Origin of the sequence: Chitinophaga qingshengii (genome assembly GCF_014529935.1) — a bacterium.
GTDB lineage: Bacteria > Bacteroidota > Bacteroidia > Chitinophagales > Chitinophagaceae > Chitinophaga > Chitinophaga qingshengii.
Genome location: NZ_JACVFC010000002.1, coordinates 1,095,760 through 1,153,430 on the forward strand (window position 1 = coordinate 1,095,760; position 57,671 = coordinate 1,153,430).

Here is a 57,671-nt window from a genome sequence, read left to right on the forward strand (position 1 = left end):
TAGGTAATGCTTTATTGATACTAAAAGTACCTGTTACCAGCGCCGGCGATGTTACGTTCACGGCGGTGGAGGTGGCGCTTTGTGTGGAAGCGGTACAGGTCACCACACAACGGTACCAGGTGGTAGCACTTTGGGTGGTGGTCAGCGTACTTTTGGTAGCGCCGGTAATGTTGGTCCAGGTAATGTTATCGGTGGATTGTTGCCACTGATAGGTGAGCCCGGACGCTACGGTAGCGCCGTTGAGCCGCAGATCGAAACTACCGTTAAGGCATACACTGCTGGAACTGGTAACAGCGGTACCGCCGGTGGGCGTACCGGTACAGGCAGTAGCGGCTATCCAGGAGAAAGTGATATCCGGGCGGGAAGTTTGGGTACCGTTGTTGGTGGTACTGGCGGTTCCGCACAGATTGTCTTCATTATCGGCACGATAGGTATGCGAGCCGTTGAAGGTAAGTCCTGTGGTGGAAGGCACTTCCGGATTATAGGAATAAAAAGAGCCGGTAGTGGAATTCGGTGAGCCGCTGCACACCTCTATCACAATATTGTCTGTTCCATTCCAGAAAAAATTGCTACTGAAAGGAAAGCTGTTGACACCGGCCACAATGGTATAATCTGCCGGTGTGCGTACCACCGTTGTGCCGGTCTCCCAGCTGGTGCCGCTCAAAGAGGCCGTAGTAGTACTACCGATGCTGATCCCATATTGTTCGATCACATCGGCATCATTCAGGTTTTTAACAAAGAACTTGATACCGGTAATATATCCCGGAGCCATACCGGCAGCAGTAAGTTCTGCTGCGGTATACAGGAACTGCGACCTGTTGCCCTCATAGTAGTCCTGTAACGGACACGGATAACCGGTATTGGTATTCCCCGAGGTACTGTTGCCAATGCTGATATCGGTCTGCGCCAGCAGGCGGCCGCCCAATATTAGCAGCAAAGCCGCTACGAGGAGGGTTTTGTGGATAAATGAAAGCGTATAATTTCTCATATAGAAAAACATTTGCTGGTTTTCAGGTGGGGTAACTATTTATCAGAATACCCAGGAGATCCATGATTTGCCGTCTTTGGCACTGACCATGTCATAGGTGTTGGCGCTGGTTTGCACCAGGAAAAAGCCTGTCGGGTCTGCCATCAGCGTACGGGTACGGACCAACGGCGTGGGGTCAGGCGGCAAATCGCCAAACAGCCTGTTGTCATGGAAAACAATGCGGCCATCATTCGTGAATGTGGGTGTGTTGTGTAATACGCCGTACATGAGCGTCAGCTGTCCGTCTTCCGGTACGATGATGCCAAACGCATCAGTACCGGGACCGCCAGCTTCCGGCCAGTAAGTAGCGGCTACAAAATCCGGTAGTGTGGCAAGCCCATAGGCGTCGCGTTTACCATTGACGATAAACCCTTCCGGGGTGTTCCAATAACGATGACGGTCCAACGCATAATTATACCAGCGCTTGGGCGCTGCTATATCCAATGCCAGCGGCCTGACGGTTTCGGTTATACTGGCTGGCTGACCGTTCACCGTTCCCCTGATAGCACCGCCATCCCAGGTGATATCATCGAAGCTGCCGATGGTAGTTGTGCCATCGGTAAAAGCCGGCGTGAGCACAATACCTTTGTTCGTATAGTAGAAGCCGGTAGTATCGGATTTTACCTTCCCGTTATCGATCCGGGTGAACACGATACGGTGAGTGTATATGTTTATGGATACATCATACCGTACATTGCCAAGTGCAAACTGGCGGAAGTAAGTCAGTATGTGGTTGATACTATCAATGCCCCGGTTGATATGTTGCTGGTAATAGTCCGTCTGCTCCCGTTGGGAGGCTTTTACCAGTATGGCACGGCTGCGGTTGAAACGGCCGGTGAGCACCAGGGTGTCTCCGGTTATGCCATTGATGGCAAACTCAAAGTCGGAACCAAGGCCTTCGCCGTAGTTGCCACCATTCTGACCGGCATCGGGGTCACAGAGTACATGCAGATAAGAGTAGGTATCGAATAACAAACTGGGCTGTTGCAGGGCTTTGAGCCGCCAGCTGCTTTCTTTTACCGTTGAGGTGGACACCGGTTCAAAATCGCTGAACATACGCACGCGATTGGAATCGTTGAACTGTAAATAAAAGCTGAACACCGATTTGGGAGAGCCGCCCGGATATACCAGTGCTTTCCAGCCATAAGGCGCCTGGGTCAGTATTTGCTGATACCGGTGCAGCGTATCATTGATACGTTCATCCGGTGATTTATCGAACAGCGGATCTGTTTCTTTTTTACAGGAATAGATTCCAGCAAGCAGCAGTAATAAGTATAAAAGTTCTTTTCTCATACCCATAAACAGTTAATACAATAGCTTATTAATTTCTCTTCTGGTGCGGGTTTGCAGGCTATAGAAGTCGATATGCCATACCGTCTGGAAATAACTGACCACCATGGCTTCCTTTCTGCGCAGCTTCGCTTTGGCTTCCGCCTGTGGCGTTCCGTTGATACTGTATCCCGGCGGAATACTGTTGACGATCTTATCGAATCCGACCTTGCCTTCTACCAGCATGGTGGATATCATCTCCACAAAATCATCATCATAACCAGACATGGCATAAGGCGTTACAAACCCATCCTGGTAAGCGGATATATCGTCGATGTTATTCCAGTTGGCGGTATACAGTCCGGCGCAAATACGTTTGAACTCTACCGGGTACATCACGGTTTGGTGCAGGATATGCCCGAACTCATGTTCTATCACATGGAACATCTGTTTTACGATAGCAGAGTCGCTGGCCTTGTAGCCAGGCATATCCTTCGTTACGAAGTCGTTGAGCAGGTACAGCACCACTTTACGGCCTCCTTCGGCAGTACCCAGCGTAATGGTGCCGTTTTCGTTCCAGCTGGCGCTGCCGCTGAGGATAAAGAACTTCGGGCAATAGCGGCGGAAAAACAGCTCACCGGCTTCCGCGATATAGGTATTCATCCATACCTTTTTGATGGCGCTCATCACGGGGATGACTTTCTCTTCACGGGGAGGTACCAGTACTTTGTTCAGTTCAAATTCAAACTGGTCCCATTTATATTTCACAGCGATGTTGTAAGGAACGGTGAGCGTGTCGAAGAGCCAGCGGTCCAGCGGACCTTTGACCCAGGTATCGCCTCCCAGTCCGGGAATGTCGTCTACCTTGCCCAGGTCATCTTTCTTGCTGCAGGACAGTAGCAAGAAGAAGGACAGTGCGAGAAGAATGAGTTTCATAAACAGCGATTTTTGTTGGTTGATAATTATCTCGGGTTTAATGCGAGGCCGGAAGTGGTGGCAGATTGCGGAATTTGGAATACACAGCGGTTATCACCCGCTTTCAGTTCCAGTACTTCTCCCTGCCGCGTGGTATGCACCACTGTCATTTTGTAGCGTTGCAGATCAAACCAGCGCATGCCTTCCTGGAGGTATTCCACGCGTTTAAAATCCAGGATGGTATGTATCAGGCCATCCTTTTCGTTGGTGAGACCATAGAAATTGCGGATAGCCGTGGTCGTGATGATGTTGGCAGATGGATCATAATTGCGGATACGTTTGCTGGCAAAGAGATTGAGGTCTTTGAGGGCAGCGGCGGTTTTCCCCATTTGTGCATTGGCTTCGGCGCGGTTAAAGAGTACTTCTTCCGTGGTGAACAGGGGCGTCATCACATAAGGCTGACCAATGGTGGCGTTTACAGAAGACTTCACAAAATATTCCGTCAGCTTGGGGACGAAGTAATTCTGGGAACCGGTGTAATACAGCGGGTACGCCCAGCGGCCGCCGGTAACGTTGTAACCCAGTATCTGCAGCTGTTTAGCGTAGTCCAGGTCGTAACGGTACTGACCTACATAGCGGCCATACAGTGATTGTGTTTCCACCAGCAGCAGGTTCGCGTTCTCTTTGGCATTGGCATAGAGGTCGAATATCTGTTCCGGGGAAAGGCTGCTGTAGGTGGTATTCCAGCCACGCATATTGCTGGCTACATCGTTGTTGGCGAAAGCCTGGTCAGCGTATTGCACCACTTTCGGATAGTCTTTTTTGAAGAGATAAAACCGGGTAGCAAAAGCATAGGCAGCGCTGCGGTTAAAATGATAACGTGGAACTTTATATGCATCGTCACTAATCAGCGGCAAGCCTTCCAGCAGGTCTTTCTCCACCATATCGTACACATAAGCCACTGTTTTGCGGTCATACTGTTTGATGACCACCGTTTCCGGCACGGTGACATAAGGAATGCCGGGATCATTGGCAGCAGTAGCGGCATCATACATCTTCGAAAAAATATTCACCAGCATAAAATGCGCATAGGCCCTGGCTACCAGTGCTTCGCCACGCTGGGTGGCATAAGCGTTTCTATCCGCCGCCTTATCGCAGGCTTCCAGTGCCTGGTTGGCAGCCGCAATGGCTACGTAACAAGCCGTCCAGTAGGCTTCGGGGGAATCCTGTTCAATAGATTGTATATCCCGGAAAAAATAGGCGTCCTGGTTAGGCCGGGCAATTACGCCGGCGCCTTTATCGGCCACATTATCAGACATCGCTTCACACATGGTGGCATAAGACGACTGTGGATAAGCCGTTCCCAGCAACTTAGCCACCTTATCCGGTGTACTGAGGTTAGTCCAGGTGCTGTCGGGCACCTGCTCCAGGTATTTACGGCAGCTGCCCAATGTGAGCAGGCCTATCGTCAGCGCCGCCGTCACCAAGGGTCTTACAAAACGTGTAGTCGACACAGTGATATATTTCAGTTCCATAGGTCCATTTTTAAATACCAACTTTTATTGACAGGGTGAATTGCTTCTGGATAGGCTGCGCTACCCCACCGGAGTTAAAAAACTCAGGGTCCTGGCCATGCAGTTTTTTATCTGCATAAATCAACCAGGGATTAATCGCGGCACCGCTGACAGACATGCTGTTGAAGCCTATATGCCGGATCAGGGAGGTGGGCAGCTGATAGGTAAGCGACACCGTTTTCAGGCGGATAAAATCACCTTTCGCCACACGCTCGGTGGAATAGTTATAGTTATTGTACGGGTAGGCGCCACGGATCAGCGTTTGTTCATAGGCATCCAGGATAGAAGGCACACGGGTGGTGTTTTCATCACCCGGCATTACCCAGCGGTCGTAGAACTCTTTAGGCATGGCATCCAGATCGGAATAGGCAGTTTTAAACGCCGGATACAGGCGGATTTTATTTCCCCACTGGTAGGTAAAAAACACATTCAGTGAAAGGGCCTTGTAGCGGAAAGTATTAGAGAAACCACCTGTGATAGGAGGATCTACCGCGCCTTCATACACGAGGTTGCCGGTTTTCAGGTCCTGCAGGTTTACATCAGAACTCGTCACACCATCCTGGTTGATGAAGGAGGGCATGCCTGTTTTCGGAGCGAGGCCTTTGTACTGTAATGAAAACAGGCTATGCACCGGATATCCTTCTTTGTTGCCACCTTCCGCTACTACCAGATCAAAAATGGCCGGGATATTTTTGGCATTGGTGATCTTGTTGGTATTGTAGCCGAAAGTGATATTGGACTTCCAACCCCAGTCCTTTTTACGTATTACATCTCCGCCTATCAGTAATTCTATTCCTTTGGAAGTCATGTCGGCATAGTTGGCAGCTTTATACATTTCGCCACCTATGCCGGATGTTTTGATGATGCTGATGAGGTCGAAGCTCTTGCGTGTGTACAGGTCCAGTGAGATGTTAAGCCGGTTGTTGAGGAATCCGCCATCCAGTCCGATGTTGGTAGTATAGAGCTTTTCCCAGGTGAGGTCATCGTTTTGCAGGTGCGCCAGGCTGATCACCGATTCTACTTCATTGAGGTGAGGCCTGCGGGTATTGATGGTATTAAAAACGATGTTGGAATTGGTTGCCGGGCCCATGCTGGCGGTGAGGCCGTAGCTGGCTCGCAGCGTCAGGTAGTTGAGCCAGGCCGTTTTTTGCAGGAATGGTTCCTGATCCATATTCCATGAACCTGCTACGCTCCAGGTAGGCAACCAGCGGGCTTTGCGGGATTGTCCCAGCCTGTTGGAACCGTCATAACGACCGGTAGCGGTGAGGTTGTATTTGTTGTTGTAGGCATAGGTACCGGAAGCATAAAAAGCCGCAAAGCGGTCAAAATCGCGGCCCATTCCGTAGTAAGGGAAGTTGGATTCAATAGTTTGTTTCAGGATACGGTAATCCACAAACGGCGTTCCCCCGTTATCGTATTGGTAACCATAGCCGGTATTGGAAGCGTTCTGCCGGTCGGCATACTTTACCTGTTGACCGATCAACAGGTTGATGTTATGTTTTTGCGCGAAGGTATCAGCATAGGTTAAACCATTGCGGAAGTCGAAGTTCATGAGCTGATCTTCCGTGCGGTTATAGAAGCCGCCGGCGGGCAGAACAATCACCGGTTGTGCATCCGGATCATCCGGGTTGCGGTACAGGAACTTGTTGTTCCGCGCAATGGTAGCGTTGCCGGCAGCACGGTAGGCATTGGCCATATTGGCCGCTTCCGTGATCTGGTGTTCACGGGAGGACTTTACATAGCGGATCGCACCGGTGAACTCATAACGCAGGTTGCGGGTGAGTTTCCAACCCAGATCTCCCTGAAGGCGCAGGTCCATCATGTTCAGGTCAAGCGAGTTGTTATGCAGTTCATTGATGATATTGAACGGCGCAAAATTGCGGCGGAAATATTCCAGGTGTCCGTTCTGGTCATAGGCAGTGAGCGTGCGACTGGTATTGAGCGAATAGCTGAACGGGTTGATATCAAAATCACGATCGTATTGTCCTTCCACCGGATTACTGCTACGGGTGAGTGCTCCCGGCGCTTTTTGCTGGCGCACCGATGCCAATGTGGAGAAACCAGCTGTCAGCCGGTCAGAGAATTTATAGGTATTACGGTAATTGAGGGTGTAGCGGTTCACTTTATCGGCCAGCGTCCAGCCGTTGTCGCTGTAGAAGCTGGTAGAGAAATAGGATTGTGATTTTTCCGTACCGGAAGAAATGCTGAGGGAATGTTCCTGTACAAAGTTGTTGCGGAACAGCAGTCCAAACCAGTCTGTATTCGCGTTGGCATAACGCAGCAGGAAAGCCTTCATAGAAGCCGGATCGTTTTGTACCGGGAATTCGCCGTTACCATTGGCATCCAGCTGTTCATACAGTTTTCCGAAAACGCCGATATCCCCACGGGAAAGGATATCCGAAGTAAGGATACCTTTACGTTCCAACTCCGCCAGCACAGACATCTGCTGGCCGGAGTTCATGATATTAAAATTGTTATAGTTCGGTTTCAGCTGGGTACTGAAGTTGCCGCTGTAGGCTATAACGGGCTTGCCTGCACGACCTTTTTTAGTAGTGATCACCACTACCCCGTTCATTGCACGGGCGCCGTACAAAGCCGTAGCAGCCGCATCCTTCAGGATGTCAAAACTTTCGATATCGTTGGCGTTGAGGCCGGCCACCGCAGATCCCAGTAAGGTAGTAGGATCACCGCTGGACAGCTGATCGTTGGAGATGTTGACCACATCCTCGAGCACCACGCCATCCACTACCCAGAGGGGTTTGTTGTCACCGTTGATAGAAGTAGCGCCACGTACCCTTACTTTCGGCGCAGCGCCGAAAGTACCGGACACGTTCTGTATCGCTACCCCTGCTACACGGCCTTCCAGCATACGGCTTACATCAGTGATACCATCTATTTTCACATCTTCCGCTTTGAGGCGGGTAGCCGCTCCGGAGAATTTGCTCTTGTCGATGCTTTGGAAGCCCGTTACCACCACTTCCTGCAGGCGGGTAGGTTTTTCTTTGAGCGTGATAGTGATGGTGCCGCTTTTGAATTCTCCCGCATGTATTTCTTCCATTTTGAAACCGGTGAAGTTGAATACCAGCACCGCATCGCCGGCGACCTTATGTATTTCAAATTCGCCTTTGGCATTGGTAGTAGTGCCTCTGGAAGAGCCTTTCACCAGTATGGTTACACCTGGCAGTGGTTCTTTTTTTTCTGAGACGACAATACCTTTCACCTCAATGAATCGGGGTGCTACCTGTCGCGGTGCAGCGATAGCCGGGAACGCCGTTATTTTTTTGGAAGCGTCCTGTTTGATAACGATACGATCGTAGATCACGCTATAGGACAGGGCGTAAGGAGTGAGTAGCTTATGCAGCAGGTCGCCTACTTTTTCATTGCGGGCGGAGATGCTGACTTTGTTGGCATTGAGTACTTCGCTGCCCACGTATACGAAGGATACCGAGGCGAGGTTACTGATTTTCTCCAGCGCATCTTTCAGTACAACATCATGCAGGTGGAGGGTGATTTTCTTTTCGAGCGCATCCTGAATATCCGCGGCGCCCGCCTGTAAGTGTAGCAGCGACAGGAAGAGCGTCAGACAACAAATGTAGTATCGGGTTTTACTATGCATATTGAATAAATGTTTGTTCATTCCGGGTAATAGGAATCCCTATCCGGCTTTGCTGTAAAACCGGGCAATAAAGGGCCTTCTGCTGTGCAGTGTTATTTATTAGTGTCTATAAGACAATTATTAACCAGACAAGAAAGAGGTCATATGTACCATAGTAGCAATTCAGTTTGGTTGTGAAATGAAAAAATATCGGGAATGTATTGGTAATAGGGGCCCTGTTGAAAGAATACAGGCGTATTCGATCAATGGCAGATAACCAGGGATGAGAATCATTTCCAGGCTAAAAGTTACACAGGATAGCTTACCAGCAATACAACTTTTATGTTCTTCCTTAATCAGTCAGGTCAATAGCTACAAAACAAGTTTTCCATCTTGCAATAGATTTTGGTTAACGGTAATTCCTTAATTGGTTATTAGTGGCAGTTGCCATCAACGATTACATATCCGTTTCCGTTAGCATCCTTTTTGATTTTGGCGTTCAAGGTCACGGCAATGAGTGTTAAAGCTTCCTGCAAGTCGTCCGTTGTGTTAAAGTCTCCAAAGAAGCTGCAATGTTCTATCTTCTTATCAGCGCTGACCGGCACATTATAAAATCGTTGCAGGTCATTGAGTACCATGGACACCGGTTGTCCTTTATAGATAAATTTTCCGTTCCGTTTCTGCAGGAAATAGCGGGCATCGTCGGTGGCATCTATCAGTTCCAGGCCTTTGGAAGCGGCGTGGTATACCGCGCTTTTGTTGGCACTCAGCACCAGTTGATGCTGCGGGTTGGTTTCACCGGTGCGGGTATTTACCTGTACGCTACCGGATACCACTACTACTTTGGCGACACCGTTTTTACGGACTTCCATGTTGAAGGAAGTGCCCAGTACAGTGGTATTGATCAGGTCAGAGGAGATCATAAAAGGATGCCTGCTGTCCTGCTTCACCTCAAAGAAGGCTTCACCATTGAGTTGCAGCGTTCTGTTTTTTTTTCCAAAGTTTTCGGGATAGGTGATGCTGGAACTTTTTTCCAGGTATACCAGGGATCCATCGGGCAATGTCACTGTTTTATGTTGATCACCGCTGCTCATGACCAGTTGTTTTACCTGCTGGCGGACAACCAGGTACCAGGAGGCGCCGGCGAGCAGTACAATGGCTGCAGCGGCAGCTATTCTCCGTGCATACAACCGGAAGATGCCCGGCTGCGGGATACCGGCACGACGGTGTATTTTTTTCAGCAGTTGTGCTGACATGCGTTCGTCCAGCAGATCTTTTATTTCCGGGCCTGTTGCCTGAAAATATTCTTTGGCAACCGCTTCCAGGTCCGACAGATCGTTTTCTTCCAGGTACTGTAGCATCCATTCCTGTTCTGTGGCAGACCAGTTTTCCGTATGTAGCAGTTGTCTGAGGTATTCCTTTCTGTTGTGCACTATCGTGACGGTTTAATTTAAATACGCAGGTTGATAAAAAGTGGGTGGGTGAATTCCACAGAAAAAACATATTTATTTTATACTAATTCTTTCCTGTCGGAAAATTAATGGGAAGCGTTGTGACAGGTAAAGAAAAAAAGGAACAGCACAATGTACCGGTGGTCACCATTGCGCAACATATAGTCGTTTAGTTTAGCCATTGCAGCAGAAAGGTGTTCTTTCACGGTATTACGGGAAATATTGAGTTCAGTGGCTACTTCATCATAGGTCTTGCCCTCCAGCTTACAGCGGGTAACAATGGTTCTTTTTTTGGGAGATAATTGCGCAATCGCCTGTTCAAGCAAACTGTACTGTTCTTCATCGAGGTGCTTGCGGTCGATCATCAGGTGGTCTTCCTGGTCCAGGTCCAGCAGGTTTTTATGCAGCGCCTGTTCTTTCAGTTTCCTGCGGACCCAGCTAACGGACAAATTGAAACTGATAACGAACAGCCATCCTCCTACCGATTGTTCCGCTTCTATATCGCGCCGCTTCTCCCATAGCCTGGCAAACACTTCCTGCAAGATATCTTCCGCCACAGCAGTATCTTTCACAAACTTGAGGATATTGCGGTACACCGCCTGATGATAATTCCCATATAGGCTGTCAAAAGCGCTCACGTCGCTGTCCCGGAGCCGTAAAACCAATTCAGCATCTGTTATGTTCATATCTTTTCTTTTATATAAATCATACCGTGGAATACAATTTATATGGCTAAGAAGAAGCCAGGTTTTCCCATACAATGGCCATTCAATTGAGGGTATAAATTAGTAACAAATATTATTATTTAATAATTAAATTCGTATTAGTTATAATTATAAATTATTATATACGTAGTTAGAAGTAATAGCAAAAAATTGCTGCCAAAATGTGGCGTACCTTTGGGGTGGTAACCATGCAAAACTATCTACTATGACTACGCGAAAAACACCTATAGGACCCCTGCGTGAAGATGATATCCAACCGGATGATGTAATCAATCACCAACAGGAACCGGTACCGCAGCGGGGTAACCAGGACGAGCAATCACGCAGTGAAGATACTTCTGATGATCTCCTCAACGAAGAAGAGGATGACCTGGAAATTGATGAATTAATGGAAGAAGAAGACAAGCGGGATGCCGCAGCAGAAGCGGAAGAGAAGAAAAGAGAGGAAGATGAAGAGATTACCGATGAAGCGATTCATTTACTCATTTATTGATTTAGCTATTTGATTATTTAGCTATTTGGTTATTTGGTGGCCCCTGATTAATAAAGAACCTACTAAATAACCAAATAGCTAAATAATCAAATAACATCATTTTCGCAGTAATGCCGTGGCACACCATAACAACGGCGCCTGCCCATGCATGTCGCCTGTAATACGGCCGCGGTCGAGATAGTACTGCCGGTTATTCTTTTTATTGGTGCCTTCACATACTTCCCGCACATCAGCATTCTCATCGATATATTTTACCAGTGCCAGCCAGGCTTTTCGTGCAGCCGGACCATAGGTAGCTTTATCCAGCCAGCCGTTTTTTACGCCGGTGATCATCGCGAAAGCGAACATACCGGTACTGGAAGTTTCGGGCCACGCTTCCGGATCATCGATCAACTGCCGCCACATACCATCCGGCGCCTGGTATTTCAACAGGGAAGCCATCATGGTTTTATACCCTTTCATGATACGCTCGCGGTTAGGATTATCCTTAGGCAGGGAACGCAGCAATTCACTCATCCCTGCAGCCATCCAGCCATCGCCGCGGCCCCAGAAATAAGGCACATCCGGCGCATGATAAAACAGCCCGTTGGGTTGTTGTAAAGAATCCAGGTATACCACCATCTCCTTAGCAGCACGCTCAATGTATGCTTTATCGCCGGTAGCGCGGTATGCCTGCGATTGCACGGCGGTAATCATAAACATATCATCGATCCACATTCTTGTTTGCCAGGTAAGTCCGCGGTCGGCGTATGCCTGTGATTCCGGTTTTACATGCGGCCCTTCCGGTGTTCCCCATTGTTTATCTGCAAACCTTTTCCCCATATCGAGGTAACGGCTGTCTTTTGTTTGCATATACAGTTCCAATGGCACCGCACCGAAAACGGTATGGTCCACATGGTCCGGAGCGGGTACTATCGCTGCTTCCGTGGTAAAGAAAGGCTCGAAACGTTTCGTCAGTTGCCCGGCCAGTCCCTTATCCCGGCTTTCGTATGCAAACGTTAGCGCTCCATACCACGCGCAAACTTCCGGATAGGTGATGCGGGAAGGTGGAGTGGGCTTTCCAAAGTTGGGATGCGGCGAAGCCACAAAACGATCCGCCACCCGCTTACCGATTTCGGCCGGCGTACTTCCTTTAGGAAAATGCGTCAGATCGCCATCATTAGATTTTTTTTGTGCTGCGGCCATATCGGTGTTGAGCACCAGCAGTGTCAACAGGCCTGCCATCATTGTTTTCATATAAGTGGATTATTTTTTAGTTTCTAACGGGAAAAACCATACGACAGGCGTAAAAGCCAGGTTCCCGTCCGCATGATCTTCCAAAATAAGTATTCCCTTTTTTAATAACAACCGGAAATCGTAAATCCCCGGGCAAAAGCCCGGGGACGATATAGGATTAAACAGCAACGCAACACTGGCTATTGCACAGCCTGCGTTTCATAAGCAGTATAAAAAGTATCGATCGCTACTTTGACCGGTTTGTACGATGTTCTGTATTTCAAGGATGTGCCCGCCTTATAATCCGGTAACTTCACAGAAGCGCGAAACTCCAGCGGATCACGCGGATTAGCCGGTACACTATCAGCGACCTGCACCATTTTCGTTTCTGCTCCGGCATTGTTGGTATACGATATTTCCACGCTCTGTACCTGGTTATTCACCCCAAACCACCAGATGGTCGTTTCCTTTTTCACCGCATCGTATTTGGCGGAGCGGACCGGCCGGTTGGACAAAGTGGCAATATAGGCGTCACCGTAGGCATTACCGATGACTTCCTCTTTTACGGAAGAATGTCCTGCATTGTCGTAGGTATATACCTGGAAGGTGTAGATATTCTCCGGCAGCTTATCCAGGAACAAACGGATGGTATCGGTACCGCCTGTACGTTTTACGGCCACCTCCGCTGAATCGCCGCGCTGGTTCCAGTACACCCGGCATTTGGTAATCTTCGGATCAGACACCAGGTACCAGGATAGCAACACCCGGTTTTTACCGGGAAATACTTTCAGTGAATCCACTTTACCGGTGTAGATGATCTCCCCTCCATCCAGGAACTGTTTGTAGGAGTCGTCCATTTTGGTGCAGGCTGCCAGTAATACCAGCATGACTCCCATCAGCCATCTGCCTTTTATATCTTTCATGATAAGTGTTTTAGATTATTTTTTGATTTGTCCCCAGATCGAGATCTCACTGATGTGAAGATGGCCGATGATACCATCAACGGCCGCCCAGCTGTCGATGTGTTTCCAGGCGATATACCGCACCGCCGGTGAACCAATCGGCAGTTCATACTCCTGCCCTGCGGCAGCTGCATCGATGTCTTCATTGGAATTCTGCCCCAGCGGCAGCCCGGAAGGTTTCTCCATAATCTGATGGTCCAGCTTCACCCAGCTGTTCACATCGGTGGGCGTATTGGTACCCCACAGTTCCCATTCATGCGGATTACCGTGGTTGTAAATATATCCTGCCTGGCGCTGCCAGATCTTATACCGGCTGATGACCGCTTTCACGCCCAGGTCTATCGGGACCCAGATAGGAACATCCTTGTTCTCTGTAGTATGGTACCCTTCATTACCTACGATACCGTTCCACATGTTTTCAATAGGCCAGGACGACAGGTTAGTGGGTTCCGCAATCTGTACGCCCGGCGTTTTAGGCAACGGCGCTACCTGCGGTATGGGATATTTTTTCTTCATAGCGCTGGCGAACTTCGTTTTGTCCAGCTCCTCTTCGTATATGGGTGTCAGTTCAAACTTCAGGGTATCGCTTTTGTTATCCCAGCGGTCTTTGATATAAATACCGAACTGTTGTTTTACAGGTTGCAGGCCGCGCACCGTAAACTTACCGGAATCCAGTCCGTAGTAGAAGTTGTTGACATTCCGCCATTCTTTGGCAGCAGGATCATACAACAGGGTCACGATCACTATCTTCCCTTTATCATCATTGTTAAACTTTACCTGCAGCCCACCAAATGCTTCCGTTACCGCCAGGGACTCGTAGACGTTCCAGATAGCCGGCCGCAAGGGTCTTACTTTTACCTGCACCGGTGTAGAAGCTACCTCTGCACGGCTAACGGTGTATAAGGTGACAGTATGTTCTGCTGTATCCCCGAAACCTTCCACCCGTACAGACCTTTTGAAATAAGAAGATTTCGCTTCCTTTTTCACGCCATTGATTTCAAATTCCGCCCGTACGTAGGACAGGTTCTGATCATCCGGCAGGGAGTAGGAAATTTCCGCAGCACCGGCCATGCCTACGGCTACCGGATTGGATACCGGGTTAGGCTGTGCTTTATCGTTGGAGACTGGTTTCATCTGGTCTTGTTTACAACCCCAGAACCCGGCCAGCATACATAAGATGATATGAAAACGTTTCATGTCAGTAAGTTTTAGCATCATTAAAAAGATTACCAGCCTGGATTCTGTACCAGATTTTTGTTGATGATCATCTCTGCATTTTCTATCGGCCACAGGTAATCACGCATACCAAAGCGCTGGTTGAATAACAGTACTTCCTTGTAATAGGAAGGCGCCGCATTCTGTGTAATATCCCAGCCTTTGATCGGGTTATTGAGCGCGACGTGCGCCGTCCGCCATCTTCTCAGGTCCCAGAAACGCTGGCCTTCAAAACACAGTTCTATGGATCTTTCCTGCTGGATGATCTCCCGCATACCTTCTTTGGTCGTGAATTTCGTAGGGTTCTTGGAGTAGTTGGTCCAGGATTCTTCCACGGACTTCAGGCCGGCACGCGCCCTCACCAGGTTGATCCACTGGGTAGTAGCCCCACCCGGACCGTTGACTTCATTCAGGGCTTCGGAATACAGCAGGTACAAATCCGCCAGCCTGATTTCCGGCCAGGGATAGGTAACCGTGTTACTGGAGATATTACCATCCGTAGCGGCACTGCTTTCTATATTGACTGTTTTCTTCACCCAATAACCGGTGACGGAATAGTTGCTGATACCTCTTCTGGAGGCGATTTCCGTGGCACGGGCTTTTACAAAATACAGCGCACTGTCCTTGTTGTAGTTCAGTATCCAGTTACCAAACCATACCGCGCGGTCAAATGCTACGTCCGCATAGAAGCGGGGTTCGCGGTCGTAGTGCAGCTCTACTGTTTGTTCACCGGTCTTGATGTAGTATTTATCCGGGTTAGCAGCGGTGCGCAACGTATAACGTTTGCTGTAATCCCAGGTTTTGTCTTCCGTAATAGGCACGCCATTTTTGGAATAGAACATTTCAATCATCTTCATGGTCGGGGCGATAATGCCTTTAGGTCCGGAAGTGCTGGCGCCGTTGGCAATCAGCGGCATGGACCAGCGTTGTATATCACCGGCAGTGCTGTTGGTGTTGGGCCATATTACTTCGGTATTGCTCTGTTTATCGGTCAGGGCTGCACGAATATCCAGCTGTGTTTGCAGGGTGTCATTGATTTTATAACCAAAATTACCCGGGAAGTGATACAGCGTATAACCATTAGCGTGGCACATGTCTATTGCTTCCTTACAAGCCTGTGCCGCGCGGGCCCATTTTTCCGCACTATAGGAAGTGGGAAACAGCTGTACCCCGCGATTGTCCACCATGCGGCTGTAATCCGGGTTACCGTTGAAAAAGGGACTGGCAGCGGTTACCAGCACTTTTGCCTTCAGCGCCAGGGCAATACATTTGGTGATTCTGCCCAGCTCGGAGTTCTCCGTACCTTCCAGTTTGGCGGGCAGAAATTCATTGGAGGCCGCTTCATCCAGCAGCTGCACGATGTAGTTGATACAGGTATCTATCGGCTGACGGTATACCTGTACTTCCTCAGAACCGGCAGATACCGGCAGGTTTTCCTTCATCAGCGGAATAGGGCCATAGCAGCGCAGCAGGAAGAAATGGTAATAAGCCTTCAGGAATTTCACTTCCGAAATCCACCGCTCTCTTTCATACTGCCGCAACTCCCGCACCTGGCCGATGTTAGCGAGGAACGTGTTACAGTCGCGGATACCCACAAACAGGGAAGTGCCGCGGGCAGAACCGCTCCAGTAATTGGCCAGTGGGCTGGTCATACTTTGTAATCCTTTTGCGATGTTAAAATTCGTCGGATCCACATCGCGGATAGGATCATCATACCACACTTCATCCGCGCCGTTGAAAGCCACGTTATCATTAAAATGCCCGTTTTTAGGCATATAGGAAAAACAGGTGAACAGGTACTTCTCCGCAGAAGAGCGCAGCGTAAAAGCGTTGTCGATGGTAGGCACGTTATCGGGCACCACATCGAGGTACTTGCTGCAGGAGCAGAAAGCGCCTATCCATACCAGTGCGATCAATATTTTATATCTCATGATTGACATTTTTTAAGTTATCAGAAGCCCACCATCAACCCAAAGTTGACAACACGCTGAATCGGGTAGCCCAGGCCTTTACCGCCCATCTCAATATCCCACAGTTTGAATTTGGAGAAAGTCAGCAGGTTGGTAGCGTTAGCGTATACACGCAGATTAGACATGTGGATACGTTGCGTTAAACGCTGTGGCACCGTGTAACCCAACTCCACCTGCTTCAATCGCAGGAAGGCGCCGTTGCGCATAAACCAGGTGCTGGACTGGGCGCTGTTGGTATTCAACACCGGGCTAAGACGTGGCCAGAGGGCGTACAGATCACGGTTTTCTTCTGACCAGTGACTATCCGCATAGGCCTTCAGCAACTGGGTTTCAGAGGTCACGCTGTTGTCGCCATCTACATCAATAAACGGAGAAGTTGCGTTTACATCGATCCAGAAAGAAGAACGGGCCGATCCCTGGAAGAAAGCTGACACGTCGATGCCTTTATATTTAGCGCTGAAACCAAAGCCATAGATAATTTCCGGCGTTGTCGGGAAACCGATGGGCACCATATCGCTGGGGGTAATTTGTCCGTCGCCGTTCACATCGCGGAATTTGATATCGCCACCCATGGTTTTGAAGTTACCGAAAGACTGCTGGGGAGAGCTTCTTACCTCTTCATCATCGATAAAGAGGCGTTCAGCGATGTATCCCCAGCGTTGGGAAATCGGGTATCCTACGTGGTAACGGTACCATTCATCATAGCGGGGTTCTTCGTAGGCTTTGAATTTATTACGGGCGAAAGTGAAGTTACCGCGCATGGTCAGGAAAATATCCTTGCCGATGTTGGTATTGAAATCCGCCGTAAAATCGAAGGCATTGGAATGCGCTTTGCCCACATTGGCCTTGGGCGTGGATTGCAGGCCCATCGTTTTAGGCGTGGAGGCGCGGTCCATGAGGATATTGTAACGGTCTTCCGTAAAGTATTCCGCGATGATGTCCAGTTTATTGAACAGGCTGATCTCCAGTCCGAACGTAGAGTTCTTCGCTGTTTCCCAGGTAATGGCCTGGTTATCGTAGCGGCTGATGGAGATACCATTACGGGAATAACCGCCGTTCACGCCGAACGTAGCGCCTTTTTTACCATCGTTCATGTTCACATTGGAGAGGTAGAAGAAACGATCGTCTTCATTACCGATAGCGTCGTTACCTACCAGGCCGTAGTTGGCTCTTACCTTCAGTTTGGTGATCACTCTTTCCAGCGGTTTGAAGAATTTCTCATTAGATACAAACCAGGCCGCGCCTGCAGAAGGGAAGAAACCGTAGCGCTCCGTTTTATAAAAACGTTCGGAACCGTTGTAACCGAAGTTAAATTCACCGAAGAAGCGGTTATCATAAGAATAGGTCGCGCGGCCGGACAAGCCCAGGTTACGCGAAGGCAGCGACTTCTGCAACAGGTTCACTGAAGGATTGGAGATATCATCAATCGTTTGGAGGTTGTTGCGTGCAATGAAGATGAGCATACCTGCCAGACCATGTTTATCGAAAGTACGGTTATAGTCCACCGCAGATTCCAGGTAGAACGTAGATGCCACGGTTCTTTTACCCGGTACGTAGTTGAGATAATCCGTGCCCTGATCGGGGTTGATATCGCGGAGTACGTAGGTATTGTTGAGTTTATCGTAGTTGTTGGCAGCGTACCAGAACGGCGTGTACTGGCGGGACACATCGAAATAAGCCTGCCGGTTAGTGTTCATCATCGCACGTGCCGACAGTCCTTTCGTAATGAAAGCAGACAGGTCCTGTTTGACCTCGAACTGCGCCAGCATAAGGGAGCGGGAATATTGTTTATATCCTTTCACCATGTCGGCGTAGGGGTTCAGGTATTCGCCGTTGTTGAAGTTGCCGAACAGCGGGTGTGTCACAAACTGGTGCGCATCATCAGCCGGATAATAGGCCGGGAACAGCACCTGGTTGGACCAGATCATTTTCTGGTAGAGTTTTTCGCCGCCGTCGATAGGACCTTTATATTCATCGAAGGTGCCGTGCAGGCGTACCATCGCGCTGGTAGATTTGGTAACGCGGATATTTACATTGGAGCGCAGCGTATAGGTAGTGAGGTCGATGTTGTTATTAAAATTATTGCGACCGTCGACGTTTAGGATACCGTTGTCTTTCGTATAGCCGCCGGACACGAAGTAGGTGGCTATTTGTCCGCCGCCGCCCAGGTTGAAGTTGGCGCGCTTATTCACCGTTTGTTTTTTGAACAGCATCTCTTTCCAGTTGGTAGTAGGGAATACTTCCGGGTTGGTACCTGCTTTGGTATTGTCTATTTTACTTTGCGGGTAGGTTACCGGCGCCAGCGGGTTGCGGGTAAGTACCGCTTCGTTGTTCTGCTCCATGTAGGTGATAGGATCTGCCAGTTGTACGTCGCGGGTAGGTGCAGAGATGGAGTTTTCCAGGCGCAGGTTGAACCTGGCTTTACCTTCCTTACCTTCTTTCGTGGTAACGAGGATAACGCCGTTCGCGCCGCGTGCGCCATACAAGGCGTTGGCCGTAGCGTCTTTCATGATAGAGAAGCTGGCGATATCGTCTGTATTGAGGCGGGCCAGTTCTGTCACGTCATATTCAATACCATCGATGAGGATCAGCGGGCTTTTTTTGTAGCCGAAGGTGGTAGCGCCGCGAATGAAAAACTCTGCGTTGTCCATGCCCGGTTCACCGCTGCGCTGATAGGCAATAACGCCTGCCAGTCGGCCAGCCAGTGCCGTGGTGAGGTTACTCGAAGGCACTTTCAGTTCACCGGGATTAATAGTGGTAATAGAGCCGATCACCGATGCTTTTTTCTGTTTACCATAGGCTACGACCACTGTTTCATTCAGTTGACTCGAAGATGTTTTCAGTTTGACGTTGATCACGCTGCGGGCGCTCAGTGGTATTTCCTGTGGCGTATAGCCCACCATCGTGTATACGATCACGGTAGTGTTGTCAGGAACTACCAGGATATAGCGGCCGTTCATATCGGTAGTGGTACCGATGTTGGGACTGTTTTTCACCAATACGGTGACGCCAGGCATAGGTGATCCGGCGGTGTCGGTGACTTGTCCGCGGACTTCCTTTTTAAGGGTACCTTCCCTGGCGGCAGTTGTTTTCTGCTGTGCAGGCGTTTTTCCCGGCAGTAGTAGCAGCCATGACACCCCTATGCAGCATAGGAGAAAGAGGATGTTGTTTTTCATGTGAAATTTATTTAGGCAGACCGTGCGTTACAGGCATAGGTCTCGCTGGCAGTGCACATACTGGTGCCTGCAGGTAATTAAACTGCTTTGGTTGACGTTACTGTTGTATACTTTTTATTGTGGTACTGGTAAAGGTTTGTACATACACACCCATTTTATGGTTGATAAATATTTTCTTGCAATCGTTTGCATTAAAATTATCAAGAAGAACCCGGATGTTGTTGACATTAACGTTGTGGCCATCAGCCGTTAATCATTTGAAATGCAATCGTTTGCATTAAAATTATCAACATCATCCATCGTTGTTGTCCGGTCAAAAAAGATCTGTGGGAAAAAAATCATCTCAGGATTTCATAACGCTCGTCAGTACAAGGATCAGCTTTTGTTTAATCGGTGGAAATACAGTTCTGCTTTGATTTTATAGCACTATTCGGGATTCACGTGTTCAGTTGCCGGTTCGCACGGGTATTTAAATTTCGGTTGAATCTTCAACAAATATGAAGAAAAATATGGTAGGTTATTCATTCGATTTTAACAAAGACGCATACTTTTTTCGCTATGAGGGTAAAAAGTACACTTAATAAATAAGACTACTGTAACAGTAGTCTTATAGTTTCGTTTTACCACGTTTGCCGGCAGCCATCCCTTGTTTAGCCCACTTACGCAGGTCTTTCTCATCGGTATAAGCCGCTTCCGGCGCACTGCGGTATGGCTCATAACTGGCGGTACCATCCTTTTTGGTGCTCTGTAACCATTCGCTGCCAGCCGCATCAAACACCAGGTCGCTCTCGTCATCTGTCCGGAACCAGAGCTGCTCCCCTGCCACGTAAGCGAAGAGAACACCATCCAGATAAATAGCGTGGCCCTGCATGACCGGCCGCGTACTGATAGGACCGATAGGCTGCATACATTTTCTCACCCAGGAGATCAGTTGTTCTTCGTTCATGGAGCGAAGGTAGGAAGAAATTGTCTTTGGAAGATTTCTCATTGGCTCTGCTTCTGCTGAAGTCGCATGGACTTTGAAAAGGCCTTTTCATCATGACTAGAAGCACCAGGGAATTTATCAATTACATTGCGAATAGTCCACTTAGGTCTCGCTGTTTTATGAATGTTTTTTATCTCAGGGTTAACTACCATCCACATTTCATCAACAGGCTCACCACCCGGTCACCGCTATGCCCTTACCTGCTATTGCAGTTCGCTTCATGGCTTCATAGACATCTTCACCGTATGCCGTCTTCTCCCAATTCCTTAAAGATATTGAACAATAACTGGTGTCGATGAAGTTCCCTCTTCCGATTTGCTTGATATAGACAACCGAATCAACAACAACGACTTCCAATACATGATCATCTGTCAGGGGTAAATAATTGCTCCCATCATGCTTCATAGCCAGAAAAACATACGCATTTTCATTTTTCGCCAGGTAGATATTTCCGATAACTCTCTTTTCATCCCATAAAAAAGGATCCAGGCACGCCGTGCTTAAACAGGCAATGCATAGCACTATAGTGGCATATCTTTTCATTGATATACAAATTAACAATACAGACGCTCATCCTTTATATGCTCCATCAATTCAGGTTGCTTCAAACACCAATCAATAATCCTATTGGTAACACGATCATAAACATCATCCTCGGTATAGGGTCTGTTAGCAACAGACAACTTGTCGAGGTCTTCACTAATTTCCTTTCTCACAGCTTCATCAAAACAATGTTCATCTGTCAGATATCTTCTTAAAAAAGCAAGTAATAACCCATGACAATTCTTATTAAAATTACCATTACCATTTCGCTGTGCTTCATCCCTTAATTTTTCAATAGCCCTTAATAGTTCACCCTGCACGGTATCAGCCTGTCCGGATTTTGGCACCAGTGTTTTCCAGATGACTTTAGCTGTTTCAAAATAGCTTTCTTTATTAACGGTTTTATGCAGATATGCGATATCCAGTGAAGGCAGAGATGCTTTATTAGTGGTCACTTCAGGGACCAGCACTGCACCACCTTTAAGCCACTCATTGAACTTCACGCTGTTCCAGGCTGCACCTAGTTTGATCACCCGCTCTGTCATCTTTGCACCCTGAGACAACAGATAGGTCGCACAGGGAATAGGGTCTGAAAAGGTATTCGTAAAAATCTTAGCCAGCGGCGTAAGTCCATATTTATCTTCCTGTTCCAGGTTAGCGCCGGCCTCGACCAATAATTGAATAGATTCCAGCCGCCGTTGTCCACAGGCCTCCAGCAGTGCGGATGCTGTTGTTTTCTCAGGTACACTAAAATCTACGTTGTCCACTTTATTGATGACCGTCTTTAATATAGCCGTCTGACCCAGGTAGGCAGCAATGATCAACGGTGTTTCACCAATATCATTTGTGGCATTCGCACCGATTTCTTCCAGCTCCTCGAGGGCTTTTTCTATATTTACTTTTTTCCCGTTGTAACCGAGGTGGTTTTTAAAGGTGTCTAGTTTGTTTTTAGCCATGGAGATTGAGGTAATGGTAAAAATTACAAACAGGAAGTTAATACAAAAAGTATTCAAAAAAGGAGCTATTCAAGACCAGGAATAACCGGCAAACATCATCCACTATTTTTTGGACATAAGCAATTGACCTGCTCTGTACTCTTCTTCCTTCAATAATTCACCTTTATCATCATAATATTTCCATATACCTGCTCTCGATGGTCTATAGTGCGTTGCTTTACGAGGAGTACGGATGCCCGTCATCGGGTCTACTGCCCAGGCATCAACGGTATCAAGCTTAACCGCATCCTGGTAATTACCACTAAAAACAATCTTATTGCTCGACTTTGAATAGCGCTCAAAATACATAGCCCCTTTACAACTCTTTAGAAACATTCTTAAATAAAAGGCTTCTCCTTCACTGATAGTTACCGTATCAGGAGACAGTTCTAATGACATAGCACTTTTAAGGGCATCAATATAAATAAAGGTTTTACATGATTTTATTGGGATTTGAGCATTTAAATGATTCATACAGCAAAAGAAAATGCCAAACAGCCATATTTGTTTTAACGTACTGCAAACTAAACTGTGTATCTGCATTGAAAATGTTTCAGGTATGAATAAAAAAACATTCATTAAAAAGAAGATTTCAAAACAACAGCCGCCTACCTTATTCCTGGTAATGAATATTAAATAACCTCGCTCGTATTGGGTACTCCAATATACCCGAAATATTCACTGGTATCCTCACTTGTGAAAAACAAATAGCTCTCAAAGCGGAATATAATCATGTGAATACTGATCTTGTCGCCTTGAAATACCGACAAATTACCCAATACCACATCGAACTGCTTCAGTTGTACCTCTGGCCTTTCTCCAATACCTCTTCGTAGCTCGTATAAAGAATAAGCCTGCTTTGTTTCCAAAACAATTTTTCTGTACTTCAGTTGTCGAATTAAATCGTCAAAAAATGGCGATGTGGCAGGAGTATTATCTAATAACTGTTTAAATAATAGAAAAAAGGGATTTTCATTACACATGATTGATAAAGATTTTCTTAGGACATAGCTGAATGTTCGGAAAGATACTCCTCAATATAGACTTCTACAGGATATGCTGTATCAATGCTAACAAAAAATGGCTGTCTTTTCTAAAGACGGCCATTTTTTGTTAGCTAATTATATGATAATATGTCTACTTATTATACTTCACCGAAACATGCGACAACCTGCATGTAGCCGTCGCCGTTACCGTTCCTCCCGTCGCTGCATTCGTGGTACCGGCATTCTTATTCGCCACCCGCAGCCGGACCAGCAACTTATCTTGTCCGGATGCTGCCTGCGGTAACTGGAAGTTCAGCACCTTCTGCCCTGCTACCTGTGTGAGCAAGGTATTGGACCAGTTAGCCACATCTTCAAAAGTAAAGCTGCCTAAACTGTTCCAGGAAGTGTTATCCACAGACCACTCGGCCACGAAGTTACGCGGACCGCCGATATCGCTGTTACCTTCTATCTGTACAGATACCGGCGTAGTGATACCTGCTGTAGATACTTCAATCACCCAGGAGTCACCGGTGTTGGTAGTGGTATTCCACCAGCCTTTACCGCCCCAGCCGCCATTGGAGACGGCGCCTTTGTTGGTAGTAGGTTCCTGTAATAATCCGTTGTAGTCTGTTGTAGCGGTGATGCCGTTGCTGGTGAAGTCCAGGTATTTTTTACCGGCCTGGTAAATACGGCCATTGCCGATATCCGGTGTGAGCGGATTTTGTGTTTCGGTAGGTGTAGCGGCGTATTCCGTTTTAAAACGGCTCCATTCTGCCAGGACGTTCGAGAAACCGTTGTTACGGTCGTCATTGAGCGCAATATCCTCGCGTTTCAGGTGACGGATGGAATACCGGCCGATATTACCACCATAACGATCATATTCTTCGTGTACGAGGATACCAGTAATAGCGCCGGAGCCTTGTGGTACCCGTTTGCCATCGCGACGGTATAATACGTCCAGGTTGGTGAGCATATACATGCTGCTGCCTTGTACGTCGCGGATATTCATCGGGTAACAATCCATACGTGCTACATACCCTTCGTTGATATTGGTGAAAGACCCGCTGGGAACGGAGATTTCCACATCTTTTAACTTCACATAGGTATAGAGATCATTATCTGTTAAAGCAGACATATATTTCTCTTTGGGCTGCAATACACCCGTACCTACATCTTTTTTCATGATATGCATTACATCGATACCGGAAATAATAGTACGGGCGGGGTTTTGCAGTTGTTGCACTGTAACGCCTTTCAGCCATATTTTTACCCGGTCGTTGAAGTTGAAGATATTATCGCCGGGTGTTTTCGTTTTGAAATAGAGACCACTGCTGCCATCCGGACTTTGCACGTAAACGGCTATACTGTTTTCCGTTTTATCCAGGCTGTGTTTATCGGTGGTCTTATTCAGGTTCTGGGCCATGTTCGGATGACCTTTATCGCTGATCACCACACCTTCCACAAAGATGTTCTCATTAATAACACCATTGGTCAAAGCCTGTTTTACATAAGCGAAGTCTTTTTGTACCGCGCCTTCGTAGCTCATGCCCGGTTGTTGTTTAATGAGGATACTGTCTTTGGTGGTGGTACCCAATGCATCCAGGTAGCTCAGGCGGAGCATCACACCCCGCGCCACGGGCAGCTGATTGGTATCTACCTTAAAGAACAGGTAACCATCTTTTATCTGCAGGCCGGACAGCCAATTGGCAGTTCCCGAAGAGTCGTAGCCGTAACCGATGGTCATTAAGTCCATCGGAACATTGGTATTGATCACCGATTTATACGTACCCCCGTTGGCGATAGTCTGCGCGGTTTCATCCGTGATAGCCAGTACGGGCGTGATACCTTTCTGTTGCAGGATGATGGTATCTGATTTACCACCGCCTTTTACCACCAGTTTGGCGGCACGGGGCAGATTACCGTTGTTGTCCGTTGCTTCTACGAGGGCATCGCTTTTACCATGACCGCTGGCCGTTTGTAACTTCAGCCAGGGCGTTTCAGCGGCGAGTTCCATATTCCAGTCGCCGTCGGCATATACGATGATGCGGGTGGTATCGGCAGCGGCGCCTATCCGGACGATGCGGGCATCAATGGCCAGCGGCGTACTGAAACGATAAGCCTCCGTTTTACGGCAGGCTGCAATAGCGAGTAACAGGCCTGCCGCAATGAGTATATAACAGTTGAACAGATGTTTTTTCATGACAGCATTTATTTTTTCAGTTCCATGTAAACCGGCCGGTGGTCGGAATACTTAGCCGTGAAATCATCATAGATAAAATGACAGGTCTTTACGCGTTTCGCCAGATCTTTACTGAGATAGATATAGTCGATCCGGGATTTACTGCGGATGGTATCGCTACCGGCGGTAGCTCTTTCCAAACGGTCGTATTCATAGAGCGCATCTACGAAACCTGCGTCCAGCATCTGTTGCTGCACCTGGAAATCGATGTTGCCATCATTCAGATTTTCGATATTGGGATTTTTCTTTACTGCATTGAGATGTGCAACTTTCACGCGGTTAGTGTCCAGCCGGGGCAGGTCTTGCGGGGTGTTGGAATTAAAATCCCCCATGAGTATCCAGCCTTTTTTGTTGTTCTTCTGTTCTACGTTGGCCAGGATATTGCGCATCTCTTCGTTTCTTTTGCGGAACTTATGCGGATTCAGATGCAATACCACAATATTGTAATCCAGTACATTCGCCATAATAAAGCCATGGGTCATGTTTTCGGTCACCTTCTGAATATTGGTGATAGGGTAACGGGAAGTAAGACCGGTAGGGTACCCATTCTCTTTTACAATCACCGCATAAGGATGCCCCCAGGTAGCCGCCAGCTCTTCCAGCGATTTCTGGGTGAACTTGTTACATTCCTGCAAAGCGACGATATCAGGATTAAATTGTTTCACCCAGTCTACAAAAACAGTCTTCCCTTTGGTAGTATCGGTCACCATACCTTCCAGTATGTTATAACTCAGCACCCGAAGCTGCGCCTGGGCGCCAGCCATGTACAGGCAGCAAAAAATCAATAATAAAAAACGTTTCTTCATAAATAATTATTTGTAAGCAGGATTATCAAGTATACCACCGGAACGCACTACCTCTTTGTCAGGTATCGGGTAATACTCATGATAAGGCCGCAAGTTGTTTTTGATGGTTTCATATTCGGTACCGGATGTTTCGCTGACAGCTTTATAAAACACGCCCCAGCGAACGAGGTCCCATTTACGGCCGTATTCTCCCATCAGTTCACGGGCTCGTTCTTTTTTTACTTCTTCCAGGAATTCGGTCTTACCCGGATAAGCAGGCAGTTTCAGCCCGTCATACGCACGGCTCTTTACTTCGTTCAGGCATTGCAGTGCGAGGCCCGCGTCACCGGTTTCATTGGCCGCTTCGGCGAGCATCAGCACCGCATCGGCATAACGGAACACTTTCTGGTTGTTACCATCGGCGATATTATCCATACCGGGGCACCAGAACTTAGGTCCCATCCATGCTTTACCGGTACCGTTGTTTTGCATTGGGCGTTTGAAATAAGCGCCGTTGTAGCTGTAAGCCAGAATCATCTCCCTGCGCGGATCTGCGTAGTCATAGAGTTTCATGAAATACTCAGTAGGTGTAATGGAGTTGAAAGGATTAGCTTTGGTGCCCAGCTCGGGAATATTCACACCGTCATAGGTGCTGGTACCGGAAGCCTTGGTAGGTGTGAAGAAAGCTGCTACGTTGGTGGTTTTCTTTAAACCGGCAGCGGACCAGATGTACTGCACTTCAAAAATAGACTCAGGCGTATTTTTATTACGGAACCAGGTATCCTGTAAGGGATACTGCGCCAGCTGTCCGTATACTTTGCGGATAGCCTCCATGGCATCTACGCACACCTGGTATTGTTTATTCCACAGCGCCATCTTACCGATAAGCATATACGCCATAGCGGCGGAGATACGGTTCTGTGGCACTTCGGAAGTACGCGTCTGCGGCAGTTTCGGCGCATACTCCTGTAATTCCTTGATCAGCTTATCCCTTGTTTCTACGGCGCTCATCCGGCCCAGCTTCATCACATCGGTGAGATCGTTCAGACTGGCGATATTCTGCGTATAATAAGGTACATCATTAAAAGTGCTGGTGAGGATATAGTAATATAAAGCACGCAATACTATACCTTCCGCTTTCAGCGCGGGTTTCCGGTCAGCGGGAATGGTGGCTTTTTCAATACCGTCGATAGCGGCGTTGCAATACATCACCCCATTGTAACAAGCACTCCAGATGTTGTCACCCATACCCGGATTGGCTGGAGATATCTCGAACTTGGCATCCAACTGGGAAGAGTTGAGAAAAGCCAGATCGGTAGACCCTTCCAGGGGAATGATCAAATCGGATACATAGATGCTGGTAAGCGGATTATAACAACCATTCAACGCAGCAATACATTGATTTTCGTTTTTGAAAAAGTCACCAGGATTCACAAAGCTGCGGGGTTCTTCCTGCAGCAATTTGCTACAGCCGGTCAACCCGGTAACACCCGACAACAGCAGCAGGGCAACGATATGTTTCAATTTAATTTTCATACCCAATACTTTTAGAATTTTAATTCAGCACCGAAAGTGATGGTACGGCTGGACGGATAAGCGCCATTATCCATTCTGCGCATGGTAGAACCACCGCTCTGGGTAGACACTTCCGGATCATAACCGTTATAATATTTCCACAACATCAGGTTGTTGCCTCCCACCGACAGGGAGAGGGACTGTAACCTTTTACCCGTTACCTTGCTCAGGTTAATAGGATAGGCAATAGAGATGTTTTTGAAACGCAGGAAGGTAGCAGAATGTACAAACCGGTCATTGGGAATATCATCTTTGGAATCTGCCCGCGGATAATCTGATGTCGGGTTCCGTACCGGATGCCAGGCGTTTACCATGTAACGGTACTGATTACTCAGGTAAGTACCGGTACCCATAAACAACTCGGTTGGATTATAGATCTGACCACCTACGCTGTAGTTGAAATAAAAAGAGACAGTCAGTTTTTTAATCCGGACAGTATTCTGAATACCGCCATAAAAGTCCGGGTCAGCGTTACCGAGATACACGAGGTCATTGTTGTCCAGTATGCCATCGTGGTTTTGATCGATGTAACGTTGACGGCCAGGCTGGTAAAAGCCAGCCACCGCGGAGGCGTATTGTTTGTCTTTTTTATTTTCATCTATTTCCGCCTGGCTTTTCCAGACACCGGCGTATTGCATACCCCACAAGGCATTCAACGGTTGACCTTTCACATAACCATACATCATGTATTGCGCGCCATAAGGATTTTCATACACCGCTACCCTATCCAGGCCACCAATATCTTCTACCATTTGTTTGTTACGTGCAATAGTGAAAGTGCTGGACCAGGAGAAATTTTTCCGGCGCATGTTTTCTGTGTTGACAGTCAGCTCTATACCCTTGTTGGAAGTCTTGCCGATATTAGCCAGTCTTGTATTATAACCGGTATGCGTAGGTAACTGCACGCTCAGCAACAGGTCGGAGGTATTGCTTTTATATACTTCCAGGGAGATGTCCACCCTTTTATTGAGGAAGGATAAATCCAGGCCTGCGTTGTAGGAGGTCGTTTTTTCCCAGGTGAGTCCTTCGTTTTCGATACGGGCCGGATAATAGGCCACTGGTTGTTTACCATCGAAAAGATAACCGCTGGAAGTAGAATTAAGGCGGGACAAAGACTGGTACCGGGAGATCGCATCATTGCCGGAAGTACCGGCGCTCAGTCGTAACGACAGTTCGCTGATATCCCTGAAACGGCGCATGAACGGCTCGTTGGCAATATTCCATTTCACCGCGGCAGAAGGGAAATAGGCCCATTTGTGGTTCTGGGAGAAATTGGAGGCGCCATCAGCGCGGCCCGTTGCGGTTACATAATATTTGTTGCGATAGTTGTAGTTAAAACGCGCCAGATGGGACACGCGGCCCTGGTTCTCCAGGGAGGAACCGATATTGATCGTTTCCTTGGAAGGCAAAGCGCCCAGGTCGTTAGTTCCGATATCATCAATAAAATAACCGTTACCGCTGGCGGTCATGTTATTGAATTTTTTCTTCTGCACAGTGAAACCATACATCGCGTCGAAGTTGTGAACTTTTTTCCAGGTATTCTTATAGGTAATGGTATTCTCGTTCAGGATATTGTTATCGTAATAGCTGCGTTTATATGCCAGGCCGCCGGTGTTGGCGTTAGCGCGGGACGGCATGGTAGAAGGGGTGAACTGGTTGTCATTTTTACTATAGTCCGTATAGGATACCGTAGAGCGGATGAGTATATTTTTCACCGGAGTGATTTCAATATATCCCATAGAGCTAAGGCTTTTTTCCAGGGCGTCGTTTTGTTTCAGTTCCACGTTAGCCAGCGGAGAGTCGAACAGCGTACCGCTGTACCACTGGGAGTTCCAGTCGTTGAAACTACCGTCGGGCTTATACGCCGGCATAGTGGGCGACAGGAAGATGGTGGAACGGTACCACAGCGTACTCGTACCCACGTCAGCGTTATTGAGCTTACGTGCTATCTGGGAGTAGTTGAAACGTACGCCGGCTTTCACATAGCGGCTGATGGTACGGTCCAGGTTCAGGCGTACCTGGTAGCGTTTCAGACCGCTGTTTTTAATGATACCCTGGTTGTCGTTGTAGTTGGCAGAGAAGTAATACTGCGTGGCTTTATCACCGCCGTTGGCCGACAGGGTGTAGTTCTGATAAGGCGCTACACGGGTGATTTCTTTTGTCCAGTTGGTACCATCGCCCAGGGCTAACGGATCAGGATAAGGATATTCTTCCAGCGGCCTGGTAGGATTTGCTGAACTGGCGAAATAAAAACGGTCGTTTTGCAATTGGGCAAACTCCGTAGCATTCATCAGGTCGAGGTAACGGGGCAGTACAGAACTACCGAGATCGGAACGGAAGGCAAAATTCGTTTTACCCATCCTGTTAGCACCGGATTTAGTGGTGATGATGATAACGCCATTACTGCCACGGGAGCCATAGATAGCGGTAGAAGACGCGTCTTTCAGTACGTTGATGGAAGCGATATCGGAAGGGTTGATTTCATTGAGACTGGTGATACCATCCATCAAACCATCTACTATATAGAGTGGTTCATTACTGGCGGTGATAGAGCGGGTACCGCGGATACGCACGGAAGTACCGGAGCCGGGCTCACCGTCGGCAGAAACAATTTCAGCGCCGGCAATACGGCCTTGCAGCATCTGGTCCACACGGGTAGCGGGAATACCTTCGATATCGGCAGGGCGTACAATAGATACCGCGCCGGTAAGATCTTTTTTGGCAACGGCGCCATAGCCGATCACCACTACTTCGTTGATATCTTTTTTAGCTGGATTGAGTTGAATATTTAAAGGTTGTTGTTCGTGTGTCAGCGCCACTATTTTTCTTTCAAAGCCGATATAGGTGATCATCAGCGAGGCGTTTTTGCCGGCCTCGATGGTGAATTCTCCTTTCTCGTTGGTTTGCACGCCATGAGTACTCCCGGCAACAGCCACAGTAGCGCCTGGTAAGGGATTCCCCTCGTTGTCGACCACCTTGCCTTTAACCGGCGGATCTTTAGCGGGTGATGTTTCGGGTTGAACGGGCGCTGCGGCGGCGACCTTAGTCTTTTCCTTGATGGTAATAGTTTTGGCGCTGATCTCAAAATCAATAGGCTGATCGGCCATCACCGAACGCAGAAAATCAACGACGTTCATGTTTTTAGCGGCCACGGTGACTGGTTTTGTTTTGCTCAACATGGCAGTGTTGTAGAAAACCACGTAGCCGGTTTGTTTTTCCAGCGCATGAAAAATCTCTTTAAACGAGAGGTTTTTACCCGACAGGGTGATGGACTGGCCCAGGGTGCGCGCCTGTACCTGCAGGCACAGGATGGCAGACAATAGCAGCATACATGGCCATAGGGAGGCTTTGCCGGCTGGCCGACTGCTGTTCTGCCGGGGCATGGTGCCTGGCGGAAGAGAAGGTCTTGTTGCGTAAAGCTGTTTGGTGGACATCATTATTTGATTTCAGAATTTAAAGGACATTTCAGGCATACGATACCCTGCTGCGTTCCCGGGACGCAGAAATGGCTGGTATGACAATCTGTTGCTATTATTGTGTGATGATTAGTTTTCTTTCTTCCAGTCGATAATGTACGTTGGATATTTCCAGTATTCTTAATATGCTGCGGAGATCCAGGTCCCGCTCCATTTTACCACCGAAGCGGATATCCGGCACCCCGTTTTCATAGATCACTTTAATATCGTACCAGCGTTCCAGTTGGTTCATCACCTGTTGGATACCGGTGTTGTCAAACTGGAACATGCCTTCCTTCCAGGCCACTACCTGGCTGGTATCTGCCGGTTGCAATGATATGGCCGCATTGGCTACAGCCGCCTGCTGTCCCGGTTTCAGCATTAACTGCTGACGGGCGGAAACCACCTGGATGCTGCCATGCAGCAAGGTAGTGGTGACAGCCGTCTCATTCGTATAGGCATTTACGTTAAATCCTGTTCCCAGTACCCTTATCTCATTACCCTCACTTGTTTTCACCCGGAAAGGATGCGTGGCAGCCTGTTTCACTTCAAAGTAGGCTTCTCCGCTCAACTCTACTACCCGCTCTTTATTATTAAAGCTCACCGGATAACGCAGGGAGCTGGCGGCATTCAGCCACACCTCGCTGCCATCGGGCAGTACGAGGTGAAATAGTTTACCCCTCGGCGTGGACAAGGTATTATAGGCGGTAGTAGTGTTTTTATTGCCGGTATAGGCCAGGGTACCCTGTCCCAGGTGGATAACGGCTCCCGTGTTATTATGGATATTACCGTGTTGCAAACTATCGAGTACCACTTCGCTCCCATCGTCGAAGGTGAGTACGGCACTCCGGGAAACAGGGCGTATATCCTGCATCGCCAGCGCGGGCATACCTTTCGGCGTGGATACCGTGGGACGGTGCATAAAATACCAGGCGGCGCCAGCCAGCAACAGTACCGAGGCGGCAGCAGCCCACCAGCGCATGTTTACAAATCTATTGGTAGTGCGTGACTTCGTTTTAGCGTGTAGGATAATAGCCAGTATCTCTCCCGCCCGTTGATCGGACATTGCCTTTTCATCAGCGGTAGCGGCGATCACTTCGTCCAGCAGCTGCAGCAGCTCTTCATCGTGCTGCGACCGGGCAATCAGCTCCATGAGCTCCTGTTGCTCAGCCTCAGTGCCGGTATTTTCCAGCGATTTGCGGAATAGTGATTCAAAATGAGACATCAGGTAAGCCGGTTTTGTGCCGGGTATATTAAAAGAAACCCCTTAAAAAGAAAAATGGGTCAGTGGAAAACCGAAAAAATCTGCGTCATAACAATTCCTTAATAATCAGCAAGGTGGCGTAGGTGCCTAAATGATAACTACAATACGTGCGGATAACCTGCATCGCCTCTGCGAGATGGCGTTTCACGGTTTCGGGAGAGAGGTTCAGCGCTTTGGCCGCTTCTTCCCTTTTCATCCCGTTTTCTTTAATCAGCTGATATACTTTCTTCTGCTGCGGCGATAACCGGGATACCGCATCGTGTAATATCTGCCGGTATTCCTTCTCCAACAGCCGTTCACTGGAGGAGGCTACGGGAGGTAACAGCCATTCTTCCTGGTCGGTGATAGATTGGTTAGTGGCTTGCTGCGCCAGTTGTTTAAGCGTCTTAAATACACGGTTACGGGTAATCGTAAACAGCCAGGCGGTAAAATATTCCAGCCCGGGCAACTGTTCCCGTTTTAACCATACTTTCAAAAATACGTCCAGCACAATCTCCTCCGCCAGCGCTTCGGAGCCGGTGATCTTCCAGGCAATGGTGTATACTTTATTACGGTACTGATTAAAAAGCTGCTCAAATGCTTTCTCATCCCCGTTGGCAATCGCCCGGAACAGGTTGTTCTCAGTATGTAGCTCGTGGGCGGTCATCCAAATAGATTTTGGTCACAAATATAGTATGGCGATCCTGTCACTGTAATGGTTGTAGCGCTATCCGGTTGTACGTGAAATTTTGGTTGTTGTTGTCAATCCGCCAGTGGCAGCCGGTTTCATCGCTTCTTCCGGGATGCCGGCCCGTACTGGATTTCATAATTAAATAACATTCAGCCTTCGGAAATAAAGATAGAAATAAAATTGAAGTATTGCCTATTGCCTCATATATTAAAATACACCATATGCAAAAAGGGCCGTACCGGTGCATAACACCGGTACGGCTCTTTTTATCTTGTCATCCACTATCTTACCAACCGCTATTCTGTGGCAACAGCTTCGGATTCAGCGTCAGTTCCTGGGTAGGAACAGGATACAGGTTCATCCTGTCATTCCATGCCCGGCTGGTAATATCAGGATATACGCGGATATAGCCATTCGCATCCACCACAATGTCCTTCACCTGTCCCTGGTTAGGATACTGGGCCTTTACTTCCGGCCGCAGCTTCATCCCCAGGATGGATTCGGGATTACTGATCAGTTTAAGGGCATTCCAGCGTAGCAGGTCATCACGGCGGAAACCTTCGGCAGCCAGCTCTACTCTCCTTTCCCGGCGGATCTCATCAATCAGCACAGACACGGCCGGAAAATCGGACTGCGGATCTTTTACCAGGGCGCTGATATCCATGGCTGGCATACCTACCCGCGCACGCAGCCGGCTGATGGTCAGATCAATCACGCTCTGGTCGCACTCGTTCAGTTCTGCCTTGGCCTCTGCATATACCAGTAATACTTCGGCATAACGGAAGATAAACAGGTCCAGGGTGGACTGGTTGGCGTTCCACTGTTCCAGGCTGGAGGAGCGGCCTTTCACGCGCTGATAACCGGTACTGGTAACGCTGGTGCCTATACGTGGCAGCGTGATCACATCCTTGTTGCCGCTGGCATCTACCTGAAATACAAACCCAGGGGTAGCAATCAGCTGGGCAAAACGCGGGTCACGGTTGGTGATTTCCGCAGTGATCGAATCATCTCCTTTATAACGCGGACTCAGCGACGCCGGCAAACCATCGGTGCACAGGAAAGAACGCACAAAGTTTTTACTGAAACCATTATTACCTTCTCCCAGCTGACGGGTAAGGTTATGCATCAGCACATCCTTCAGAAAACGTTTGGGCATAATAGCTTCTTTATTACCCAGCAATTCTTCCTGGATAAAAAGATTATAATAATCGGTCGTGGGGTGACCGGTGGTGTATAAATCATACAAACCGCTGGCCATCACCGCCTGCGCCGCATTAGCGGCTTCCCGGATCATCGGTTGGTCATCACCCAAACCATGATATTTACGGTAAGTGCCTTCCCACAGGCAGATACGCGCTTTCAAGGTAGCAGCGGCATATTTATGCAACCGTCCTTTTTCAGCACTACCAGGTTCCGGCAGGTTGGCTACCGCAAAAGTCAGATCTGCCAACACGGAATCCATCACCTGTTTATGCGGGGTACGCGACAGGTACAGCTCCGGCGAAGTTTCATTCAGATCCGCAGAAAACCAGGGAACATCCCCATAACGCACTACTTTCTGCCAGAAATACAAAGCACGGAAAAAACGGGCTTCCGCCGCATATTTGTTTTTCACGTCGTCACCCACCGCAGCACGCTTATAACGCGCCAGGAAATAATTGACACTCCGCTCATTTTTCCAGCTCCATTCATTGTTATCATCATCCTTCACAATAGGCACAATATACTGGCCGGACAAAAATCCGTCTTTCGTACGCGGCACCATATTATCGGAGTTGTTGTCCGAACTGGCGTCCATCACGGGCAACGTAGCGTAAAACCCGTTGCAATACAGCTTCAGGTCAGACTCATTCTTAAAAAAGGTCGGATCGCTGAAAGCATCATCCGGATTCAGATCCAGGAAAGAATCACGCTTACAGCCGGCCATCGCCATGACTGATAACGTTAACGCATATATGATATTTTTTCTTTTCATCGTCTTCATGTTTTGGATTGATTATAAGCCCAGTTGCAAACCGAAAGAAATAGCCCTGTTAAGCGGATAGTCTTTCGCATCAAATATTTCCGGATCGTAGGCTTTAAACAGGTTGGTTACCTCGAACAGGTTTTGTGCAGACACGTATATACGCAGTTTCTGCATATGCATGGAACGCATAGCGGAAGCAGGCAGCGTATAGCCGATAGCGATGTTCTTCATGCGGGCATAGGCAGCGCTCTGCAGGTATTTGGTCTGCGGCTGGAAGTTGCCGCCGCCACCAAAACGCTGACGCGGGAAATAGGCGTTGGTATTTTCAGGCGTCCAGTAGTCCAGCTGGTACACCATGGGGACGTCCCATTCGCTTTTGAAGCCCCAGAAAGTATTACCATCCAGCATGACGTCGCGTTTACCCACACCCTGGATCAACATGTTGAAGTCAAAGTTTTTATACTGCACAGAGAGATTTACGCCAAACTGATAACGGGGTGTTTTGTTACCGATCACCCTGCGATCGCCTGGGTCATTCGCAGTGTTCTGTCCACTGGTGATTTTTTTATCGCCGTTGAGATCTTTGAATCTGATATCACCGGCCAGCCATTTACCATTCCAGAGATTGGACTGGTCCGCCGCAGCGGCTTCTGCATCTGACTGGAAAAATCCATCAGTCACATAACCCCATATTTCATCGAGCTTCTGGCCTACGTAATAGGTGCCGCTGCCCAGTGTTTTAGTGGGATTGAGATCATAGCGGGTGATAGTAGCGGAATAATCAGACAGGGCTACGTTCACATCATAGGAAAGGTCGTCGTTGATTTTATCTCTCCAGCTTACACCCAGTTCCCAGCCTTTGGTGCGCATTTCGCCGGTATTCACTTTAGGAGCAGTGGTACCCAGGATACCGGGCAACGGATAACCGTCCAGCAGCATGTCTTTGGTATCACGGATATACCAGTCGAAAGTAGCGCTCAGCCTGTTTTTCAGCAGGGTTACATCCATACCGAAGTTGCGGGTGCTCACTTTTTCCCAGGTAAAATTCTGGCTTACCAGTCCGGGTACGCCTACGTATACACCTTTCTGATCATCGAAGATGTAATCCACCTTATTAGTAGGCATCGTAGGGATGTATGGATAGATATCGGTGTTCAGGTTCTTATCCGGGTTCAGCGCCTGATTGCCCAGGGTACCATAGGAAGCACGCAGTTTCAGGTCGTTGACCACATCCAGCAGCGGTTTGAAGAAACCTTCTTCAGACACGCGCCAGCCGGCTGAAACAGAGGGCAGGAACACATAACGGCTGTTGGCCGGGAAACGGGAAGTACCATCGTAACGGCCGTTGACTTCCAGCAGGTATTTGTTGGCGTAGTCATAGTTCAGGCGGAAGAAAGAACCAGCCAGTGCCCAGCTGTACTGACGGCCATCTGCCAGCGGGCTGTTATCATTATTCAGGTTGATGGCCGGCATGGTTTGATCAATCAGGTTTTTCACCCGTACATTGAAACCTTTCACCTGTTTCTTTTCCTGGTTGTAGCCTACCATGGCTTTGAGGAAGTGCTGGCCAAACTGGCGGGTATATTCCGCATAAGCATTCAACGCCGTGTAATAATCGTTGTTGTTGCTTTCTTTTACGCTGCTGGGTTTACTCCAGGGGAAAGTGCCCAGGAGCACGCCGTTGGCGCCATATTCCTGGTATTCCTTGTAGTGTTGCTGGTTGTTCAGGCTATAGTTGTTCCAGGTGTAATCACCTACGATACGCAGGTTTTTCATGGGTTTCAGCACAAATCCGCCGGTGAGCCAGAGGTCATTGGCTGTTTCTTTCGTACGGCCGTTGAGGGTAGCCAGGGCCACGATGTTGGTAAAAGAGCCTTGTCCGGAGAAATGGCCATCGGGGTGATAAACAGGCATAATGGGGCGAAGGTCGCCTGAAATCCAGCCGGATGAAAGGCCGCCGTGGCTGGCAGGAGTGGGGTTGTTGCTCTCCGTACGGTTGAGCATCATTTTCATATTCAGCTCCAGCCAGGAGGTTGCTTCTGTATTGAGTTTCAGACTAGCGTTATATCTTTTAAAATCTTCGTTGGCTACTTTCAGCAAACCTTTCTGATCGAAATAACCCAGGGAAGCCACGTAGCCGGTTTTACCCTGACCGCCGGAGATAGACACGTTATGGTCCATCATGGGCGCCCATCCGGGATACAGTTCTTTGATCCAGTCGGTATTGCCTACATAGCGGTATTTGGAAGGATTCGCGGGGTCCACATATACCGGCAGGTTGTTAACCGGATCTTTAAAATAAGCCGCCGCGCGAACAGAATCTTCTGTAGTAAAGGGTTCGGAAGCAGCATCTCCGCCGGAAAGCTGACCGGTGCGGTCCGCCTCGCGGTGCATACGGATATAATCCACCGAGTTGAGATACTTCGGCATACGGGTAGGACGTGTAATCGTATAGGAGGTAGAATAGTTCAGGCGCAGCGGGGCGTCTTTACCGGGCTTTTTAGTGGTGATGAGGATCACGCCGTAAGCGCCTCTTACCCCGTAGATCGCTGCTGAAGCCGCATCTTTAAGCACCGTTACATTAGCCACATCAGCAGGATTGATGAGGTTAGGGTCCATCTGTACACCATCTACCAATACCAGCGGGCCACCGCCGTTGATAGAAGTGTTACCGCGCACATTGAAGCTGGCGCCCTTACCCGGCGCGCCGTTGTTCAGGTTCACGTTGAGGTTGGGTACCATCCCCTGCAGGCCCTGGGCGAGGTTTACCAGCGGACGGCTTTCCAGTTTTTTACCATCCAGCGTAGCGACGGCGCCGGTGAGATCGCCTTTTTTCTGGGTACCGTAACCTACTACCACTACTTCGTTGAGCCCCTGCGTATCTTCCTGCAGGGTAACGTTGACGGTAGTACGGCCATCAATAGCCACAGATTGCTGGATATGCCCGATAAAGGAAAACACCAGCGTAGCGTTGTCGGGAGCGTTGAGTTCATACTCGCCGCCGGCATTGGTTACCGCGCCGGCATTGGCGCCGGATACCTTCACCGTCACGCCCGGCAGGGGTTCGCCTTTGGCGTTGACAACTTTTCCTTTCACATGTTTGTCACGGATTTCATTGCCCGTGCGGGTAACCACCACCACGCCATTGTCCAGCACCTTGTAGTGCAGGTTGAGGGGCAACAGCAGGCGGTCCAGCGCCTCGGTGATGGTTACGCCGGTCATATCAATGGATACCGGCGCCAGGTTTTTCAACTCATCATTATTAAAGAAAAAACGGTAATTGGTTTTTTTCTCCAGCATGATCAGCATTTTATCCAGGCTGGTGGCCTCTGCCCGGAGACTGATCTTTTTCTGGGAATAAACGCTGGCCGAAGCCTGTGCTACCAGTAGCAGCAACAACGTGGTGAATTTCATAATTAATAACATCTGCTGGACCTTGCCCCATACAGGGGGCGGGCCCGACTTAGTAAATTTTTTCATACCTTGGATTTGTTGAGTTGAAACAATAGGAGTCCTTGAAACCTTCAAGCGTAAAGGTCTCCTGATACTTGGCAACGGGGAATGTGCGCGCATTTCCCGTTTTCTTTTGGCTGATATTTACAGGTGGTTATGGAATAGACGTATTCCGTTTCATAACTAGTGATTTAGATGTTGATTAATGAATAATTACTTTTCCTGCGGTGATGTTATAATCGAATTGTTTGGTTTGTTTTAGCATGCTCAGCAGCTGATCCAGCGATTCCCCCTGTACGTTGCCGGTGAAGGAAGTCTGTAACAGCGCCTGGTTATGGCATTCCACCGTCACGCCATACCATCTTTCCATTCTTATGATCAGTTGTGAAAAATTTTCATTGCGGTATACGAACCGGTTTTCCACCCAGGCCGCTTCCGCTACCAGGTCAGTCCCCTGTTCTTTTTCCAGGTTTTCCAGTACGATCAGTGGTTTCTGATCGTCAGGACGGGCCGCTGGCAGCTGTTTGACAGCTGTTTCCGTAATAGCATTGGCTACCACCAGCTTTTGCCGTGGGCTTAACGTAATATGTTGTTTACCGGCATCTTTCACCGTTACTTCCACAGCCCCGCTGATCAGTGCCGTTTCTGTATGTGGTTCATCGGCATACGCACGCACATTAAAAGTGGTTCCAAGCACTTTTACATCTACCGTAGTGGTATGAATAACAAAGGGGTCATTTACCATTTTCGTCACGTCAAAATAACCTTCCCCGGTGAGTTTCACTACTCTGCCGGATTTGGCGAAATTGCTGGGATAGGACAACGTACTACCGGCATTAAGCACCACCAGTGAGCCATCCGGCAGCGTGATACGGGTTTTGGAACCAGGCTTGGTTTGCACGGTACTCCATACCACCGCCGGTGGGGTAGTACGCAGGTATATAGCCATAGCAGCGCCGATCACCAATACCAGTGATACTGCGGCTATGGCCCGCCAGCTGCGGCTACGCTCCGGCGTGATGGTTTCCTCTACCGGATTATTATCTCCGTTGGCGATATCTCCCATGATACGGTCCAGCAACAGCTCCTTCCGTTCCAGGGAGGATTTACCGGTACTCTGCAGGGATATTTTGTCCAACAGCTCCTGTTGCCGGGCTACCTCAGGGGTAGCTTCCAGCAACACTTCCAGCTCCACCTCCTCTGCGGCCGACAAAGTTCCTGCCGTTCGTTTGGCCATCAGTTCCCAAAGCCTTTCGTGTTGTTCCATTAAATTGACTGTTACGGTGATGTAACTGATAAGACAGTATTTTGGAGAAATACTATGAAGGGAAGGGGAAATTTTTTTATTTTTTTATTCCATCCAGCCGAAATGCTGACGGATATCGATCACTTCCCCCAGTTTTTTAAGGGCGATCGCCATTTGGGTATTCACGGTATTAATAGATACCTCCAGGATTTCAGCCACCTCCCGGTATTTGAGGCCATCTTCCTTTACCAGGCGGAATATGAGCTTACAGCGGGCGGGTAACAGGTTGATGGCCGACTCTATTTTCCGCAGGTTCTCCTTGCTGATCAGCATATCTTCCGGAGATGCAGCCATCGCATTCACAGACACCTGGATATGCTCGCCCGTCAGTATTTCCGGCATCCTGCCGGCGCTGGTGCGGTAGTTATAGGCCGTATTACGGACAGCAGTGTATAAATAAGTATTGAGGTTACGTACATTGGATAAGTTCTCCCGTTGCTGCCAGATCTTCACAAATACATCAGAAACCGCTTCTTCCGCCTCTTCCCGGGAAGGCAACAGGGAAGCAGCAAATACTATCAGCCGATCGCTATACTGCAAAAACAGCTGGCGAAAAGCTAGTTGATCATCGTTCCTGTATATTTTCTCTAACAGCTCCTGCATGTGATGGCATTCCCATTCATCAAATGGTACCGGTAAGGTAGGTCAGCGTAATTATCTGCAATACCTGAAATTTAGCGGATACTGATACTGAATTAACATGATAAATTGCGGGGATTGGCGGGAATGGCCAGAGCCCGGGAAAATGCTCCAGGGTTGAAGCCTGGGGTCCCGAAATCCCCCGGCACCTCGTCGCAAAAAAATAATCTCCTCCTGAAAATAAAAAGGCGCTCCAAAACCTGGAGCGCCCCTTACATCAAATTTATCTTACTACCCTATTTGTAAATCAGAACCTCCATTTTACCATCTTTGGTAACCGTTCCCCGGTACATGCCTTCGGTGTTAAAAGGCATAGCCATATTACCGTTTTTATCGAGGGCAATAAGGCCGCCATCGCCGCCCATATCGCCTACTTTTTTGATAACGGTTTTACCGGCATCCTGTACGGAAAGACCTTTATATTCCATCAGGGCGGAGAGATCATACGCCACTACATTACGGATGTAGTATTCTCCCCAACCGGTACAGGACACTGCCACGGTATTGTTATTGGCATAGGTACCGGCGCCGATAACCGGGGAATCTCCCACACGACCGTATTTTTTGTTAGTCATACCGCCGGTGGAAGTAGCCGCAGCCAGGTTACCCTGTTTATCCAACGCTACAGCGCCTACGGTGCCAAATTTATTGTCTTTGTTGATAATCCCCAGCTTACCCGGATTCGTATAGGCGTTGGAGCGGGCAGACGCCAGAGAATCTTCTTTCAACGCTTTCTGCAGCGATTTCCAGCGGGACTCTGTACGGAAGTAGGAAGGATCTACGATCTCCAGTCCCGCTTCTTTGGCAAATTTTTCCGCACCGGGACCGATCATCATCACGTGTTCAGATTTTTCCATCACAGCGCGGGCGGCGCTGATAGGATTTTTGATCACGGTTACACCAGCCACTGCACCGGCAGCCCGCGTTTTACCATTCATGATAGCGGCGTCCATCTCGTTGCGGCCCTCATGGGTAAAGACCGCGCCTTTGCCGGCATTAAAAAGGGAGTCGTCTTCCAGCACACGAACAGTAGCTTCTACAGCATCCAGGCTACTACCGCCGTTCTTCAAAACACCATAGCCCTTTTCCAATGCGCGCTTCAGCGATGCCTTATAAGCCTCTTCCATTTCGGGCGACATATTCTTCTTCAAAATAGTTCCCGCCCCGCCATGTATCACCAGTACATACGGACCTGCTTTTTTCTGTGCTGCAACCACGTTCCAACACATAGTCAGACAACAGGCTAACAACAAATAGCAAAAACCTCTTTTCATATAAAACATTATTTAAAAACTTTACCACTCGCTTCTATCTCCTCACTCATCTCCCCCAATCAGCGAAATCAGCAATAATCATCACAGTTACAGCTGTCTCATTTTCAGCGTTCCGTTCTCCACCCACCACCAATACCAGGTACCGCCACTGGCCGATGCCGGATCGAAGTCAGACACCCGGAAACTACCATTACCCGTGGCAGACGCAGGTATTTCATACACCTTGAGGGCTTGCCCCTTGCGATTCCATTGCAGGGGCTGCCCCTTTACACAAAGTTCAGGTCTTTTCAGGCTGTCCGTGAAGATAAAATATGCTTTGCTAACACCAAAAACTTTAGCGATCCCCTGTTCATCAATACAAACGGCTGTTTTCTCATCGGGGGCAATGCCTCTCGGGAAAATACCATGATCTGCAATGATACGGCTCATGAAAGTCACATGCCGGCCCTGGCGGCCACGCTTCACATAATGCTGGTCGCTGATCACCTGTGACAGGTAAGGCGCATGCAGGAAATCGTTGTTATATACGGTCACCACCGGATCGTAAGGATTAGCCAGTACGCTGTCGGAAACAGCACTGCCGCCTTCCCCGCTGTAATACAGCCCGCTGAGAATAGCGCAGCCTGCGCTGGTACCTCCTACGGGCACTTTTTTCTCTGTCAGCAGGTAATTGATAGCGTCGCCGGTTTTGGTACCGCGCCAGTTGTTCATATAACGGGATTGGTCGCCACCGGCGATAAACAACATTTCGGCATTGCGGATAATACGCGCTACAGTATCATTATTCGCCAGCTCCCGGCTGGTGATATTCAGTGTTTCCACGGAATTGACCGCTCCCAGCGAATCGATATCCACATTATATCCGGCGTTATTGGAGGCGGTGAGTACCACCACATCGCCACCACCGCTGCGTTCTATCATCCAGCGGAAAGCCCCGTCTACATTACCGCCACCGCCTACCAGCGCTACGCCGCCTTTCACAGGGGTTTGCACATCGGCGGTATCACCGATAATGCCAATGGAAGCCGGGCGGCCAGGAATAATACGCGCTGTGCGCCCTTGCTGCTGGCTGCATGCATGTATAGATATAGCCGTTACCGTTAATAATCCAAATAACTTTACACCTTTCATCTGTCGCTCTTTTTTTATGGGTTAATAAGGTTGGTTCTGTACCATGTTTTTGTTGGCTTTGGTTTCTGCATCCGGGATGGGGAATACATATCCGCGGTCTCCTGGTTTGAGCAATACGGCGCCCAGTGCATTCACCGCATCTTCCGGTTCCCGGGTTACGGGCAGGGAACGCCGGCGCAGGTCAAATAAACGCTGTCCTTCAAAAGCCAGTTCTTTAAAACGTTCGGTATAAATGGCGGTGATCAATGCATCTTTGCCCCCAAACGTTTCGGCAGTATAACCGCTGATACGCGCGGCACGCAGATCGTTGAGATCAGTGGCGCCATCGGCTACCTGGTTCAGTTCCGCCAGCGCTTCTGCGCGGATCAGGTACATCTCACCGGTACGGAACAGCTTCAGATCAGCCAGACCGGGGTTCCCGTTGCTACCGGCATATTTGTTCACCAGGTAAACAGATTTGCCGGAGCCACGGGTGTCATCAAACTGGATGTAGGCCGGATAACGCACATCATTGTCTTTGTCAAACAGTTTCACCAATTCAAAGGAAGGCACGTAAAGGGCTACACGCTTTTTGAAATAAACGCCACCAATCAGGCCGTTATTGGTATTGGCCATCTGCTTGAGTTTCCAGATTACTTCTGATTCGCCGGCATCTTTCCAGATAGCGGCGAACTTGTTCCGGGAAGCCAGTGGCGAGGCATTAATGGCTTCGGTGGCATAGGTTACGGCATCGCTCCATTTCTGCTCATACAAGGCTACGCGGGCCTGTATGGCGGAAACAGCGGCGAGAGTAATATGGGTATTATCTTCAAAATCAGCGGGAATCAGTTTCTTCGCCGCTTTGAGATCATCTTCTATGCGGGCCATCACTTCTCCAAAAGTATTACGGGCAGGAGAACTGATTTTGGAAACATCCATAAAGGGTACGCCTAATGCTGAAGGCGTATAGGCCTGTGCGTAGCTTTGCAGCAGCTGGAAGTGGCAATAAGCCCTCAACGCCAGTAACTCGCCATGGTACTGGTCCCGCTGGGCTACTTCATCACCTTTGGCGGGTACCTGCGGCAGGGCGGCCAATACACGGTTGGCACGATCTATCGTGATATAGTATTCGTTAAAAGACTCTGTAATAGTGGTATTACCGGGGTCTATCTGCCAACGGTAAGAAGCTACACCTCCACCGGTACCGTTTTCGCTGGGCAGCATACATTCGTCGGTAACCAGCGAAACATTGTAGATGGTATTATAGGTGAGCCGGGTGTAAGCTCCCAGCAGCCCGCCGTTCAGGTCAGACACATTGCGGAAAGTTCTTCCCGGATCAATAATGCTGTCGGTAGGCGACAAGTCCAGTTGTTTATTACAGGAAAGCAGGCATACCGGCAGCATCAGCGCCAGGTATTTAACAGTATGTTGAATATAACGGATCATGAACAGCAGGATTTAAAAGTTAACATTCAGGCCAAAGGTGTAGGTCCGGGCGGCAGGATAGTCAAACTGTCCTTCACCATTGTTGTTTTCCGGATCAAAGCTTTTCCATTTGGTCCAGGTATAAAGGTTCTGCGCCTGGGCAAATACCTGTACACCCTGGATGAATTTAAGCTGCGACAACAACGTTTTCGGGAAATTATACCCAATGCTCACATTCCGCAAACGGAGATAGGAGGCATCCTGTATATCACGGGAAGAATAACCACGCTTAGCGCCAAAACGAGGCAGGATGGCATTATCGTTGGGTTTCTTCCAACGGTCGTACAACATGCGTATAGACTGGTTACTGCTGGCAAACGCGGGGTTTTCGTTGTAGTAATCTTCGTTGAGATAACGCATGGCTTTATCTGCAAAGGTGAACAGCGCATTCAGATAAATACCTTTCCAGGTGAGGCCTGTATTAAATCCACCGGTGAATGGCGGAATATAAGTACCAAATTCGGCTACGCTCAATGCGGTTTCGTTGTAGTCGCTGGTCGTTTTACCGGTACGGTCATAATATAACGGGTCACCGGTTTGCGGATCTACGCCGGCCCATTTAGGTGCATAGTGCGAACCGTAAGGCAGTCCTACCCTTACAATTTTGGAGTTGCCCTGTGTAAACTCACTGGCGCCGCCCAGGCTGGTGATCACGTTTTTATTATAGGCGAAGTTAAAGCCCACGTTCCAGGTGAAATCTTTTTTACGGATGATGTCTGTCTGTACATCCATCTCAATACCGCGGTTACGCATGGCGCCTGAGTTGAGGAACATACTGCTGAAGCCGGAAGTAATGGACAGTGGCTGTTCTACGAACAGGTTATTGGTGATTTTATTATACACGTCTGTCACGATACGGATACGGTTATCCCAGATACCGAGGTCGAAACCGATGTTCAGCTCTTTGGCGTATTCCCAGTCGTACGCAGGGTTGCCGGGTTGTGCAGGCACAATAGCCGGGTGACCTGCATATTGATCGGTGCCATAAGTGCGGAAATAAGCGAAGGGCCCGAGTGCGGAAAACGGATTGGCAGAAGTGCCGTAGCTGGCGCGGAAACGCAGGTTATCCACAAAATCCACGTCTTTGAGGAAGTTTTCCTTTTTCACTTCCCATCCGATACCGAGGGAATAGAAACCATGCCACCGGTTGGAAGGAGGCACGGTAGAGGCGCCATCATAGCGGAAGGAAGCGTTGAGCGTATATTTTTCGTCGAAAGTATAACGGCCTACCGCGATGTAAGACGCCAGCGCGCTACGGTTGCGGCGGCCGCCTACTACCGGTGCAAAAGGCGAACCGGGTGTAATAGCCGCCGGAGTGGCCGGCAGACGGCCATCCAGGTCGAAACCGGTGTAGTTAAACTCCCGGTAGTTATTCTTCGTAAATTCAAAATAACCGGACACCTCAAAGTCGTGGCGGTTAGCGATGTTTTTCGTATAGGTAAGACCGGAAGTGGTGACCAGTGTAAAGTTACGCACCGTACCTTCTCCGAAGCTGCCTTTTTCACCGTTGTCTACTTTGGAACCGGAGTAGGAATCGGGGTTTACATAACGTTCGTTGGTCGTTTCCCGGAAATCGAGTCCCAGTCTTGTTTTCGCTATCAGCCCTTTGGTGATGGTGAAGTTCAGTGAAGTACCAATTATACTTTTCAGCTGGTTGTTTTTATTGCTGGTATTCAACAAGGCTTCCAGCGCATTACTTCCTTCCCGCAGGTCGTATACCGGGTATACGTCATCGTTCCAGTTGGTTACCAATGTACCATCCGGCAGATAAGGATATTCGTACGGCAGGGCGTAATATACCGCCGCCAATGGGTTGGAACCGTTGCTGGAGCCTTCTCTCTCGATAAAGGAAGATTCAGAATAACCCAGTCCCACGTTAACATTACCGGTCAACCGGCCGGTATTGAAGTCGATGTTGTTCTTCAGGCTGTAACGTTTCAGGCCGGAACGGAGTGCAATGCCCTGCTGATCAAAATAATTGAGCGAGCTGTAGAAACGTACATGGTCATTACCACCACTGGCGCTCAGCTGATGCTCCTGGAACCTGCCGGTACGCAGGAAAATCTTGCGCCAGTCGGTATTTACATTGCGGAGACTATCGAGGATGTGATCCGCCTGGCGTTGTTCTTCCGGCGTTTTGGTGGCGTAGTCAGGATTTTTCTTAGAGAACTGCCAGCCCGGACCAAGATCTGCACCGGTTTCCAGGCCTATCTCTTCTTCAAACTGTAAATGTTCCGCCGCGTTCATCATTTTGAACTTCGGCGTCGTCATATTGGAAAAACCGTACTGTGATTTATAGGAGAAAGACAGTTTACCTGCCTGGCCTTTTTTAGTGGTGATCACGATCACCCCGTTGGAACCACGGGAGCCGTACAACGCTTTGGCAGAAGCGTCTTTCAGCACCGTTACCGAAGCAATATCTTCGGGGTTGATGCCCTGGAACTGTGCCGCCTCGATAGGGATACCATCCATCACATAGAGTACAGAAGAGCTGCCGTTGATGGTACCAACACCGCGTACGGTAACAGTAGCAGCCGTCCCCGGTTGACCGGAACCAGCGGATACCATCATACCGGGTACCCGTCCTTGTAATATCTGTTCAAAGCTGGCCATGGGCACCTGGGTGATCTTATCGGCGCCTACTACGCCGGCAGCCGCGGTGGATTTATCCCTGGCATAATTCGTATAACCGGTAACGGTTACTGCATTCAGTGTTTTCACATCTTCTTCGAGGGTAACATTGATTTCGCGGCGGCCGTTGATCTCTACCTGGCGGGTAGTATAGCCTACCAGGGAGAACTGCAGCACACGCACCTGATCGGGTGCGGTGAGGGTGTAACTACCATCAGAAGTAGTGAGTGCGCCTGCGTTGGAGCCTACCGCCCTGACCGTTACGCCTGGCAGCGGGAGATTATCGATACCCAGTACCTTTCCACGAATAATAATATCCGCAGCAGCCTTATTATTAGCGTCAGCGGCATAGAGCACTACCAGCCCGTCTTCCCGTTGGGACCAGGCCAGATGCGTACCTGCCAGTGCTTGTGTAAGCACGGCATCCAGGGTAGCGCCTTTGGCGGTAACGGATACTTTCGTGTTTTCCGGCAGTGTTTTGTCATGAAAAACAAACCGGTAAGAAGTCTGATGCTCCAGCGTTTTCAGGAACTGCTTAATACTGGTTTCCCTGACCTGCAGGGTAATCGTTTCCTGCGCCAGACATACCGCCTGCACCTGCAGACAGGTTAAAAAAAGAAAGATGGTCAATTTCATAGTGAGCAGCAGTTTGCCGGCGGGAACAGCCTTCCCTTTCCATTTCAGGAATACAAGTTTTACCATACCTTTGATGTTGGTTTAGTTAATGATCATTCAGGACATTATCTGGCCTAATTCCGGGGGAAGTGGTGCGAACACTTCCCCTTCTTATTTTGGTTGTTACTGGTTGATTTTTTATTTACTGATGATGATTGTATCGTTTACCATTTTAAAGTTGAAGGGATAGGACAGTTGCAGGGCGTCCAATGCCTTTAGTACAGTCTCACTCTCGAACGTACCGGAATAGCGGTATTGTTTCACGTCTTCATCCCCGAAGGTTATCCGGATACCATACCATTTCTCCAGTTTCCCCGCAATACCGGACAACGGTTCATTCGTAATCTCCAGACGGTTGCGCACCCAGGCTATTTCCCGGGCTTTGTGGTTGACAGGGTCAGCATCCAGCGGGACTACCTTCAGGGCCGGGTTCACGGCTATTTGCCCGCTTTCCGGCGCTATGACCGTCAGTTTCTGATTGGGTTGCAATACTATTTTCCGGGCCGGGTCCTGCGGGGTGGTGATTTCCACTTTCCCCCTGAACAAAGCGGCTTCCATCAGCGGATGCCCCGTATAGGCGCTCACGTTAAACACCGTCCCCAGTACTTTGATATCAAAAGCACTGGTATGCACCATAAAAGGCAACTGTATGTTCTGGGTTACGTCGAAAAAAGCTTCTCCTGTCAGGGTCAGATCACGGTTGCTGCGGTTAAACCCTTCTGCCAGCTCTACCCGGCTGTTTTTACGCAGTACCAGCGAGGACCCGTCGGGCAATACCACCGATTTACGCGGCTCATCACCGGCAGAAATGATAGTGGCAGCCGCCATTTGCCCCGGGGCTGGTGTCGCAGACGGATGCCTGCTGAAGAAATATATCCCCGCAGCCAGTAGCAATACACCTCCCAACATAGCGGCATAGCGATATACCGGCCGGGAAACACGACGCGGACGGGCGGGCTCCATAACAGGCAAATCATTATCCAGCGTCTGTTGCAGCAGTTCGTATTGCGTCAGTCCGTCCTGCAGGTGCTTCAGCTGCTCCATCCGGCCACCCTGGCGGGCAGACAACAAAGCGACCAGCTGACGGGCCTCCTGTAATGCCGCTGTTTTCTCCGGATGCAGGCTGGCCCATTCGGTCCAGAAAGTGATGTCCGCTTCCTGTTCCTCCCGGCAATACCGCTGGAAAGATTCGTCGCAGGCAAAATCAATTGCCTCGTAATCCTGGAAGTTCATGCAGATAACCCTTTTTTATACAGACGGCGGGAAAGGATGTTTTTCCTAGACAAAAAGGAACTTTTTTTCAGGATAGTTTTTTCCGGAGGGTTTTAATGGCGTCATAGATAGTATTGTAGGCGGTTTTCACCGTTTGGGAAGTTTGGGCAGCAATTTCTTCATAACTCAGTCCTTCAAAGAATTTAAGTCTTACCAGCTCTATCTGCCGGGGTGTAAGGGCTTTCATGGCCTGGTGCAGGCGTTGTTTCATCTCATCATCCTGCTGTACCCGGATGATAATGTCTTCATAGGACAATTCACTCTCTGCTTCTTTGTCCGTCATCCGGTGGATGGCATCGTGTATGCGCGACTGATAGTTCAACTGATCAAGTAACTGCCGCTTCAGGGCGGTAAACAGATAGGCGGGAACGTTAGTCACCGGTTTCAGCTGTGCCTGTTTGCTCCACAGCTGCAGAAATAACTGCGTGATACAATCTTTTACCAATTCATCGTTACCGCACAGTTTCAGCCCAAAGCGCAGCAAATGGGGATAATTGCTGTTGTACAGCGCAAACAATGCCTGTTTGTCGCCGCTCCGCAGTCGCTCCCATTGCTGGCTATGATGATCTTCTTCCGTTGACATGGGCTGGTTTTAAGCACTATCCTAATACATGATGCGCCAGTACTTTCTGCACGTCATATACATTCACGGATTTATTGAAAGTTTTCACAATACTCGGCGTAGCCTCGCTGCTGACCCAGATCTTCAGTTCCGCATCCAGGTCAAAAGTACCGGCGGTTTCTACGCTGAACCGGCTGATACTCTTGTATGATACACTTTTATATTCCGTTTTGCTGCCGGTAATACCTTGTTTATCTACCAAAATCAAACGTTTATTGGTAAAAATAAAAGTGTCTCTGAACAGCTTAAAGCCCAGTTCTATTACCTCCGTGTCTGTCAGCAGTTTGCTGTACTCGCGTTCCAATTCAGCCTGGTTAACTGTTCCTGCATTTCCCAGCAGCGCTGAAAAAAATCCCATAGATTAATATTTTCCGGGTAAGGTATAAAAATTTTTCCGGCTAGGTACGAACCGCTATTTTTGTTACTCAACTCCCACAACTCTTTCCGCTTATGCAACTTAGAATGGTTAGCACTCTGCTATTATGGATGACAGCCCTGTGCGCCGCCACCAATTCCTTCGCACAACCTGTATTGGAGCCAACACGGATACCCCCGGAATGGATAAAGCCGCAACAACCTTTTCGTATAGCCGGCAACCTCTATTATGTAGGCACCTATGACCTTTCCAGCTACCTGATTACCACTCCTGCCGGGCATATCCTGGTTAATACCGGTCTGGCAGTTTCTGAACAAACCATTAAAAAAAACATCAAAGCGCTGGGTTTCCGGTTTAAGGACATTAAAATACTCCTGACCATGCAAGCCCATTTTGATCATATGGGCGCCATGGCCGCCATACAACAAAAAACCGGCGCCCGTTTTATGGTAGATGCCGGTGATGTCAGCGTTTCGGAAACCGGCGGCAAAACGGACTATGAAACAGGAGGACTTGTCAGTCAATACAGCCCGGTAAAAGTCAATCGTATCTTACATGATAAGGATACCATCAGCCTGGGAGACATGCAGCTGGTGATGCTGCACCATCCGGGGCACACGATCGGTTCATGCAGTTTTATTTTTGAAGTGAAAGATGATAACCGTCGTTACAAAGTGTTGCTGGCAAATATGCCAACAATCATTACCAACCGGAAACTTTCTGCCGTGAAGGGTTATCCGGACATGGCTAAAGATTACGCCTATACGTTGGACACCATGCCTAAAATCCAATTCGATCTCTGGCTGGCAGCCCATGCCAGTCAATTCAGCCTGCATCAAAAACGTAAAGACGGCGATGCCTATAACCCTGCTGCCTTCGCAGACAGAACGGACTACGATAAACAGTTAGCCAATCTCAAAGCTGCCTATCTGAAGAAACTAGCCGAAGAACAACCATAAAAAAAGCAGTAGAGCAAGGCTTCTACTGCGTTTTCAATATTACTGCGGTGGTTTATTTATGGATAGTTGTATCCTGGTGTTTTAATTCAGCAATACGTACTACTAAATCCGCGAGGCGGTTGGAGTATCCGAATTCGTTGTCGTACCAGCCTACTACTTTCACCAGGTCTCCTACGATGGAGGTCAGTAAAGCGTCGAAGGTACAGGAGTAGGGATTATCCACCACATCGATGGATACAATAGGCGCTTCCGTGTATTTCAGTACACCTTTCATGGAGGTAGCTGCAGCTTCCTTAAATTTAGCGTTGATCTCCGCCACGCTGCCTGGCTGTTTTTTCAGGATGCAGGTAAAATCCGTCAGTGAGCCGTTTAAAACCGGTACGCGGATGCCTGCTCCGCCCATTTTTCCTTCCAGATGCGGAAAGATAGAAGTGATGGCTTTTGCCGCGCCGGTGCTGGTAGGAATAATAGACGCCGAAGCAGCCCGTGCTCTGCGGAGGTCCCGGTGTGGCGCATCGTGCAGGTTCTGGTCCCCTGTCATGGAATGGACGGTAGTAATGTACCCGTCTACAATACCCCAGTTATCATCCAGCACTTTTACCATCGGCGCTACGTTGTTGGTAGTACAGGAGGCATTGGACAATACCGGAGAAGTAAGATCTATTAAATGATCGTTTACACCCAATACGACCGTAGGTATATCTTTATCCGCTGATGGCGCCGATATGATTACCTGTCTGGCGCCGGCTTGCAGATGCTGTTCAGCCCCTTTCCTGCCGGTAAATTTACCGGTCGATTCGATCACCAGGTCAATATCCATCGCTGCCCAGGGCAGTTGCAGCGGATCACGTTCGGATAAAATACGGATCGGTTTCCCGTCAATCACCAGCGAATCGGCGGTAGCCTCTACGCTTCCCTGATATTCACCATGTACGGAATCATACGTGTAAAGATGTGCCAGCGTTGGGATATCTGCCAGGTCATTGATGGCGATTACTTCAATTCCTTTTTTCTGCAGCAGCACACGTAAAAACATCCTGCCTATACGTCCAAAGCCATTTATAGCTATTCTCATGTTGATATTGTTGTAGCCTGTAAAATTACCAGATATTGTATTAATAGCCAAAACACACATACTATCATACAATCATACATAACAACCTACAAAACAATAAAAAAGGACTCAAAAATTATTTGAGCCCTTTTTTGTCACAACGTGTTATTTGTCCCACCATACATGCTTAAGCCAGTCATTCTTTCCTCCTATCCTGTTTAAAGCTTCCTGGTAGTTTTTGGTGTTATTGAGCGCTTCTGTAGCGGGATAAAACAGCCTGCGGGGCATTACGCCATTGGTAACAGATTCTCCGTTGGGATCTTTCACCGCCTCTGTCACCGGAAACCCTGTACGGCGCAGGTTAGCATAGGCTTCATAACCGTTGGGGAACAGTGCCACCCACTTCTGCATATTGATTTGTTCCAGTTCTTTACCAGTTGTCAGTGTATGCGCGTTAACAAAGTCGGTCACCTCCTGGGCGCCTATTGGCGTCATGCCGGGATACATTTCCAACTGCTTCATGGCCGCCCGGATAGCTTGCTGGTAATGCTGATTGGCATCTTCGCCAAACCAGCCCCTGGTGGCGGCTTCTGCCTTCAGGAATTCCACTTCCGCGTATCCCAGGTGCAGGAAGGAGCCTTTCTGTTGATAAAAAGGCGTATTAATCTTGCAGAATTTATTGCCATGCGGAACATAACTCCCATCAGCGGCTTTAAAATCGGCCCATTCATCGTACCAGTACAAACCAGGCGCAATAGGCAGATAGTGGGTCAGATGAGTAATATCCTTGCCACTGCCATCTTTGTTAACAAAGAAAGATACCAGCCTTGGATCATTTTCTGCTTTCAGGTATTTCACGAAAGTCGTAGTGCCGTGCACGTAGTTGAAGGTTTGTACTTCCTGCAAGGCCTGCGCCAATCCGTTACCCCGGAGATCGGGATAAGCGAAATCTTCATGAATCATTTTAAAATTATCATCTGCGCTGCTAATCGTACCACCAGCGAGAGCGGCCTGCACTTCCTGTTGTGCTTTGGCCGGATTCACTTTCGTTAACCGCATACCCAATCTCAAACGCAGGGAATTGGCCAGCTTCTTCCATTTGGCGACGTTACCCTGGTATACGATATCGTTCTGGATCTTGTCTTTACTATCGTCAAACTGTTTCACCGCCTGGTCCAGTTCTTTAAACAGGTCGTTGTAAATATCTTCCTGCTTATCGTAACGCGGTGTATAGTTGTTCTTGTAAAAACCCATGCCAGCCTCAAAATAAGGCACATCACCATAGGTATCTGTCAGGATAGAAAAAATATACGCTTTAAGAATGCGGCCTGCGGCAGTGTAGTTCACTAACTGCGGGTCTTTCTCACAGTTATACAGCATATCTATCAGCTGCTTGAGACTGCGGTTATAAAAGATTTCCCATACTCTTTCGTTATAAAAATCGTCCCGTACAAACTTAGTCCCTGCACGCATGCCATAAGCGCCGTTTACATACTGTACCATCGGCATAAACAGATACATGTTCGTATAACCGGACTCACGGCCACCGCTGAGGAAGTAAGCGGCAGCGGCCAGCTGCTGTCCGGGCGCAATTGACGTTCCTTTGGTAGGATCTTCATTAATGGTTTCAAAATCTTTCGTACAACTGCCCAGCAGCAATACGGTCATTATCGGCAGAAAAAATCTTTTCATCTTCATAGATTTAGAATTTTGCATACAGGTTAATACCATAAGAGCGGCGGGTAGGTAATGAACCATATTCAAACCCTTGTCCATTGCTGTTGTTGTAGCTCGACTGCGGATCGATGTTCGGTACGTGTTTGCTCACGATAAAGGGATTACGTGCTACCAGCGACACAGTAATATCACGGATCATGGTTTTACGAAGTATGTTTTGAGGAAGACGATAATCAAGTGTAATCTGACGCACTTTTACGAAAGACGCATCGTAAATAAAGGCTTCCGGAATATTGCTCGTAATGCGGTCCCAGTATACCTGCGGACTTACAAAACCGGATACCTGTTTGTATTTCACATGACCGTTTCCATCTACGCCATCTTCCTGTACACCGGATACAGGCATACCGCCGGTAGCCTTCCAGTTGGCAGGCTCCACATTGGCAGCGGCTCTTTCTTTTTCAGACTGCGCCCAGCCTTCACGGCCTTCCAGGGTGCCTTTATGCCTGCCCGTAGCATAAGCACGCAGGTTGGTCATAGAGTAAATATTGCCGCCTTGTTTCACGTCCAGCAGTACTGACAAGGTGAAATTCTTATAGGCAAAACGATTGTTCAGGCCACCGATCCATTTATATTGACCACCGCCAATACGGGCGTCAGTATCGGTATAACGCGGCAGCAGTTTTTCATCCAATACCATATTGCCCTGTTCATCGCGCAAAAACTTGCGGCCTACAATCACGCCATATTCCTGTCCTTCTTCTGCTACGATGGAGCTGCCGGCCCAGCGGGCTGATGCCAGTGTATAAAAACCGGATACCAGCGGGCTCAGTTCCAGGATTTTGTTCACGTTGCGGGCCCAGGTCAGGTTTACATCCCAGCTGAAATCTCTTGTGGCAATAGGTTTAATGCCCAGTGCTATCTCTACGCCTTTGTTCTGCACATTACCGGAATTGATCACCGCAGAAGTGTATCCGCTGGAAGAAGAAATAGGCGCGTTCAATACCTGGTTGCGGGTGTTGGACTGGTAGAAAGTCAGATCCAGGTTCACCCTGTTTTTCAGCATCACCAGGTTAAGACCGGCTTCAAATGATTTACTGATACTGGGTTTGAGCAACACGTACGGCACTCTGTCCATTCCAACACCACCAATAGAATAACCACCGATGGTAGGAATATCAGGATTAGCAGCATAGGTCAGTTTTAACTGGTACGGATCAACGGCATCTGCACCGGTTTGTGCCAGTGAAAGGCGCACTTTTCCGAAGTTCAGCAGATCGTTCTGTGGCAACAGTTCACTGAAAACGAAGCTGGTGGAAACGGAGGGATAAAAGAAGGAGTTATTGCCTGCGCCCAGGGTAGATGACCAGTCATTACGGCCGGTGATATCCAGGTACAACAGGCTCTTGTAAGCCAGGCTCACAGCGCCGTACACGGAATTGATCCGTTTACGGTTAATCACTTCATTACTGAGCCTTGTCTGGAAATTATTGATACTTTTTACGCCTCTCGCGCTGATATCCCGGCCAGTGGTGTTAAGTACATTTTCTTCATAATCCATGCGATTAGTACCCAGGTTGGCGCCAATATGAAAGTCTTTCACTTGTTTGCTGAAGGTGAGCAGCAGCTCCGAGTTGGTTTCACGCAGCGTGCGGTCTTTCATATTGATACCGCCTGAAGTATTGAAAGGTGAGGAAAATTCGATGAACTCCCGAAAGCTGAATTTCGAATAATCGGTACCGGTGCGGCCCTGAACTGCCAGGTAAGGCGTCAGTTGGTATTTAAGGAGCGCGAAGCCGGTCAGTCTGTCCTGTTTACTGTTATTGGGTTGTTCGTTGAGCGCCCAGTAGGGGTTTACCTGGTATTGGTCGTTGTTCCAGTCAATATACTCACCGGTGGAGGGGTTCTTATATTCTTTCAGCCAATCAATGGAAATATTGGGAGCGATGCCGCTGAGCACATATCCTACGTTGTTCGGGTTATCAGACAACGCAGGACGGTTGTTTACCTTTTCATTCAGGTAAGCTACTTTGGCGTCGATGCTCAGTTTATCCGTCAGACGGGAAGTACCTCTCAGGGCGAAGTTATGGCGGTCCAGGCCACTGGTAGGTACAATGTCTTTGTTATGCAGATTGGTATAGGTAAACCGCAGCTGGCTCTTATCGTTACCGGTAGCCAGCGCTACGGAATTGGACAAGGTCAGGCCTTCGCGGAAAAATTTCTGGATAGGGTTGGCCGCTTTGGTATAAGGCATTTTTTTGCCATTCCATAACCACGTAAGGCTGTCAGCGTTGAGGCGCGGGCCCCAGCTGGCCTGTGAATAAGAGCGGGCAGTAGCCACATCGCGGGGGAGGGTACCGGCGCGGCCCATGCCATATTCTTCCTGGAAATCGTAGCTGTTATTCAGCTTTTCCAGTACGGTATTGGAAGTTACTTCCACTTCCAGCCCTTTATTATTTCCTTTTTTTGTGGTGATGAGAATGACCCCATTGGAAGCCCTGCTGCCGTATAACGCGGTGGCCGCGCCACCTTTCAGTACCGACATGGTTTCAATCTCATCGGGGTTGATGATGCTGGTACCATCACCCAAATCGTACCCACCGTATTTATCGGCTTGTCCGGGTGAAGAATTGTTAATAGGCACACCATCTATCACGTACAGCGGTTGGTTATCGCCGCCAACTACTTTCACGCCGCGCAGTGTTACTTTCACGGAAGCGCCGGCGCCGCTGTTAGTCATACTCACATCCAGGCCAGCTACTTTGCCGCTGAGAGATGCAATGGGATTGTTTTCCCGGGCTTTGGTAAATTCCTCTCCTTTCAAGTCCGTATAGGCGTAACCGAGAGAACGCTGTTGTCTTCCGATACCTAACGCGGTTACCACTACCGTATTCATTTCGGAGATACGGCGGGGCAGTAGTACGTCCGCAGCCTTCGTGCTGGCGGCGGTTTGTGTAGTGGTTTCGTAACCAATAAAGGCAACGCTGTAGGCGCTTCCTTGTGGAACCGGCAGGGTAAAAGAGCCGTCCTCGCCGGATACCACCGCCTGGTTGGTTTCCCGTGCAGTAATCACCGCGCCGGGTAACGCTTCACCCGTTTGTTTGTCCAGTACACGGCCTTTTAACTGTATCACCGCGCCCTGTGGTTTAGCCAGTTGTTTGATCACGACATGATTGCCCATCGCCTTGATCTGGAAGCTGCCGGCGGGGAACAGTACTTTCAGTACATTCTCCAGCGGAATACTTTTTTCTTTAAAAGAGAAACTACCCCGTCCATTGACGATCTCATTGGGATACGCGAAAGAGATAGCGAGTTGTTTTTCGATCAGTCCGAGGATTTCGGGCACCGGCTTATCCGTCACATCCAGTGATACCCGCTTTGATAGCACGGAGGCAGCATCTTGTGCAACAGCGTAGGCACAGGTAAAAATGACCAGGATAACCGTGCAGATGAAATTGAGTTTTTTCATGCAATGCATTGATTTTAGTTGATATTGACCGTTAGCCCAGGACATTGGCTCCTGGGGACAACATACAGTCTCCCTTTACCTTTCCCGGGAAAAGGTATCATCCGTAAATTACAGGCATAACAAGGTGGCAGGCCGTTGGCCAGGCAGGATTTGCTACTGCTTGATAACAAAGAATCAGGATACTGTGATGCTGGTAACTTATTTCATTTTTTTCAGTATATATTCAGCGGAAGACACGTGATCTGCTTTCAGGTCTAACATTTCCCTGATGACCGCCAGTGCTTCTTCTAACGTGATATTTTTAAATCTGACCGTGATGTTTTCCTGAAGCAGGGCAGTATCTGCTGTCCGCAGCCTCACCTGATAAATAGAGGATAACGTGTGCAGTACAGTACCGAGTGACTGGTTGCTGAAGCTCAGGTCGTTGTTGGCCCAACCGCAACGGTATTCAAAAGTGCCTGCCAGTTTTTCTACCTGGCCGGTGTAGGCGTCCACTTTTCCCATAGTCGCCGGCGTTAGTAGCACACCAGGCTGACCATTACCGGCGCTGAGCCTTACTTTACCATCCCAGACCGCCACATCGGTGTATTCCGTAGATGTTTTGATGTTAAATGAGGTA

The 57,671-nt window shown here is 48.7% G+C and carries 39 protein-coding genes (2 of these 39 only partly in view); 2 read left to right on the top strand and 37 right to left on the bottom strand.

The window, feature by feature from the left end:
• From ICL07_RS19745 to ICL07_RS19775, 7 genes are all read right to left on the bottom strand, one after another.
• On the bottom strand, positions 1–988 hold the 5' portion of the coding sequence (locus ICL07_RS19745) for an Ig-like domain-containing protein (protein ID WP_188089738.1). It extends 7,952 nt beyond the left edge of the window; 988 of the gene's 8,940 nt are visible here — the first part of the coding sequence; its start codon is at positions 986–988; its stop codon lies beyond the left edge, outside the window.
• A 42-nt stretch (positions 989–1,030) separates the two neighbouring features.
• Entirely contained in the window at positions 1,031–2,320 is a 1,290-nt protein-coding gene (locus ICL07_RS19750) for a DUF4302 domain-containing protein (protein ID WP_188089739.1), read from the bottom strand.
• A gap of 12 nt (positions 2,321–2,332) precedes the next feature.
• Complete coding sequence (locus tag ICL07_RS19755; RefSeq protein WP_188089740.1) at positions 2,333–3,232, bottom strand: zinc-binding metallopeptidase; 900 nt, start codon at positions 3,230–3,232, stop codon at positions 2,333–2,335.
• Between the two features lie 26 nt (positions 3,233–3,258).
• Positions 3,259–4,746, bottom strand: a complete 1,488-nt coding sequence (locus ICL07_RS19760; RefSeq protein ID WP_188089741.1) for a RagB/SusD family nutrient uptake outer membrane protein — start codon at positions 4,744–4,746, stop codon at positions 3,259–3,261.
• Between the two features lie 10 nt (positions 4,747–4,756).
• Positions 4,757–8,401 (bottom strand): SusC/RagA family TonB-linked outer membrane protein, encoded by a 3,645-nt coding sequence (locus ICL07_RS19765; RefSeq protein ID WP_188089742.1) that lies wholly within the window; start codon positions 8,399–8,401, stop codon positions 4,757–4,759.
• A gap of 413 nt (positions 8,402–8,814) precedes the next feature.
• Complete coding sequence (locus ICL07_RS19770) at positions 8,815–9,813, bottom strand: FecR domain-containing protein (RefSeq protein WP_188089743.1); 999 nt, start codon at positions 9,811–9,813, stop codon at positions 8,815–8,817.
• A gap of 104 nt (positions 9,814–9,917) precedes the next feature.
• Positions 9,918–10,517 (bottom strand): RNA polymerase sigma factor, encoded by a 600-nt coding sequence (locus ICL07_RS19775; protein WP_188089744.1) that lies wholly within the window; start codon positions 10,515–10,517, stop codon positions 9,918–9,920.
• A 244-nt stretch (positions 10,518–10,761) separates the two neighbouring features.
• On the opposite strand from ICL07_RS19775, the gene ICL07_RS19780 reads away from it, so the two are divergent.
• Positions 10,762–11,049, top strand: a complete 288-nt coding sequence (locus ICL07_RS19780; RefSeq protein ID WP_188089745.1) for a hypothetical protein — start codon at positions 10,762–10,764, stop codon at positions 11,047–11,049.
• A gap of 96 nt (positions 11,050–11,145) precedes the next feature.
• Here the strand turns inward: ICL07_RS19780 and ICL07_RS19785 are convergent, their stop codons facing one another.
• From ICL07_RS19785 to ICL07_RS19910, 26 genes are all read right to left on the bottom strand, one after another.
• Positions 11,146–12,285: a glycoside hydrolase family 88/105 protein gene (locus tag ICL07_RS19785; RefSeq protein WP_188089746.1), complete on the bottom strand. Its 1,140-nt coding sequence runs from the start codon at positions 12,283–12,285 to the stop codon at positions 11,146–11,148.
• 179 nt (positions 12,286–12,464) lie between these two features.
• The gene (locus ICL07_RS19790) at positions 12,465–13,187 is read right to left on the bottom strand and encodes a DUF4998 domain-containing protein (RefSeq protein ID WP_188089747.1); all 723 of its coding nucleotides are present in this window, start codon (positions 13,185–13,187) and stop codon (positions 12,465–12,467) included.
• 15 nt (positions 13,188–13,202) lie between these two features.
• On the bottom strand, positions 13,203–14,423 hold the full coding sequence (locus ICL07_RS19795; protein WP_188089748.1) for a DUF5000 domain-containing lipoprotein: 1,221 nt from the start codon (positions 14,421–14,423) through the stop codon (positions 13,203–13,205).
• 29 nt (positions 14,424–14,452) lie between these two features.
• On the bottom strand, positions 14,453–16,372 hold the full coding sequence (locus ICL07_RS19800; protein WP_188089749.1) for a RagB/SusD family nutrient uptake outer membrane protein: 1,920 nt from the start codon (positions 16,370–16,372) through the stop codon (positions 14,453–14,455).
• Between the two features lie 20 nt (positions 16,373–16,392).
• Complete coding sequence (locus ICL07_RS19805) at positions 16,393–19,587, bottom strand: SusC/RagA family TonB-linked outer membrane protein (RefSeq protein WP_188089750.1); 3,195 nt, start codon at positions 19,585–19,587, stop codon at positions 16,393–16,395.
• 607 nt (positions 19,588–20,194) lie between these two features.
• Positions 20,195–20,575: a TfoX/Sxy family protein gene (locus ICL07_RS19810; protein ID WP_223152000.1), complete on the bottom strand. Its 381-nt coding sequence runs from the start codon at positions 20,573–20,575 to the stop codon at positions 20,195–20,197.
• Positions 20,576–20,743: 168 nt separating this feature from the next.
• The gene (locus tag ICL07_RS19815; protein WP_188089752.1) at positions 20,744–21,115 is read right to left on the bottom strand and encodes a hypothetical protein; all 372 of its coding nucleotides are present in this window, start codon (positions 21,113–21,115) and stop codon (positions 20,744–20,746) included.
• Positions 21,116–21,126: 11 nt separating this feature from the next.
• Positions 21,127–22,071: an ankyrin repeat domain-containing protein gene (locus ICL07_RS19820; protein ID WP_188089753.1), complete on the bottom strand. Its 945-nt coding sequence runs from the start codon at positions 22,069–22,071 to the stop codon at positions 21,127–21,129.
• 102 nt (positions 22,072–22,173) lie between these two features.
• The gene (locus tag ICL07_RS19825) at positions 22,174–22,689 is read right to left on the bottom strand and encodes a hypothetical protein (protein ID WP_188089754.1); all 516 of its coding nucleotides are present in this window, start codon (positions 22,687–22,689) and stop codon (positions 22,174–22,176) included.
• A 558-nt stretch (positions 22,690–23,247) separates the two neighbouring features.
• Positions 23,248–25,296: a DUF5689 domain-containing protein gene (locus tag ICL07_RS19830; RefSeq protein WP_188089755.1), complete on the bottom strand. Its 2,049-nt coding sequence runs from the start codon at positions 25,294–25,296 to the stop codon at positions 23,248–23,250.
• Positions 25,297–25,304: 8 nt separating this feature from the next.
• Positions 25,305–26,141 (bottom strand): endonuclease/exonuclease/phosphatase family protein, encoded by an 837-nt coding sequence (locus ICL07_RS19835; protein WP_188089756.1) that lies wholly within the window; start codon positions 26,139–26,141, stop codon positions 25,305–25,307.
• A gap of 6 nt (positions 26,142–26,147) precedes the next feature.
• Positions 26,148–27,656, bottom strand: coding sequence for a RagB/SusD family nutrient uptake outer membrane protein (locus tag ICL07_RS19840; protein ID WP_188089757.1), 1,509 nt, complete (start codon positions 27,654–27,656; stop codon positions 26,148–26,150).
• Between the two features lie 11 nt (positions 27,657–27,667).
• On the bottom strand, positions 27,668–31,132 hold the full coding sequence (locus tag ICL07_RS19845; protein ID WP_188089758.1) for a SusC/RagA family TonB-linked outer membrane protein: 3,465 nt from the start codon (positions 31,130–31,132) through the stop codon (positions 27,668–27,670).
• A gap of 94 nt (positions 31,133–31,226) precedes the next feature.
• Positions 31,227–32,375: a FecR family protein gene (locus ICL07_RS19850; protein WP_188089759.1), complete on the bottom strand. Its 1,149-nt coding sequence runs from the start codon at positions 32,373–32,375 to the stop codon at positions 31,227–31,229.
• Positions 32,376–32,460: 85 nt separating this feature from the next.
• A complete protein-coding gene (locus ICL07_RS19855) occupies positions 32,461–33,060 on the bottom strand; it encodes an RNA polymerase sigma factor (protein ID WP_188089760.1) in 600 nt (199 codons plus the stop codon).
• Between the two features lie 310 nt (positions 33,061–33,370).
• Positions 33,371–35,059, bottom strand: coding sequence for a RagB/SusD family nutrient uptake outer membrane protein (locus ICL07_RS19860; protein WP_223152002.1), 1,689 nt, complete (start codon positions 35,057–35,059; stop codon positions 33,371–33,373).
• A 21-nt stretch (positions 35,060–35,080) separates the two neighbouring features.
• Entirely contained in the window at positions 35,081–38,530 is a 3,450-nt protein-coding gene (locus ICL07_RS19865; protein ID WP_223152004.1) for a SusC/RagA family TonB-linked outer membrane protein, read from the bottom strand.
• Positions 38,531–38,705: 175 nt separating this feature from the next.
• Entirely contained in the window at positions 38,706–39,770 is a 1,065-nt protein-coding gene (locus ICL07_RS19870) for a FecR family protein (protein WP_188089762.1), read from the bottom strand.
• 84 nt (positions 39,771–39,854) lie between these two features.
• The gene (locus ICL07_RS19875; protein ID WP_188089763.1) at positions 39,855–40,412 is read right to left on the bottom strand and encodes an RNA polymerase sigma factor; all 558 of its coding nucleotides are present in this window, start codon (positions 40,410–40,412) and stop codon (positions 39,855–39,857) included.
• Between the two features lie 272 nt (positions 40,413–40,684).
• Positions 40,685–41,722, bottom strand: coding sequence for an isoaspartyl peptidase/L-asparaginase family protein (locus tag ICL07_RS19880; RefSeq protein WP_188089764.1), 1,038 nt, complete (start codon positions 41,720–41,722; stop codon positions 40,685–40,687).
• An 87-nt stretch (positions 41,723–41,809) separates the two neighbouring features.
• Positions 41,810–42,853, bottom strand: coding sequence for a cyanophycinase (locus ICL07_RS19885; protein ID WP_188089765.1), 1,044 nt, complete (start codon positions 42,851–42,853; stop codon positions 41,810–41,812).
• Positions 42,854–42,874: 21 nt separating this feature from the next.
• Positions 42,875–44,278, bottom strand: a complete 1,404-nt coding sequence (locus tag ICL07_RS19890) for a RagB/SusD family nutrient uptake outer membrane protein (RefSeq protein WP_188089766.1) — start codon at positions 44,276–44,278, stop codon at positions 42,875–42,877.
• A 12-nt stretch (positions 44,279–44,290) separates the two neighbouring features.
• Positions 44,291–47,650 (bottom strand): TonB-dependent receptor, encoded by a 3,360-nt coding sequence (locus ICL07_RS19895; RefSeq protein ID WP_223152006.1) that lies wholly within the window; start codon positions 47,648–47,650, stop codon positions 44,291–44,293.
• Positions 47,651–47,761: 111 nt separating this feature from the next.
• Positions 47,762–48,856, bottom strand: a complete 1,095-nt coding sequence (locus tag ICL07_RS19900; RefSeq protein ID WP_188089767.1) for a FecR family protein — start codon at positions 48,854–48,856, stop codon at positions 47,762–47,764.
• A gap of 67 nt (positions 48,857–48,923) precedes the next feature.
• Positions 48,924–49,478, bottom strand: coding sequence for an RNA polymerase sigma factor (locus tag ICL07_RS19905; protein WP_188089768.1), 555 nt, complete (start codon positions 49,476–49,478; stop codon positions 48,924–48,926).
• 16 nt (positions 49,479–49,494) lie between these two features.
• Positions 49,495–49,875: a PH domain-containing protein gene (locus tag ICL07_RS19910; protein ID WP_188089769.1), complete on the bottom strand. Its 381-nt coding sequence runs from the start codon at positions 49,873–49,875 to the stop codon at positions 49,495–49,497.
• A 104-nt stretch (positions 49,876–49,979) separates the two neighbouring features.
• Between ICL07_RS19910 and bla the strand changes: the two genes are divergently transcribed.
• On the top strand, positions 49,980–50,852 hold the full coding sequence (gene bla, locus ICL07_RS19915; RefSeq protein ID WP_188089819.1) for a subclass B3 metallo-beta-lactamase: 873 nt from the start codon (positions 49,980–49,982) through the stop codon (positions 50,850–50,852).
• Positions 50,853–50,904: 52 nt separating this feature from the next.
• Here the strand turns inward: bla and gap are convergent, their stop codons facing one another.
• From gap to ICL07_RS19935, 4 genes are all read right to left on the bottom strand, one after another.
• Positions 50,905–51,927, bottom strand: a complete 1,023-nt coding sequence (gene gap / locus ICL07_RS19920) for a type I glyceraldehyde-3-phosphate dehydrogenase (RefSeq protein ID WP_188089770.1) — start codon at positions 51,925–51,927, stop codon at positions 50,905–50,907.
• Between the two features lie 144 nt (positions 51,928–52,071).
• On the bottom strand, positions 52,072–53,598 hold the full coding sequence (locus tag ICL07_RS19925; RefSeq protein WP_188089771.1) for a SusD/RagB family nutrient-binding outer membrane lipoprotein: 1,527 nt from the start codon (positions 53,596–53,598) through the stop codon (positions 52,072–52,074).
• A gap of 10 nt (positions 53,599–53,608) precedes the next feature.
• The gene (locus ICL07_RS19930; protein WP_188089772.1) at positions 53,609–57,052 is read right to left on the bottom strand and encodes a SusC/RagA family TonB-linked outer membrane protein; all 3,444 of its coding nucleotides are present in this window, start codon (positions 57,050–57,052) and stop codon (positions 53,609–53,611) included.
• Positions 57,053–57,250: 198 nt separating this feature from the next.
• On the bottom strand, positions 57,251–57,671 hold the end of the coding sequence (locus tag ICL07_RS19935) for a FecR family protein (protein WP_188089773.1). Its footprint extends 551 nt past the window's final position; only the last 421 of its 972 coding nucleotides appear in the window; its start codon lies beyond the right edge, outside the window; the stop codon is at positions 57,251–57,253.

What these genes read in the sequence shown, in the direction of transcription:
- ICL07_RS19890 (WP_188089766.1), bottom strand. Translation starts at nt 44,278, where the DNA reads ATGATCCGTTATATTCAACATACTGTTAAATACCTGGCGCTGATGCTG.
- ICL07_RS19855 (WP_188089760.1), bottom strand. Translation starts at nt 33,060, where the DNA reads ATGACCGCCCACGAGCTACATACTGAGAACAACCTGTTCCGGGCGATT.
- ICL07_RS19860 (WP_223152002.1), bottom strand. Translation starts at nt 35,059, where the DNA reads ATGAAAAGAAAAAATATCATATATGCGTTAACGTTATCAGTCATGGCG.
- ICL07_RS19930 (WP_188089772.1), bottom strand. Translation starts at nt 57,052, where the DNA reads ATGAAAAAACTCAATTTCATCTGCACGGTTATCCTGGTCATTTTTACC.
- ICL07_RS19785 (WP_188089746.1), bottom strand. Translation starts at nt 12,285, where the DNA reads ATGAAAACAATGATGGCAGGCCTGTTGACACTGCTGGTGCTCAACACC.
- ICL07_RS19790 (WP_188089747.1), bottom strand. Translation starts at nt 13,187, where the DNA reads ATGAAAGATATAAAAGGCAGATGGCTGATGGGAGTCATGCTGGTATTA.
- ICL07_RS19910 (WP_188089769.1), bottom strand. Translation starts at nt 49,875, where the DNA reads ATGGGATTTTTTTCAGCGCTGCTGGGAAATGCAGGAACAGTTAACCAG.
- ICL07_RS19795 (WP_188089748.1), bottom strand. Translation starts at nt 14,423, where the DNA reads ATGAAACGTTTTCATATCATCTTATGTATGCTGGCCGGGTTCTGGGGT.
- ICL07_RS19810 (WP_223152000.1), bottom strand. Translation starts at nt 20,575, where the DNA reads ATGAGAAATCTTCCAAAGACAATTTCTTCCTACCTTCGCTCCATGAAC.
- ICL07_RS19760 (WP_188089741.1), bottom strand. Translation starts at nt 4,746, where the DNA reads ATGGAACTGAAATATATCACTGTGTCGACTACACGTTTTGTAAGACCC.
- ICL07_RS19870 (WP_188089762.1), bottom strand. Translation starts at nt 39,770, where the DNA reads ATGGAACAACACGAAAGGCTTTGGGAACTGATGGCCAAACGAACGGCA.
- bla (WP_188089819.1), top strand. Translation starts at nt 49,980, where the DNA reads ATGGTTAGCACTCTGCTATTATGGATGACAGCCCTGTGCGCCGCCACC.
- ICL07_RS19840 (WP_188089757.1), bottom strand. Translation starts at nt 27,656, where the DNA reads ATGAAAATTAAATTGAAACATATCGTTGCCCTGCTGCTGTTGTCGGGT.
- ICL07_RS19895 (WP_223152006.1), bottom strand. Translation starts at nt 47,650, where the DNA reads ATGGTAAAACTTGTATTCCTGAAATGGAAAGGGAAGGCTGTTCCCGCC.
- ICL07_RS19755 (WP_188089740.1), bottom strand. Translation starts at nt 3,232, where the DNA reads ATGAAACTCATTCTTCTCGCACTGTCCTTCTTCTTGCTACTGTCCTGC.
- ICL07_RS19815 (WP_188089752.1), bottom strand. Translation starts at nt 21,115, where the DNA reads ATGAAAAGATATGCCACTATAGTGCTATGCATTGCCTGTTTAAGCACG.
- ICL07_RS19905 (WP_188089768.1), bottom strand. Translation starts at nt 49,478, where the DNA reads ATGTCAACGGAAGAAGATCATCATAGCCAGCAATGGGAGCGACTGCGG.
- ICL07_RS19865 (WP_223152004.1), bottom strand. Translation starts at nt 38,530, where the DNA reads ATGAAAAAATTTACTAAGTCGGGCCCGCCCCCTGTATGGGGCAAGGTC.
- ICL07_RS19805 (WP_188089750.1), bottom strand. Translation starts at nt 19,587, where the DNA reads ATGAAAAACAACATCCTCTTTCTCCTATGCTGCATAGGGGTGTCATGG.
- ICL07_RS19750 (WP_188089739.1), bottom strand. Translation starts at nt 2,320, where the DNA reads ATGAGAAAAGAACTTTTATACTTATTACTGCTGCTTGCTGGAATCTAT.
- ICL07_RS19835 (WP_188089756.1), bottom strand. Translation starts at nt 26,141, where the DNA reads ATGAAGAAACGTTTTTTATTATTGATTTTTTGCTGCCTGTACATGGCT.
- ICL07_RS19800 (WP_188089749.1), bottom strand. Translation starts at nt 16,372, where the DNA reads ATGAGATATAAAATATTGATCGCACTGGTATGGATAGGCGCTTTCTGC.
- ICL07_RS19830 (WP_188089755.1), bottom strand. Translation starts at nt 25,296, where the DNA reads ATGAAAAAACATCTGTTCAACTGTTATATACTCATTGCGGCAGGCCTG.
- ICL07_RS19775 (WP_188089744.1), bottom strand. Translation starts at nt 10,517, where the DNA reads ATGAACATAACAGATGCTGAATTGGTTTTACGGCTCCGGGACAGCGAC.
- ICL07_RS19885 (WP_188089765.1), bottom strand. Translation starts at nt 42,853, where the DNA reads ATGAAAGGTGTAAAGTTATTTGGATTATTAACGGTAACGGCTATATCT.
- ICL07_RS19925 (WP_188089771.1), bottom strand. Translation starts at nt 53,598, where the DNA reads ATGAAAAGATTTTTTCTGCCGATAATGACCGTATTGCTGCTGGGCAGT.
- ICL07_RS19875 (WP_188089763.1), bottom strand. Translation starts at nt 40,412, where the DNA reads ATGCAGGAGCTGTTAGAGAAAATATACAGGAACGATGATCAACTAGCT.
- ICL07_RS19780 (WP_188089745.1), top strand. Translation starts at nt 10,762, where the DNA reads ATGACTACGCGAAAAACACCTATAGGACCCCTGCGTGAAGATGATATC.
- ICL07_RS19825 (WP_188089754.1), bottom strand. Translation starts at nt 22,689, where the DNA reads ATGAATGTTTTTTTATTCATACCTGAAACATTTTCAATGCAGATACAC.
- ICL07_RS19850 (WP_188089759.1), bottom strand. Translation starts at nt 32,375, where the DNA reads ATGTCTCATTTTGAATCACTATTCCGCAAATCGCTGGAAAATACCGGC.
- ICL07_RS19880 (WP_188089764.1), bottom strand. Translation starts at nt 41,722, where the DNA reads ATGAAAAGAGGTTTTTGCTATTTGTTGTTAGCCTGTTGTCTGACTATG.
- ICL07_RS19845 (WP_188089758.1), bottom strand. Translation starts at nt 31,132, where the DNA reads ATGATGTCCACCAAACAGCTTTACGCAACAAGACCTTCTCTTCCGCCA.
- ICL07_RS19765 (WP_188089742.1), bottom strand. Translation starts at nt 8,401, where the DNA reads ATGCATAGTAAAACCCGATACTACATTTGTTGTCTGACGCTCTTCCTG.
- ICL07_RS19900 (WP_188089767.1), bottom strand. Translation starts at nt 48,856, where the DNA reads ATGAACTTCCAGGATTACGAGGCAATTGATTTTGCCTGCGACGAATCT.
- gap (WP_188089770.1), bottom strand. Translation starts at nt 51,927, where the DNA reads ATGAGAATAGCTATAAATGGCTTTGGACGTATAGGCAGGATGTTTTTA.
- ICL07_RS19820 (WP_188089753.1), bottom strand. Translation starts at nt 22,071, where the DNA reads ATGGCTAAAAACAAACTAGACACCTTTAAAAACCACCTCGGTTACAAC.